The 57,671-nt window shown below is 43.7% G+C and carries 55 protein-coding genes (1 of these 55 only partly in view); 24 read left to right on the top strand and 31 right to left on the bottom strand.

All coding sequences use genetic code 11. The features are described from left to right. The 5 genes from glgA to glgC form a co-directional block, all read right to left on the bottom strand. On the bottom strand, positions 1–410 hold the start of the coding sequence (gene glgA / locus ATY38_RS06580) for a glycogen synthase GlgA (RefSeq protein ID WP_062558610.1). Its footprint begins 1,066 nt before the window's first position; only the first 410 of its 1,476 coding nucleotides appear in the window; its start codon is at positions 408–410; its stop codon lies off the left edge, out of view. A gap of 11 nt (positions 411–421) precedes the next feature. After that, a complete protein-coding gene (gene pgi, locus ATY38_RS06575; RefSeq protein WP_062558609.1) occupies positions 422–2,056 on the bottom strand; it encodes a glucose-6-phosphate isomerase in 1,635 nt (544 codons plus the stop codon). A 48-nt stretch (positions 2,057–2,104) separates the two neighbouring features. Then, entirely contained in the window at positions 2,105–4,111 is a 2,007-nt protein-coding gene (locus ATY38_RS06570; protein ID WP_062558608.1) for an alpha-amylase/4-alpha-glucanotransferase domain-containing protein, read from the bottom strand. 75 nt (positions 4,112–4,186) lie between these two features. Continuing rightward, positions 4,187–5,899 carry a glycoside hydrolase family 57 protein gene (locus ATY38_RS06565; protein WP_062558607.1) on the bottom strand — a complete coding sequence of 571 codons (1,713 nt, stop codon included), beginning with the start codon at positions 5,897–5,899 and terminating at the stop codon, positions 4,187–4,189. A gap of 137 nt (positions 5,900–6,036) precedes the next feature. Next, positions 6,037–7,353: a glucose-1-phosphate adenylyltransferase gene (gene glgC, locus ATY38_RS06560; protein ID WP_062558606.1), complete on the bottom strand. Its 1,317-nt coding sequence runs from the start codon at positions 7,351–7,353 to the stop codon at positions 6,037–6,039. Positions 7,354–7,499: 146 nt separating this feature from the next. On the opposite strand from glgC, the gene glgB reads away from it, so the two are divergent. Beyond that, entirely contained in the window at positions 7,500–9,701 is a 2,202-nt protein-coding gene (glgB, locus tag ATY38_RS06555; protein WP_062558605.1) for a 1,4-alpha-glucan branching protein GlgB, read from the top strand. Positions 9,702–9,722: 21 nt separating this feature from the next. On the opposite strand, the gene ATY38_RS06550 is transcribed toward glgB, so the two are convergent. Continuing rightward, the gene (locus ATY38_RS06550; RefSeq protein WP_062560128.1) at positions 9,723–10,055 is read right to left on the bottom strand and encodes a DMT family transporter; all 333 of its coding nucleotides are present in this window, start codon (positions 10,053–10,055) and stop codon (positions 9,723–9,725) included. A gap of 105 nt (positions 10,056–10,160) precedes the next feature. Next, positions 10,161–10,796, bottom strand: coding sequence for a hypothetical protein (locus ATY38_RS06545; RefSeq protein WP_062558604.1), 636 nt, complete (start codon positions 10,794–10,796; stop codon positions 10,161–10,163). A 668-nt stretch (positions 10,797–11,464) separates the two neighbouring features. On the opposite strand from ATY38_RS06545, the gene ATY38_RS06540 reads away from it, so the two are divergent. The 5 genes from ATY38_RS06540 to ATY38_RS06515 all read left to right on the top strand — a co-directional run bounded on the left by ATY38_RS06540 (position 11,465) and on the right by ATY38_RS06515 (position 18,321). Beyond that, on the top strand, positions 11,465–11,662 hold the full coding sequence (locus ATY38_RS06540) for a hypothetical protein (RefSeq protein WP_062558603.1): 198 nt from the start codon (positions 11,465–11,467) through the stop codon (positions 11,660–11,662). Positions 11,663–12,593: 931 nt separating this feature from the next. Beyond that, complete coding sequence (locus ATY38_RS06530) at positions 12,594–12,818, top strand: hypothetical protein (protein ID WP_013648516.1); 225 nt, start codon at positions 12,594–12,596, stop codon at positions 12,816–12,818. Between the two features lie 592 nt (positions 12,819–13,410). Next, positions 13,411–15,483: a di-heme-cytochrome C peroxidase gene (locus ATY38_RS06525; RefSeq protein ID WP_062558601.1), complete on the top strand. Its 2,073-nt coding sequence runs from the start codon at positions 13,411–13,413 to the stop codon at positions 15,481–15,483. 45 nt (positions 15,484–15,528) lie between these two features. Further along, positions 15,529–16,803 carry a cytochrome P450 gene (locus tag ATY38_RS06520; RefSeq protein ID WP_062558600.1) on the top strand — a complete coding sequence of 425 codons (1,275 nt, stop codon included), beginning with the start codon at positions 15,529–15,531 and terminating at the stop codon, positions 16,801–16,803. Between the two features lie 828 nt (positions 16,804–17,631). After that, positions 17,632–18,321 (top strand): MEDS domain-containing protein, encoded by a 690-nt coding sequence (locus ATY38_RS06515; protein ID WP_062558599.1) that lies wholly within the window; start codon positions 17,632–17,634, stop codon positions 18,319–18,321. A 159-nt stretch (positions 18,322–18,480) separates the two neighbouring features. Here ATY38_RS06515 and ATY38_RS06510 read toward each other — a convergent pair whose 3' ends face one another. From ATY38_RS06510 to ATY38_RS06455, 13 genes are all read right to left on the bottom strand, one after another. Next, on the bottom strand, positions 18,481–19,224 hold the full coding sequence (locus tag ATY38_RS06510) for a Crp/Fnr family transcriptional regulator (protein ID WP_062558598.1): 744 nt from the start codon (positions 19,222–19,224) through the stop codon (positions 18,481–18,483). A gap of 406 nt (positions 19,225–19,630) precedes the next feature. Beyond that, on the bottom strand, positions 19,631–20,116 hold the full coding sequence (locus ATY38_RS06505; protein WP_062558597.1) for a phage holin family protein: 486 nt from the start codon (positions 20,114–20,116) through the stop codon (positions 19,631–19,633). 17 nt (positions 20,117–20,133) lie between these two features. Beyond that, positions 20,134–20,421 carry an ElaB/YgaM/YqjD family protein gene (locus ATY38_RS06500; RefSeq protein ID WP_062558596.1) on the bottom strand — a complete coding sequence of 96 codons (288 nt, stop codon included), beginning with the start codon at positions 20,419–20,421 and terminating at the stop codon, positions 20,134–20,136. A 540-nt stretch (positions 20,422–20,961) separates the two neighbouring features. Continuing rightward, the gene (locus ATY38_RS06495) at positions 20,962–22,050 is read right to left on the bottom strand and encodes an AI-2E family transporter (protein ID WP_062560127.1); all 1,089 of its coding nucleotides are present in this window, start codon (positions 22,048–22,050) and stop codon (positions 20,962–20,964) included. A 165-nt stretch (positions 22,051–22,215) separates the two neighbouring features. After that, positions 22,216–23,418, bottom strand: a complete 1,203-nt coding sequence (locus tag ATY38_RS06490; protein ID WP_062558595.1) for a catalase family protein — start codon at positions 23,416–23,418, stop codon at positions 22,216–22,218. 243 nt (positions 23,419–23,661) lie between these two features. Continuing rightward, the gene (locus ATY38_RS06485; RefSeq protein ID WP_062558594.1) at positions 23,662–24,417 is read right to left on the bottom strand and encodes a TerC family protein; all 756 of its coding nucleotides are present in this window, start codon (positions 24,415–24,417) and stop codon (positions 23,662–23,664) included. Positions 24,418–24,698: 281 nt separating this feature from the next. Further along, the gene (locus ATY38_RS06480; RefSeq protein ID WP_062558593.1) at positions 24,699–25,175 is read right to left on the bottom strand and encodes a DUF4112 domain-containing protein; all 477 of its coding nucleotides are present in this window, start codon (positions 25,173–25,175) and stop codon (positions 24,699–24,701) included. 81 nt (positions 25,176–25,256) lie between these two features. Beyond that, positions 25,257–25,448 (bottom strand): hypothetical protein, encoded by a 192-nt coding sequence (locus tag ATY38_RS06475; RefSeq protein WP_062558592.1) that lies wholly within the window; start codon positions 25,446–25,448, stop codon positions 25,257–25,259. A 226-nt stretch (positions 25,449–25,674) separates the two neighbouring features. Then, entirely contained in the window at positions 25,675–25,962 is a 288-nt protein-coding gene (locus tag ATY38_RS06470; protein WP_062558591.1) for a sll1863 family stress response protein, read from the bottom strand. 140 nt (positions 25,963–26,102) lie between these two features. After that, on the bottom strand, positions 26,103–26,405 hold the full coding sequence (locus ATY38_RS06465) for an ATP synthase subunit B family protein (protein WP_062558590.1): 303 nt from the start codon (positions 26,403–26,405) through the stop codon (positions 26,103–26,105). Between the two features lie 30 nt (positions 26,406–26,435). Next, positions 26,436–26,636: a CsbD family protein gene (locus ATY38_RS06460; protein WP_176492718.1), complete on the bottom strand. Its 201-nt coding sequence runs from the start codon at positions 26,634–26,636 to the stop codon at positions 26,436–26,438. 128 nt (positions 26,637–26,764) lie between these two features. Further along, complete coding sequence (locus ATY38_RS15420) at positions 26,765–26,932, bottom strand: DUF1328 domain-containing protein (RefSeq protein WP_074701755.1); 168 nt, start codon at positions 26,930–26,932, stop codon at positions 26,765–26,767. A gap of 496 nt (positions 26,933–27,428) precedes the next feature. Next, a complete protein-coding gene (locus tag ATY38_RS06455; protein WP_062558588.1) occupies positions 27,429–27,629 on the bottom strand; it encodes a CsbD family protein in 201 nt (66 codons plus the stop codon). A gap of 388 nt (positions 27,630–28,017) precedes the next feature. Here ATY38_RS06455 and ATY38_RS06450 point away from each other — a divergent pair, with 388 nt between their 5' ends. Both ATY38_RS06450 and ATY38_RS06445 read left to right on the top strand, forming a co-directional pair. Next, entirely contained in the window at positions 28,018–28,281 is a 264-nt protein-coding gene (locus ATY38_RS06450; protein WP_062558587.1) for a hypothetical protein, read from the top strand. A gap of 586 nt (positions 28,282–28,867) precedes the next feature. After that, positions 28,868–30,268, top strand: a complete 1,401-nt coding sequence (locus ATY38_RS06445) for an alginate export family protein (RefSeq protein ID WP_235590412.1) — start codon at positions 28,868–28,870, stop codon at positions 30,266–30,268. A 159-nt stretch (positions 30,269–30,427) separates the two neighbouring features. Here the strand turns inward: ATY38_RS06445 and ATY38_RS06440 are convergent, their stop codons facing one another. Next, entirely contained in the window at positions 30,428–31,750 is a 1,323-nt protein-coding gene (locus ATY38_RS06440; protein ID WP_062558585.1) for a porin, read from the bottom strand. Positions 31,751–31,946: 196 nt separating this feature from the next. Between ATY38_RS06440 and ATY38_RS06435 the strand changes: the two genes are divergently transcribed. Continuing rightward, positions 31,947–33,059 carry a lytic transglycosylase domain-containing protein gene (locus tag ATY38_RS06435; protein WP_062558584.1) on the top strand — a complete coding sequence of 371 codons (1,113 nt, stop codon included), beginning with the start codon at positions 31,947–31,949 and terminating at the stop codon, positions 33,057–33,059. A 17-nt stretch (positions 33,060–33,076) separates the two neighbouring features. Here the strand turns inward: ATY38_RS06435 and ATY38_RS06430 are convergent, their stop codons facing one another. From ATY38_RS06430 to ATY38_RS06410, 5 genes are all read right to left on the bottom strand, one after another. Further along, positions 33,077–34,441, bottom strand: a complete 1,365-nt coding sequence (locus ATY38_RS06430) for an NAD-dependent succinate-semialdehyde dehydrogenase (RefSeq protein ID WP_082633008.1) — start codon at positions 34,439–34,441, stop codon at positions 33,077–33,079. Between the two features lie 81 nt (positions 34,442–34,522). Further along, entirely contained in the window at positions 34,523–34,750 is a 228-nt protein-coding gene (locus tag ATY38_RS06425) for a DUF2798 domain-containing protein (protein WP_062558582.1), read from the bottom strand. 269 nt (positions 34,751–35,019) lie between these two features. After that, entirely contained in the window at positions 35,020–35,757 is a 738-nt protein-coding gene (gene dnaQ, locus ATY38_RS06420) for a DNA polymerase III subunit epsilon (RefSeq protein WP_062558581.1), read from the bottom strand. 16 nt (positions 35,758–35,773) lie between these two features. Further along, the gene (gene rnhA / locus ATY38_RS06415; RefSeq protein WP_062558580.1) at positions 35,774–36,238 is read right to left on the bottom strand and encodes a ribonuclease HI; all 465 of its coding nucleotides are present in this window, start codon (positions 36,236–36,238) and stop codon (positions 35,774–35,776) included. Then, the gene (locus ATY38_RS06410; RefSeq protein ID WP_062558579.1) at positions 36,235–37,011 is read right to left on the bottom strand and encodes a class I SAM-dependent methyltransferase; all 777 of its coding nucleotides are present in this window, start codon (positions 37,009–37,011) and stop codon (positions 36,235–36,237) included. Before ATY38_RS06410 ends, rnhA begins: the two co-directional genes overlap by 4 nt. A 93-nt stretch (positions 37,012–37,104) precedes the next feature. Between ATY38_RS06410 and gloB the strand changes: the two genes are divergently transcribed. Beyond that, a complete protein-coding gene (gloB, locus tag ATY38_RS06405) occupies positions 37,105–37,878 on the top strand; it encodes a hydroxyacylglutathione hydrolase (protein ID WP_062558578.1) in 774 nt (257 codons plus the stop codon). Between the two features lie 91 nt (positions 37,879–37,969). Here gloB and ATY38_RS06400 read toward each other — a convergent pair whose 3' ends face one another. Then, on the bottom strand, positions 37,970–39,676 hold the full coding sequence (locus ATY38_RS06400; RefSeq protein WP_235590411.1) for a glutamine--tRNA ligase/YqeY domain fusion protein: 1,707 nt from the start codon (positions 39,674–39,676) through the stop codon (positions 37,970–37,972). A 291-nt stretch (positions 39,677–39,967) separates the two neighbouring features. On the opposite strand from ATY38_RS06400, the gene rplM reads away from it, so the two are divergent. From rplM to erpA, 6 genes are all read left to right on the top strand, one after another. Continuing rightward, positions 39,968–40,402 carry a 50S ribosomal protein L13 gene (gene rplM / locus ATY38_RS06395; RefSeq protein WP_062558577.1) on the top strand — a complete coding sequence of 145 codons (435 nt, stop codon included), beginning with the start codon at positions 39,968–39,970 and terminating at the stop codon, positions 40,400–40,402. Between the two features lie 4 nt (positions 40,403–40,406). Next, on the top strand, positions 40,407–40,799 hold the full coding sequence (rpsI, locus tag ATY38_RS06390) for a 30S ribosomal protein S9 (protein ID WP_062558576.1): 393 nt from the start codon (positions 40,407–40,409) through the stop codon (positions 40,797–40,799). Positions 40,800–40,906: 107 nt separating this feature from the next. Beyond that, positions 40,907–41,935 (top strand): N-acetyl-gamma-glutamyl-phosphate reductase, encoded by a 1,029-nt coding sequence (gene argC / locus ATY38_RS06385; RefSeq protein WP_062558575.1) that lies wholly within the window; start codon positions 40,907–40,909, stop codon positions 41,933–41,935. A 201-nt stretch (positions 41,936–42,136) separates the two neighbouring features. Further along, positions 42,137–42,730, top strand: coding sequence for a DUF6776 family protein (locus ATY38_RS06380; RefSeq protein ID WP_235590410.1), 594 nt, complete (start codon positions 42,137–42,139; stop codon positions 42,728–42,730). Positions 42,731–42,742: 12 nt separating this feature from the next. After that, the gene (locus ATY38_RS06375; RefSeq protein ID WP_013648547.1) at positions 42,743–43,207 is read left to right on the top strand and encodes a bactofilin family protein; all 465 of its coding nucleotides are present in this window, start codon (positions 42,743–42,745) and stop codon (positions 43,205–43,207) included. Between the two features lie 57 nt (positions 43,208–43,264). Then, positions 43,265–43,609, top strand: coding sequence for an iron-sulfur cluster insertion protein ErpA (gene erpA, locus ATY38_RS06370; protein WP_013648548.1), 345 nt, complete (start codon positions 43,265–43,267; stop codon positions 43,607–43,609). Between the two features lie 22 nt (positions 43,610–43,631). Here the strand turns inward: erpA and ATY38_RS06365 are convergent, their stop codons facing one another. Next, a complete protein-coding gene (locus ATY38_RS06365) occupies positions 43,632–44,711 on the bottom strand; it encodes an anhydro-N-acetylmuramic acid kinase (RefSeq protein ID WP_062558574.1) in 1,080 nt (359 codons plus the stop codon). Positions 44,712–44,834: 123 nt separating this feature from the next. Then, positions 44,835–46,172: a peptidoglycan DD-metalloendopeptidase family protein gene (locus ATY38_RS06360; RefSeq protein ID WP_062558573.1), complete on the bottom strand. Its 1,338-nt coding sequence runs from the start codon at positions 46,170–46,172 to the stop codon at positions 44,835–44,837. 143 nt (positions 46,173–46,315) lie between these two features. On the opposite strand from ATY38_RS06360, the gene tyrS reads away from it, so the two are divergent. Continuing rightward, positions 46,316–47,518, top strand: coding sequence for a tyrosine--tRNA ligase (gene tyrS, locus ATY38_RS06355; protein WP_062558572.1), 1,203 nt, complete (start codon positions 46,316–46,318; stop codon positions 47,516–47,518). Positions 47,519–47,788: 270 nt separating this feature from the next. Beyond that, positions 47,789–49,162 (top strand): DEAD/DEAH box helicase, encoded by a 1,374-nt coding sequence (locus tag ATY38_RS06350; protein WP_062558571.1) that lies wholly within the window; start codon positions 47,789–47,791, stop codon positions 49,160–49,162. A gap of 283 nt (positions 49,163–49,445) precedes the next feature. Here ATY38_RS06350 and ATY38_RS06345 read toward each other — a convergent pair whose 3' ends face one another. Continuing rightward, positions 49,446–50,441, bottom strand: coding sequence for a hypothetical protein (locus ATY38_RS06345; RefSeq protein WP_062558570.1), 996 nt, complete (start codon positions 50,439–50,441; stop codon positions 49,446–49,448). Between the two features lie 325 nt (positions 50,442–50,766). Between ATY38_RS06345 and ATY38_RS06340 the strand changes: the two genes are divergently transcribed. The 6 genes from ATY38_RS06340 (at position 50,767) to ATY38_RS06315 (ending at position 56,808) form a co-directional block, all read left to right on the top strand. Continuing rightward, positions 50,767–52,281 (top strand): sensor histidine kinase, encoded by a 1,515-nt coding sequence (locus tag ATY38_RS06340; RefSeq protein WP_062558569.1) that lies wholly within the window; start codon positions 50,767–50,769, stop codon positions 52,279–52,281. Between the two features lie 9 nt (positions 52,282–52,290). After that, on the top strand, positions 52,291–52,923 hold the full coding sequence (locus tag ATY38_RS06335; RefSeq protein WP_062558568.1) for a response regulator transcription factor: 633 nt from the start codon (positions 52,291–52,293) through the stop codon (positions 52,921–52,923). Positions 52,924–53,248: 325 nt separating this feature from the next. Further along, positions 53,249–54,232 (top strand): diacylglycerol/lipid kinase family protein, encoded by a 984-nt coding sequence (locus ATY38_RS06330; RefSeq protein WP_235590409.1) that lies wholly within the window; start codon positions 53,249–53,251, stop codon positions 54,230–54,232. Between the two features lie 11 nt (positions 54,233–54,243). Further along, positions 54,244–55,068 carry a metallophosphoesterase family protein gene (locus ATY38_RS06325; protein ID WP_062558567.1) on the top strand — a complete coding sequence of 275 codons (825 nt, stop codon included), beginning with the start codon at positions 54,244–54,246 and terminating at the stop codon, positions 55,066–55,068. 264 nt (positions 55,069–55,332) lie between these two features. Beyond that, positions 55,333–56,142 (top strand): methane monooxygenase/ammonia monooxygenase subunit C, encoded by an 810-nt coding sequence (locus ATY38_RS06320; protein WP_062558566.1) that lies wholly within the window; start codon positions 55,333–55,335, stop codon positions 56,140–56,142. A 114-nt stretch (positions 56,143–56,256) separates the two neighbouring features. Further along, entirely contained in the window at positions 56,257–56,808 is a 552-nt protein-coding gene (locus ATY38_RS06315) for a hypothetical protein (protein WP_062558565.1), read from the top strand. Between the two features lie 102 nt (positions 56,809–56,910). Here the strand turns inward: ATY38_RS06315 and ATY38_RS06310 are convergent, their stop codons facing one another. Next, complete coding sequence (locus ATY38_RS06310; protein WP_062558564.1) at positions 56,911–57,456, bottom strand: glycine zipper family protein; 546 nt, start codon at positions 57,454–57,456, stop codon at positions 56,911–56,913. Positions 57,457–57,671: the final 215 nt, after the last annotated feature.

Raw genomic sequence — 57,671 nt, 5'->3', positions numbered from 1 at the left:
ATATCACTGCCCAGAATAGCGCCAATTTTTGATAGCAGACCGAAACGTAATGCGTTATCGGGCCAGTCATGACCAAACGCATCCATGTAGGGCCCTCCTTCACGGTTATATAACCCGGGACAGTCGATCACAAACACCGGAATGCTCTCAGTTCTGCTCAGCGACAATCGGGCCGACAGCAAAGAAGCGGGTGGAAACTGTGACAGCGTATTGAATCCGGCCACTTTATATTTGTATTGAACCCCGGCCATAACTTGTGGATAACCAGGCAACAAAAGCCGCACGTCGCTGTGCAATGCACGTAAGGCGACAGGCAGAGCTGCGCTGACGTCACCCAAACCGCCAGTTTTGCATAAAGGATACACCTCGGAAGTGATAAACAGAACGCGAAGTTTTTGGGATCGCGGCATAGGTGATATTTCTACTGATTAGCCTTGAAATAATTAATCAATCCATTGGTGGATGAATCATGCGATATCACAGGGTCCCGGTGTCCCAATTCAGCCAGAATTTTTCCGGCAAGCTGCTTGCCCAGTTCCACGCCCCATTGATCGAACGGGTTAATATTCCATATTACGCTTTGTACAAAAACTTTATGCTCATACATTGCAATCAATGAACCTAATGTCTGCGGATCCAGTTTCCTGAATAAAATGGAGGTGGTGGGACGATTTCCGGGAAAAATCTTATGCGGCAGCAATTGCGCTACGGATTCTGCAGGCATACCTTGCGTTTCAAGTTCGGCGCGCACTTCCTGTTCATTTTTACCGGTCATCAACGCTTCTGTTTGCGCAAAAAAATTCGCCAATAACATACGATGATGTTCACCCATGGGATTATGACTTTGGCAAGGCGCCAGGAAATCAGCTGAGACGGTTTGCGTGCCTTGATGTAACAATTGGTAGAAAGCATGCTGGCCATTGGTTCCAGGCTTCCCCCACACAACCGATCCGGTAGCATAATCGGCCACTTCACCGGTGCGGGTGGTGCGTTTGCCATTACTCTCCATTTCCAGTTGCTGCAAATAAGCGGGGAAACGATGCAACGATTGATCATAGGGCAGTACAACATGAGAAGCTGTGCCGAAAAAATTGATGTGCCAGATACCTATTAAACCCAGCATGACCGGCAAATTTTTCTCGAAAGGAGCCGTAGCGAAATGCTGATCCATTGCTTTCGCACCCGCCAGCAAAGAATAAAAATGATCCATACCGACAGTCAGGGCAATCGGCAATCCGATAGCCGACCATAATGAATAGCGCCCTCCAACCCAATCCCAGAATTCAAACATGTTATCCGGATCAATGCCAAATTTTTCCACTGCGGCACGATTGGTCGAAACCGCTACAAAATGATGCGCGATATCTTTTTCATTGCCCCCCTGGGACAAAAACCATTCTCGCGCGGAATGCGCATTGGTCAGAGTTTCCTGAGTCGTAAATGTTTTTGAGGCAATAACAAAAAGTGTCGTAGCTGGATCGAGTTGACGCAAAATACCGGCTAGCTGTGTGCCATCAACATTTGAAACAAAGTGTGGAGAAATGCCCTTCAACCAATAAGGTTTCAGGGCTTCAGTCACCATCACTGGACCCAGATCCGACCCACCGATACCGATATTAACAATATCGGTAAACATTTTTCCGGTATAACCTCTGCGTTCGCCACTTTGAATCGCAATCGAGAAACGTTCCATCTGCTTCAGAACACGTTTAACATCCGGCAACACATCCGCGCCATCAACCATGATGGATTGATCACCCCGTAATGCAATATGCAGCACCGCGCGTTGCTCGGTCGAATTGATTTTATCCCCGCAAAACATCCGTGCAATCCAATCTTTTAGCTTTTGTTGATGCGCCAACTTCAGTAATAAATCAACGGTTTCATGATTGATCGGATGCTTGGCATAATCCATCAGAATATTATTGAAAATCAGAGAAAATTTTTCGAAACGTTGCGGATCTTGTTGAAACAATTCGCGCAAATGCTGTTGTGTTATAACTGATTGATGCGACTGTAAAGCTAACCAAGCAGGTGAGTGCGTAAGAATAGACATAGCGTGTGTTTGAGTTGCTGAATAGTATGAATTATGAATGAAATACAGCTACCGGGCATTAATCTCCAGTGTAATAATTAATTCCTGAGTCGTAACCGGCCACTCCAATAGCAGTGTCGTGGCCTGCATAATTTTTTCAAATCCGCTTTCGGATTGCGACACCGAGAAATGCGGATGTGCGCGTAGTGTCACTGGGTGGGATGCTTTTAGCACCACGCTGCCGCCCAGCGTATCGTCATCCAGTGTGATTTCAGTCATGCCCGCTAATTCAAGCAATTCACCAAAACCACCAGGAATTCTTCCCTGACAGATGTAGCGTCCCCCCATTCCGTCACAACTAGGCATCGCGAGATTGATTTCGGTACTGAATTTATGCGCCAGTTTAGCGGTAAAATGATATGCTACCTGTAACCGGTTCTGATCCAGCAGAATGTGTTTATGGATCGGATAATTGGTATTCTCAGATTGAAAGTGGTTATTTTCAAGTGCTGCAGCCACTGAGCGGTAGGCAATAAACGTGCCATTCAAGCGATCAACGAATAAGCTGCGAGGGTGATCATCGGCAACGATATCTTCCGCATTGATTTCATGCTTGTAGCTGATCCGGTCGTGCGCCGAAGCGATACCATTAACGGCACCACCGGATGTATCAGGCTGTCCCGCCTGAATTTTCTGATAATAGTGTTCGCATTGAACGCGCAAGGTATCGCCAAAATTATGTTTCAACCGGTAAGCATCCAGTTCGCAAATACTGGCAAAACCATCTAATTTTAACACTGCCTGCAGCACGCCATTCTGCAGGTAAGCTTCTTCCACACCATCCAAGTCGGTATCTTCGGTAAAATACGAAGGGCGCGGCGCACGGATATCGAGCAACGCCTCCAGTTCAATCATGGCATTGTATACAGCACGCCGTAAATGCGGGAGATACAAACCGCCAAACATCCCATGCCAATAGGCATCATTTGCTTGGGACTCGTAAAGTTTCTGCTTCATTTCGCTGGTACGTTGTTGCATCGGTAACTCAATCAGCCGTGCAGAAAGCCCGAGCATGCGCTTATGCATCCAATTGGATTCCGGATAGCGGGAAAAAAAGTTTTTCCAAATGCCGCCACGGATAAAAGCTTTCTTGTGTTCATACCAACCGCTTGTTTTTGCCTGCTGCAACAGTTCTGCATAAATATTGGCGGAATGCGCAGGCAACGTCCATTCATTCATTTCGATATACGATACCGTAGGCAGATAAACAATACCGCGAGTTTTCTCGCTGGCATGATATTCGCTGTAATGCCGGGTACAGATTTTGTCCGAAGCCAATACGCTCTGGACAAAATGCTCAAGCCAACCTTGTTCATACACCCAATGGTAAGTTTCCGGCCAGATGCCGAATTTTTCGATATCATCGAAATAAACCGCGGCGGAAGAGGTATTGAGCGAATGATGATCCGCCAATGATTCCAGATAAGCGATAGTTTCTTCAACCGGAGAAAAAGGAATTTTATAACGCAAGGATTCAGAAATTGGAAATAAATCGAGTTTATGTGCATCCTCCTCAGTGGTGAAATAACCATTAAGTTCCTCCGGTGTTTTGCCGGCGCACAAAAAATGATAATCGTCTACAGTGACATAGCGGATTCCACAATTCGCCAACGCAGGAACGACCGTGGATTCCCAAACACGTTCAGTCAACCATGCACCCTGGGGACGCTGACCAAACTTTACCGCCAGCTTCCGGGAAAATGTATCAATCTGCCCAATGCGGTCCCGGTTCGGAATGACCGCCAAAACCGGCTCAGTATCACCCGCACCGAATAATTCCACTTGCCGCCGCGCAACCATTTGACGCAATAACGCCATATCATCAGGAAAGTGTTGTAACAGATAATCCAGTAACCAACCTGAAAAATGAACGGAAAAACGAAAATCCGGATAACGGTAAAGTATCTGCAAGAAAGGCTTGTAGCAACGCTGATGCGCATCTTTCAACACATCCGGAAAATTGCCGACAGGTTGATGGGCATGAACACCCAGAAGTAACGAAACACGTTGTGACATTCAATGACTCCGGTAATCGTTAAGAACCTATGGCAGTCCAGAATCCGGTCTCAAGCACGGAGAATACGATTTAAATTAATCCGCGTTTGATGAGGATCGCCGCATTGCTCCACTGTCTTCACTCCATTCATTACCTTTACTAACAGGCTCAAGAATTGCGGATGGTATCGGCAGTTTAAGCAAATGATAAAGATTCATCAGATTTTTCCTAAACAACTGGTCGAAACTTGCTACGGAATGCGCGGGATTGTAATCACCAAACCACCAAAACCAATCTGAGCTTTCACAGGATGCCAACTGCCGACTAGCCTGATTTTTTTCCTCTTCAGTCAAACGCTCGCTTTGCATCACCAGATCAAAACTATGTTTAGCCGCACAGAGCATGTCCCACGCACAGTTCTTTTCCTTGTCCCCAATCCAAGTCGAGAATGTTCCATATACCCAGCTACCGGCTGCTAGCGTAGGCAGTGCTTCAATAGCATTGACTTCAACAGATGCAAGATAATCCCGATAAGTTGTAGTACGGATATACGGATGATCATCGAGCAAATGATAAAGATCATCAAGAAAATAAAATCCGTTATATGGGTATGACTCCCAGGCGTTCTCTCCATCCAGTATAACGCTGACAACCGGATCCCCCTCAACAGGTGTACTGTGATAAATGTGATCCAAGGATTGCACAAAATTTTCCGCAGCATCACGACCAAACCATTTGGAATATTCGAAACCGATCAAGTCAGATAATTGATCATCACGAAAAAAGCAGATGATATCTTTTGATTCTCCGTCTATCCGGTAAGGACGATATAAATAGTGATTGCGATCCAGCAGTGACGCATCAGGAAATGATGAGCGCAAGCTATTGACTAGCACACCTTCTCCGCTAGCACTCCACTGACAATCTTGCTTTGCCATAATTTTTATTAATGCAGCGGATAAAGCCCCTTCAGCAGGCCAGACACCGGCAGGTTTTTCATTAAAACGCTGAGTGTGGCTGGTGATTGCAGACAACAAATGAAATGCCACGCGGCTACGCCCACCTGGATAGACATTATGCTCAGGCAAAGTGACATCGAGTTGACTATCCCGGGCAGAAGAAAAATCAATCAGGAGCGGCGCAAGCGGATGATAATGGGGTGTGGTGGATAATTCAATCTGACCTGATTCAGCAAGCTTGCGATAACGTGGAATCAGATCCTGAATTAATTCACCGATCAAAGTGAAGAGCTGCAGCCTATCCTCATAGTTAAATTCCTGGTTCTTAGTCATTAATTTCATCACAAATTCGTTATTTCGCCGTACACTTTCCCCCATCCACGCCAAGTGATACCAAACCAGCAAATCAGCCAAATATTGTCCGGAAAAATATTTTAACTCACGCTCGCTCACTTTGTTGAAGACTTGATAGAGTTCATGTAGACGCTTATAAGCCGGATACGGCTGCAGCATGTTCTCATGATTGCTGAGAAAGCAGCTGTCGAATATATACAAACGATCCTGCATCGTGATATTTTCGAGCTCGGGTGTCGCTAGCAAGCGCAACAAAGGACAACGTATTTGCTTGGTGGAAAATTGCTGCGCGAAATCATCCAGCTGATCCAGAAGCACCGGAACAAAATTGACAACTGCTTTGGTCTTTGGGTGCGACTCCAAATGATAAGCCATATCGGTATAGTCCTTGATGGCATGCAGGTACACCCAAGGCAACACAAATTGATTGGTGACGTAATCCCGATAGTCCGGTTGATGCATATGCCACAGCAAAACGAGATTTAATTGCTTCATTATAAAAAGACAGTATTTATTAAATTAAAATATAGAAGCCTACTGTATCAACCATGCTTCTGGCATGAAAAATAGTCATGAATACACTCCCATTTTGTATCACTGACTATTAATTCGGAACATTTACTCAATCCTCGTTAACATATTTTATGTATTTCCTGCCCTAGCATTTCCGGTGTAATTAATGTAATACCTTTCTCGGTCACATAAAATCGCTTGCGGTCCTGTTCAGGATCAAATCCAATAACTAATCCTTCAGGAATCACGCATTTTTTTTCCACAACCACACGCCGCAGATGCGCATGCCGGCCAATTTCCACATTAGGAAGTATGACCGAATCTTCTACATAGCTGTAACTATTAACTTTTACGTTGGAGAACAATAAAGAACGACGAACCGTGGCACCGCTGATAATACAGCCGCCGGATACGGATGAATCCAACGCATGACCACGCCGATCATCGTCATCGAATACAAACTTTGCCGGAGGAAGTTGTTCCTGGTGTGTCCAAATGGGCCAGTCCTCATCGTACAGATTAAGCTGTGGTGTAACAGAAATCAGATCAACATTAGCTTCCCAGTATGCATCCACTGTTCCAACATCACGCCAGTACGGTATCCCGGATGCCATATTAACGCAGCTGCTCATGAATCGATGGGCAAAGACGCGATAACGGGACACCAGATACGGGATTATATCCTTACCAAAGTCATGCGACGAATCATGATCCTGATGATCACGAATTAATTGCTCGTAGAGAAAATCGGCATTAAATACATAAATACCCATACTCACCAGAGCTTTCTCAGGTTGGCCGGGTATTGGCACAGGATGAGCCGGTTTCTCAGCAAAACTCGTTACCCGCCATTGATCGCTGATACCCATAACACCAAAGGCGCTCGCTTCTTGCAGTGGGATCTCAAGACACGCTACCGTCATATCTGCTGATTTTTCAATATGCTCAGCCAACAGCTTACTGTAATCCATTTTATAGATATGATCCCCACCCAGAATCAACACATATTTAGCATCATGGCGCAATAAAATATCGATATTCTGAAATATCGCGTCAGCAGTTCCTTGATACCATGTTTCTTCGACAGTTCGTTGTTGCGCGGGGAGCAATTCGACAAACTCCTTAAAACGTCCATCGAGAAAACTCCAGCCATGCTGAATATGACGAATCAGGCTCTGTGCTTTATATTGTGTCACGACACCAATACGTCGAAAACCCGAGTTGACACAATTTGACAAAGGAAAATCAATAATACGAAACTTCCCCCCAAAAGGGACAGCGGGCTTAGCACGCCAGTCGGTCAACTGGTGCAAACGGCTACCGCGCCCGCCCGCCAATATTAATGCGAGTGTCTCATGTGAAATGTTGCTCTGAAAGCGGCTGCTGGATTTGTACTCCGCCTGGGATTGTGCATGTGTAAGTTTAGTTTTATCCATAGCAATTTGTAGCCCATTTACACCTATGCGAATATATTATCGTATTATGGCACTTTCTCACAGAGAGCTTAGGGTTTAATTACCTTTTGTCAAAGAATAGACAGGTTATAATCCAGACCGTATCAACCAATCCTATCATATTAAAGGTGACGACCACGAGCAAAACCAATCTTCTGCTGCATGCACTGATCAATGCACAACTCCATGATCCCTATGCATATTTAGGTCTACATAGAGAGCATACTCAAGTTCTGGTTAGAGTATTCCGTGCTTTTGATGCGCAGGTATGGATCCAAACATCAGTTGGCTTTGAGCCGATGCAATGCATTCATCCCGAAGGAATTTTCGAATGGCGCAGCAAATCAATGCCACTCATGCCCTACCGCTTGCGCGTTGAAGCAAAAGACCCAAAGCATACCGTCTATGAAGTATATGATCCCTATGCTTTTGCGTTGCAACTTTCTGATCATGATTTATATTTATTCAATCAAGGTAAGCTATGGCAGGCTTATCGCATGCTTGGGGCTCAACCGGTTAGGAATGCAGGCGTTGATGGAATGCGCTTTGCAGTATGGGCTCCGAATGCCGAACGCGTCAGCATAGTAGGTGATTTTAATCATTGGAACGGCAAAATGCACCCGATGAAGGTGCATCACGCCAGCGGTGTATGGGAATTGTTTATTCCAGAATTACTCTCCAATATTCATTACAAATTTGAAATTCGCAATCGCAATAGCGGTGAAATTCTCGTCAAGACGGATCCCTATGCCAAGCAATACGAATTGCGCCCCAACACTGCGGCACTGATCCCTGCCCATAGCTCTTATCATTGGCAGGATGCCTCCTGGATGGCACACAGAGCCGATTGGGATTGGCTGCATGCACCGCTGAATATTCTTGAAATTCATGCCGGGTCATGGAAACGGCACCCGGACGGACGTTTCTATACCTACCGAGAACTAGCAGAGCATCTATTGCCTTACGTGCTGGAAATGGGCTTTACACATATTGAATTGATGCCCGTCTCGGAACATCCTCTGGATGAATCATGGGGTTACCAAACAACGGGATATTTTGCCGTCACCAGTCGCTTCGGCTCACCGGATGATTTCCGATTTTTCGTAGATGCTTGTCATCAGGGGGGAATCGGCGTGATTCTGGATTGGGTGCCCGCGCATTTTCCTCAGGATACTTTTGCACTGGCACGCTTTGACGGTACCGCCCTATACGAACACGAGGATCCACGCCTAGGGTTTCATCAGGATTGGGGTACTTATACCTTCAATTATGGTCGCAATGAAGTGAAATCCTTTCTTTTATCCAGCGCTCATTTTTGGTTATCCGAATTTCACTTGGATGGATTGCGTGTCGATGCAGTGGCTTCAATGCTCTATCTTGATTATTCCCGCAAGCATGGGGAATGGTTGCCAAACAAATATGGTGGACGGGAAAATCTGGAAGCAATTGATTTCCTTCGTGAACTAAATATCATGGTACATGGAGAATTTCCTGGTGCACTGACACTGGCGGAAGAATCCACTGCCTGGCCTGGAGTATCACGCCCCACTTATGTAGGTGGTTTGGGCTTTTCGATGAAATGGAATATGGGTTGGATGCACGATACACTATCTTACATGCACCAAAATCCTATCTACCGGCGCTACCATCACGAGCAGCTGACTTTCAGCCAGCTCTATGCGTATACCGAAAATTTTGTGCTACCGTTTTCGCATGACGAGGTCGTGCATGGCAAGGGCTCGCTTTGGAACAAAATGCCCGGAGATGCCTGGCAAAAATTTTCCGGCGTGCGCCTGCTATTGGTATATCAAATGACATGCCCAGGGAAAAAACTCAATTTCATGGGCAACGAATTCGCGCAACAACGCGAATGGCGCGTGAGTCACGAATTGGATTGGCATTTGTTGGAACAACAGCCACATGTCGGCGTGCAAGCTGCTGCGCGCGATTTGAATCATTGCTATCAAAATATCCCGGCTTTGCATCAACTTGACTTTACCGCTGAAGGCTTTCACTGGATCGACTGTCAAGATGCCGATCAATCAATAATCAGCTACCTGCGACGCGCGATGAACGGATCATTTATTCTGGTCGTTCTCAATTTCACTCCGGTTCCACGTACTGGCTATCGCATCGGCGTGCCCGCTGCCGGCATCTATCGGGAAATTTTTAATAGTGACTCCACTTATTATGGTGGCAGCAATGTCGGTAATTTAGGCAATATTGCCAGTGTGTCAGAACCCTGGATGGGGTTTGCCGACTCAATGGCAATTACGTTGCCACCGTTAGCGGGCGTTATTTTTTCTTGGCAGGAGTTGTCCGTTGATTAACAGTTAATTCATTAATCAAAATCAAAGCGAAACAGTCTGCGAAAACATATTGATCACCACAATCCCCGCAACAATTAGAATCAAACCGACCATAGCGGGGATATCTAACGACTGCCCGAAAAAAACCCAGCCGCTCAACGCAATTAATACCAATCCGGCACCGGACCAAATGGCATAAGCTACCCCCACCGGAATGGTTTTGAGCGTCAGAGAAAGCAAATAAAAAGCCAACACATAACCCACAATCACTACAAGGGATGGCCACAAGCGGGTAAATCCCTCAGATGCCTTCAGACACGAGGTTGCAATCACTTCACTGATAATCGCGACTGAAAGAAAAATCCAGTGCTGCATTCCAATAACTCCAATTTTTGCATTACCCGGTAGCAACATGCATTAATTTAAACATCTAAAATCAACTTCCGCAATGGAATGCCAGGTTTTTACTTAGCCTTAACACTAGGCCATTACAACTTGCTTACTGCGGTATCTGATAAAACCAAACAAACACAGTCCAACAAACAGCATGACATAAACTTTCGGCTCCGGAACAGGAAGGAGATTAACCGCAACATCGGAACCCACTGCTGCCATGGTTCCAGAGTAAATCAAAGTTGAATTATCGGGAAAAACGACGGATGCTGTAATCACCATTCCGATCAGATTGGATACTATCGCAGCATAGTCACCATTACTTGCAACATCGGGATCCCACAAAAACTGGAATTTATCGAGCGGATCATAACCAGTAAAGTTGAAACCGAATTGCAGTGCGTTATTCACGCCAAACAATGACGAAACCCCATTGCCAGCTTGATCATGTACGAAATCCGAATCTTGCAAACCACCAAATACCAGAGACTCTCCGGGTATACACCCCGTGCCGCCACACTGCGTGCCGGACAAATCAAACACAAGGCTTTTAATCAAACCACCGGTGCGGTTAACATTCGCAATATCTATCGTAAAAGAATTAAGTGGGCCAAGGTTTTTTACAAAAATCGACCCTGATGCACCTGCATAACTCACTCCACTTAACAACATTGCGAAACCAAAAGCCAATGCGATTCTTTTCATACTTTTGAGTATTTTCATTATCTTTCCTTCTCAAGTAAAAATAGGATGTGATCAACACATTGCGGACACACCAGCTTAGCAAGCTTTAACAATTCGCCGCAACCGCTCATATTAGTAAGTTGGAACTTTTGTACCCAGACATAGGGTTGCTACGAATGACAGTTATAAAATACAGAAGTGGTCTCCAATTTCTGGGCAAACGTTTGGTTTAGGAATTATTGCTCACTCATCAGCTGGCAGCTGAGTGAGCAATAATAGACCTGATTCAGTATTATTTCCCAAGTTTGATATTTGCAGTTCCCATCGCAAGAGCGAGTGGAAAGTATTTTGCCACTGATTCTTTGATCTCGAATCCCGATCCCATATGCATTCAGATAGAGATAGACTTCTTTAAATGTGCTATCCAGACCACATCTTTTCTCCGCGCCCGTCCAGCACGAGACTCTTGTTGTACGTAAATACCTCTGGATTAATACAGCGTGGACGATACGCACTAATTTTATCGAAGTTCTAAATCCACTCACAAACTGAAAATCAGGATATTACTATGCATTAAGGCATTAACCTTATTCATGAAGAAACTCATCATCAAGTACATACCCGGACAAAATTCAAATTTGAATAATGATGTGACTTCGATTATGCTATCTGAAAAAATGATAAACCCAAAATATATAGGAGATTAAATGATTAGATTTTCACTATTGGCTGTTGTATTTGCGTTATTAACATTAGCAGCATGCGAAGGTAAAAAAAGTCTTGATGGCTACCCTATGGATAAGCCACCTCCATCAGCATATGCTCCCAGAGATTCGGAGCCTACTTTTGATACAAGCGATACTCAAGAAGCAAATAAAGAAAAATCAAGTAAAGATCAAGAATAATGTCATGATGCACCACTACTTTGATGGCATCGCGGCATCGGAAGTAGTGGTGTGTGAAGTGCCCCTCTTGGACTACACAACGCGGAAGTCAAGTTAATTTCCACCCAAGCTAGTTAAATCGAACTCAGGCGACTTGCGTTTGAGGGCAAGAATTCATGCTTTGGCAGTGAAATGTGTGTTGCTTAAAAGCAAAGATCGTTATCCAGCCTGTTGGGTAAGCGTCAACTCAATACCTTGCAAGAATACCAACTCATACTCTGCAATGCGAGATAATCCAAGCCTTTTTCCATCGATCATACGCTCTATCGCTCATTCATCCTTCGCAATGAAACTTAACCGAGAATCACCAGCCGATTACAGTATAGTAATAGATCGGACCTGCCGGATTCAATAATTGGCACCGCCGGAAAAGAGCCGATTTATTAGGAGACTATCCTCTTCTTGCGTCTTTCAAGCTTCAATGATTGAGCTTTCTGATCCCAAAAACGCGTTCTACCGCTAATTATTCGATCACTCGGTGTTAAATCATTCATATAGCAGACTTCGATCATTCCAGTATCTTGATCCTTGGAAAATACCTCTGGCACTATTTCCTCTCCAAGTATTTCCTCCAGGGCCACTTTAACTTTGAATTCCTCAGAATATTACTTGCATTTCTTATCTATCTCATTGCTCCACTTGCGTTATGCAATGACTGAGCTTAACGACCTATTCTATTTTACTGGCTCCGCCCCTCATCGCATATTATTGAAGTAATCATCGAAGTATTTTGTGTGAAATCGTTTGCTTTGACAGTTATTTTTTTCTAAAAAATCTTAAAAACCAATATAGCTCCATTAAATTGCTGACTTAAAACCTGCTTGAGTGATTTACTAAATTCGTTATATACTACAAAACTTACTTTGAGAAATTTTATAAGGAAAATCAAACGATGAAATATACTCTTCTTTTAGCTGCAACTTTATTAGTTTTAGCATTATCTGCATGTGGCGGCAGACCTAGTCAAGCGTTGCCGGAACAAGAAAAAGAAAACTATGAAAAACTTATGCGTGGAGAAGAAATTGAATGCCCACACGGTCTTGACGGTAATGGTAATTGCTTAAAAGAAGGGGCTGATGCTCGTCCATATGGTGGAACCAGCAAACCAGGACATTAATATTTTGCAATCAATAAGAAAATAGTTTCAATTTCTTGTGAAATAATAACCGCCTCAGTGGCGGTTTTTTTATTCTCCGAAATAATGAAATAGCAAATCTTCCGGTAATAAATCACAAACTACGCGTGAGTAGTATTTATTCAGCACAGCAAATCATCCCACAACTACTCCCTTTATTTATTGCCCGCTAACCGATGCAATTTCGCGGCATAGATTATCGGCGACAAACCCTATCAGTAACAAGATCATGAATCGAGAATAATTTTTTCAGGACGAGGGCTTGTATTTCCTGTTTATCGATTAGATATCTATTTCGATATGCTTTATGAGACATGTTAGTATTGCTGTTATCTATAGTAAATTCTGAATATAATTCAGAGCAGGAGCAACTCATAGGATACAACATGCGCCAGACTTGAGCGCTGAGCACGGACCTCGAATAGAGATAGTCAAGAATCATGTAATGCAAGTAACCAGAAATCATAACAGTATTGCAAGATAATTATGAAATGTAAGAACCATTATTGTTGTGCAAGTCATTCTTGTTCCTGACAGTAATGGTTAAACAAAATCAGGCAGAAAGGGGGCCATCGTGAAACAATCATTAAAATCATCAAGAAATCAGCTGCTATCTTTTATTTTAACCTTGTTTATTTTCGCCGGAGTTTCTGCTTGCACACTAATCCCGGAAACCGATCCTGAACGCGGTGCAACTACTGTCACCCAAGATCTATTTGGAGATAGTTACACAACGGTAAAATACCTTGATCAAGGCTGGGATATTGCTGATAGCCTGTGGTTCTATACTACCACGCAAGGATCGAATCTGATGCCTTATGATTTTTTTATGGCATTGGAACAACCGAAAAAACCCGGGCTTTTTCGTGCCGATGAGAACATGAACCTCTATCGTTATCTCCCTCAGAAAGCAACCTCCAGCAATCCAGATGCATTGCCCGTCGGATGGGTTAAAGATAGTTACAAGGATAAAGAATACATAGGCTTAACTTGTGCGGCCTGCCACACCGGGCAAATAAATTATAACGGCGTAGGTATTCGTATTGATGGCGGCCCGGCCAGTGCAGACATGGATAGCATCATGAAGGATATTGCAAAAGCCATGCATTACACTCAAAGGAATGAGGAAAAGAAAGACCGATTTATCAAAAATGTCCTGGCGCGCGGTAATTACAAATCAGAAACTGAAGTATTAAGCGATCTGGAAAAATATAAGCAGCGTCTCTCCAGCTATATTACTATAAATCGCAGTATTGACGATGACGGTAACAATGTTCCCTACGGTTACGCGCGATTGGATGCGTTTGGTCGCATTTACAACCGTGTGCTGGAACACCTCGTCAATGATAAGGTGTTAAAAGAATTGTTGAGTGATGGTGGTGCGCTGGGCAATACTGGCATGACTGAAGCAGAGCTCAATAAAATCATGCAAAATGTAGACCAGATTATGACCGGCGATCAGCGTGATCATTTGGTTGAGCGTCTTACCAAAACACTCGAGTGGGAACAATTAGGGAAATTGCGTCAGAAATTGTTTAACCCGCCTAACGCACCTGTCAGCTATCCTTTTTTATGGGACATTCCACAACATGATTATGTGCAGTGGAACGGGTTGGCTGCCAATGCCGGGTTAGGTCCTCTTGGACGCAATACCGGGGAAGTTATCGGGGTTTTTGGTACGTTGGATTGGAAAGAAGAAAAAGGATTTAGTATTTCAACCCTTATCGGCGGACAAGCCGCTGGAACTAAAAAAATTAGCTTTGATTCTTCTGTAAATGTGCATAATCTAAGCAGAATTGAGTCACATCTGGATAAACTGCAGTCCCCTGTATGGCCGAAAGATATTCTGGGAGAAATAGACAAGGAGCGTGTTTTTCGGGGCAAGCTATTGTTCAATCAGTATTGTGAAAGCTGCCATGCCAGAATTGATCGCTCCGATCCGCAACGTCGCATCATTGCACATATGTCCCGAGTCAGCGACGTAGGAACAGATCCTGTTATGGCCAAAAACGGCAGGGAATATCAGGGCTATTCCGGTATTTTGCGCAACCAATATGTGAGCGTGGGTATTGGGGATATTCTACTCGACCAGAAAGCACCCGTTGCCGCATTATTGACAAAAGCGACCTTAAATGTAGTAGCTACTCCCGATCCCGACAAATGGTTTCTTCGACGTTGGACCGATTGGCTTGTAGATATCGCCACAGCATTTGTTCGTAATAAAATTAACCCTTCGCTTAAGCACGGCGATTATGACCCGGACACAACCGTCGATCCGTTTGCTTCATTAAACGCTTATAAGGCGAGATCATTAAATGGCATTTGGGCAACAGCACCTTATTTGCACAACGGGTCAGTACCAACACTCTACGATTTATTACTGCCAAAAAAACGCGAAGGCGATCCAGAAGATGATGAATATCGTCCTGACGAGTTCCAAGTGGGATCGCGTGAATTCGACCCTGAAAAAGTTGGCCTTAAAAGTGAAGGATACAAAGGTTTTACCTTTGATACCAGTTTAAAGGGTAATAGTAATGCGGGTCACGAGTACTCATCCGGCGGGACAGCTCAATCTGATGGTAAGATTTTGCCGAAACTCAATAAAGAGGAACGGTTGGATCTGCTTGAATATCTCAAAATTCTGTAATTAGAATCTTCAGCTATCATTTATTAATGGACAGGGAGTGATGAAATGAGTACAAATTATCTAGAACGCTACGATGCTACCGCCGACGTAGAGAAATTCCCTTTGGTTCGACGTTGGATGGATACCGAGCCTTTACCTTTTTTTAAGGAATTGCGCGCTAAGCGGCCCATTCTGATAACACCCGACTGTACACTGGTAACCCGGTTTGATGATGTTAGAGAAATACTGACTATGTACAAGGTTTTTACCGTCAAGCCGTATGTTCCGAAAATGGATAATTATCTGATGGCGCATGATGATGACGCACTGCATACGCGGGAAAAATCATTGATGCAATTTATGCTGAATCGTGACGATTTGCCGCGCGTACGTAATATGATTGCGGATATTGCCAAAGGGATTTTGAGTAATGCTAATGGCCAAATTGAAGTGGTGAATAGTTTCTGTCGCATGGTTCCGGCCACATTAGTACAAAAATATTTTGGGCTGACAGGAGCCAAAAGAGAAGATCTGATTGAATGGTCCTACTGGAATCAATATGATACTTTTCATAACCAACCTTTCGATCTGGTTCCTCCGGAATTGTCGCAGCGCATTATTGATCGCCATAACGAGACTTCCAAGAAGCTTAGCGACTATATCACTATGTTGATTGCAAAGCGCCTTCTAGCGGTAAAAATTGAAAAATTAACATTTTCCACTATCGTTAGATTGCAAGATGATATTGTTACTCGAATGTTGCGCACCAGTTTTGCGAAAGAACTGGATTTCGACATTAAGCGCTTAGGTATCAATGCAGGTGGATTGCTGATTGGCGCCATTGAGACGACCGCTCAAGCCGTGGCTCAGGTTTTGCAATACCTGTTTCAACATTCGGTGTGGCTGGAGAAGGCAAAAACCGCTGCACAGAAAGATGATCCTACTGAATTCGATGGCATTGTCTGGGAAGCTTTACGTTTTGTTCCGATTACACCCTATTTGTTCCGGACAACCGTAAGCGACTATACTGCGGCAAAAGGCACCGATCATGAAACAGTATTGCGAGCAGGTACTTATGTGTTACCAGTAACATTATCCGCTACATTCGATGAACGAGCCTTCGAGTCACCGGAAGAATTTATCCCGCAACGTAACTGGTATAATTATTTTCATTTTGGATTCGGCGATCACGAGTGCTTGGGACGTTATGTCGGCATGGTCATGATTCCTGAAATGGTGCGGCAAGTATTTCTTCAGAAGAATGTTGAACCAGAAGGCAATATTGATTATAAATCCGGTCCATTCCCGGAATCATATATCCTGTCTTGGAATACACAGTGAAATTTTCGGTTTTTTGTAATTTTACCGTTATCGGTATCTACATAAATCTGTTCAGATAAGGATAAAAGGAAATTACTACAGCCTAGACCCCACCCTTGGCATCAGCTAGAGAAGTGCAGTGTTCTATCGTAAATTATTTGTATTTTTCATCATAGAACACTGCTAAATTACCTTATAAACTCGAGTCGAGGCTCATAAAACTAAGCAGCAAGTGGATTTGCATAGTATTTGTGTTTAAATTCCGCTAACGATACTTACTCCAATCTTTCAATTTCTTTATCAATATTTTGGTTAATTTCTTGTTTTCTTGTAGTCGCGCTCTGATTCTCCAGCAAGGCACCATTCTTTTAGAAACCCCGCGATACTAATGGAGCATCAATGTTTGGGAAAGATTTGTTCACTAAAATAAGCGCATACGAAGCGAAAGACCACCCAAGACATAAGAAGCTGTTTTTTAAACAATGATTCAAAATCCTGAGCAAGAAACTTCTACTTTAATACGGGAGCCCCAGAAATATGCATCAAAAGTACTTATAATTCAGAATATTCTTAAAGAACAAATCAAATTTCATTAATTAAGCAATTTATTATGCTTCTATGTAGGAATTCTAGAAGTAAAGAAAATTTGAACTAAAAATTTATGCCATTAATTTAAATTCTTATTAAACTTTATCCAAATATCTTAATAATCATATAAATTCTTATTTTTCTTACAAAGAGATATATTATAATTACATGCAAAAGCTTTCCAAGAAAGAGAAGAATTTTAATTGATAGCTTTTTTATAATATTGAGCAATTGTATAATCTTTTAAATTGAGGTCGCAAAATGATTGATTCTGGACCCGGAGTGTTAACAGATCCCATTTCTGGTAATCACATTGTTAAAGTGTGCCGAGATCAAGGTGTGAAAGTTAATTCAGTTGCACAATACGTCGTTAAGGGGCTAAGTAACGGTGAAGCTGTAGCTATTATTGCCAGACCCTCATTGAGAAAAGCTCTCATGGACTTTTTTGTGACTCAAGGTCTCGATGTGCAGTCTTTTAAGGACCAGGGTCAAATAAAATTCTTAGATGCGGAATTCCTGCTATCAAGCTTATGGATGGATGACGGAATAGATGCAGAAGCTTTCGAAAAATTCGTTTCAGATCCCCTTGGGGTCATGAAACTAAAATATGACAAAATTCGTATCTTTGGTGAAATGGTTGACGTGCTTTGGCAAAAAGGAGCATATGACGAGGCTATGCAGCTTGAGGATCGATGGAATGATTTATTCAAAAAAATTGAATTTTCACTACTTTGCACCTATTCTTTTAGCCATCTCGACCCCAGCACCTATGATGAAGCTTTGGAGCGTATCTGTAGGTGTCATACACATCACATTCCGTTAGAAGTTTCTGACCTCTCCATATCGTCTGAGGCGAATGAATTATTAGATAGTTTTGGATTGGCATGGAAGCGTATTATTGAGAAATTTAATTCATTCACTTCCGTTGCGCCGCCTATTCCCCCTGCTTAAACAGCAATTACTAATTCCATAATCCCATTAACCTTCTGGGATGAAGCGAGGAAGGTTATATTGAGTGTTATTTGTTGTACTCAGGGATTTTCTTTCGTTTCTACGACAGAAAACATTATACGATACTCATAATTAAATCCCGGGCTGTAAACTATCGGTTTAAGCAGCTTTAGCATCGATTACCCAACGATCAGACTCATTTTTCACTATGCTGTAACACTCACACGCATGGATTTCAAGTTTTTCTCTACACTTGAGTTGTATCTGGCCACGAGAATAATTTATCATTCCTTCCTCCTGTAATTTTTTTGCAATCACCGTAATGCTTTCGCGGCGAACACCTAGAATATAGGCGATCAATTCCTGAGTTATTGATAAATTACTTGAATTACCACGATCAAAACATGAAAGAAGCCACGTGCACAATTGCTGTTCTAATGCATGCCGACGATTACATGCCGTAGCCTGGGATATTTGTACAAAAAGCGTCTGAGCATAGCGTAATAGCAATTTCTTTAATGTACCAGCACGACGGCCTCCACTTCGAGCTAAGATGTTTTTCAATTCTCTTACGGAAATTCGATAAGCTTGGCCTTCAATTTTGGTGATCGCTTGTGTCAGGGTTTTTGCATTATTACCCAGCACTACGGAAATTCCGATTATCCCCTCATTGCCTACCATGGCTACTTCCACACAAGACCCATCTTCCAGGCAACATAATAGAGACACCGTAGCGGTAACTGGAAAATAAACATATTGCAACATATCATTATCTTCAAACAGCACTTCGGAATGAAGCAATGTTACAAGCTCTAAATGAGGTGCTAAGCTGTCGAGCTCCGCTGCTGTCAATGCGCCTAGAATACTATTTTCTTGAAAAGTATAGGAAGTATTAGTTAACATGATGATAGCCCCGACTTGGAAAAATATTATTGTTTTGTTCAGAATAATTCTACAGACATTTTTCTTTGAATCATCGTGCTCTGGAAGATAAAATATACAATCAATTACTTACATAATCTTTATGGAGCGTTACTTGATAACATTTGAATATAACATAGAAATGTGAAGAATTCATAAAGTCCATTAAGATATGAATATATGGCAAGCTAAAAATGGCAATATAAACGGATGATATGTGCAGAACCGACCTGCATGAAGAAGTCAATCGACTCTCACAACAAGCACCATCTTAATTTTTCCTGATGTCCGTAACCCCCGATTTCATAGGACTAAAGCTAGCTTAACTTTCAGAGAAACTCCAAGAATTTGTATAATTCCGTCAATGTCATAAACTCAACACTTCAAGTTATTTATCCTTTGATTTGGATTTAGCCACTTCCGAAAGAACAGTCATTATCTGCTGACGCAGACTAGGGCTGGCACCCAGTACTATTCCCGAGATTAAAACCGTCAGCACAATGTCGCTAGTTTTAATATTGGATTTAGCAACGATATTTCCTATCGCGGATCCCAATTGAGCCGTGGAATCATCAGAAATCTGCGTGGTCAAGCTATCGCTTTTCAGTGGTGCGCTGTGACCTTGCTGTGAAATAATTATTAGCAATAAGGCAGCAAATAAAAACACCCCGCCACCAACAATCGCTCCAGCTTGCCAGTAAGGCATTGCCTCTGCTAATGATAAATACAAGCCAATAAGCACAAAAATCATACCCACGACCATTGCCATCACGGATAATCCCAGAAAGGCCATGATTATGGCCAATCTGACTGATCCTTTCCATAACTTGGCTGTTTCAGCAGCAAGTATCTCGGCCAACAATTTTGGTAGCATCTATGCCACGTTGATAGTTAGCGTCTATTACTCAGTAGCATACCGATTATAAAACCGCTGCCAAAGGCAACCAGCGCGCTGGTTAATGGTCTTTCTTCGATATATTTCTCCATATTCTCTCCGGCTTCTTTAGCTTGATTCTTAACAGTCTTCTCGGCATCGTGAGCTAAGTCAGAAACGTTCTGCCCCTGTTTTTCTGCCAGATCCTTCACTGAAGTCAATATCGAACCGATATCATTCCGCAAACTGGCGAAATCTTTCTTTATTTGATCCATTTCTTTACTAAATTCATCTGCTGTTGCCATACCTTAACCTCCGTTTGAACTTAAGTTCGATAATTGACAATCAAATCACAAGAAATTTAATTTGTTCTTTAGACAAGAATGTCTCAAGCAATATCTAACAGGAATGATCTCATTTTATCTTTCAATTCACTACTGATTATAGAGATCTCTAAGAATTTACATATTAAACAAATAAATAATTGCCAATACGCTTACTGGCACTCCGAGTAGCCATGCTAGAAAATATTTACCCATTTGAGCCTCCTTTTAATTTGTGATAATTAGTTTGTTCACCTAATCGATAATCAATTAGACAATTGGTGGCAATATGTATATTTCTTAAGAAAACTTAGTGAGTGTATACGAATTTCACAAAGGTTACACTCCGCAATCGTTTCTATATATCGCACAACCATAAAAAGATACTACAGTATCAATTTCTAAGGGTATGTGCGGCAACACACAAAGAAAGACAATGGGCACACTTACAATAACAGATATGACGATGCAAGCAGAGCAGACACATATCAGGAATATTACTTATCGCAACAATTTAAAACGTTAATGTTGATGATTTGTTTGAGTAATTTTAATTGGAGGTAAAGGCTGCGACGTCCATAACTGCACTAAAGTGATCCCTATAGCCAGAATGGGAGGACCGATGAAAATACCGATAAAACCATAAGCTATGATACCTCCCGATGCACCAAGAACAACCAATAGGAAAGATAGATTACTTCCGCGACTGATGAGATAAGGCCTGACAAAATTGTCAATACTACTGATCACAAAAATACCCCACAACACCGTGAAAACCGCCCACCCGTAGGATCCTTCATAGAGAAACCAGACACTGACACCTCCCCAAATTAAAGAGGGTCCCATGGGTATTACTGAGAGAAAAAAAGTCGCAGAGCCAAGTAAAAACGCACCTGATGCCGATACTCCTGCGATAAGAAAACCTATCATAGCCGCTATAGCTTGTGCCAACGCTGAACCAAAAATACCATACACCACTCCTGTAACCGTATTGTGAATTTGCACTAAAGGATCAGTGCCAAGACTGCCATCCAGAAGTTTCGCGACCCCATTGTGCAGCATTTGTATCAGCGCTTCACCGTCACGATAGAAAAAGAAACCAATAAATGCGGCAAAAACCATTTGCAACAAACTCTTGCCGATCACATTACCCAGATTAAGGAGAAAATTCTTGAGCGGTTCAAGCAATCCGGTGAGCAGCATGCCTACTTCTTTCCCTCCTGACATCAATCCTTTCCAGTAGCGGATAAATTGCTCACCAAAGAATGGAGTATCTTTAAGCCATGCAGGGGGTTCAATCGAACCTTGTTGCATAAACACTTTGACGGCATCGATTATGGCGGTAACATTGTCTGCCAGACTGAAAGCAAGCAACGCTGATGGAATGATCACCAGCAGTATCATTCCCCCTATCATCAACAGTGACGCTAGCGTGGTGTTTCCGCCTAATGCCCTGCGCAACTGCAGATGAATCGGCCAAGTCGAAATACATACCACCATCGCGAACACGATCGCGGGAATAAATGGATGAAGAATCTGGTAACAACCCATAAGCAGAATGGCGATTACAACTAGCCGGGCAAACTGCAGAATATATTCCTTTGTGTTCATCCTGGACGCTTCCAGATTACGCATAATTCAATTTGAATGTACCCCATTCAGAAATAAAATCGACAACCGAAAGTATGCAAGTTTTGAAGAGAACAGTTTCGTAAGCAGTGAAACCATAGAATTTATAAGTAAATTAAACTTCTCCAAACTGTATCAACTTTGATTTCAGAAATTTTCATTACCTGTTGGTTCAATAGGCTGGACAGCGTTCATACTGTGTCTGAGATTCGCAAGGGAAGAATAAACGACTTTCCGAATCCGGTTGACTCCACCGAGTGGACGATGTTCGAGTACAGCATGCCAAGGCGTATATGAAAGATTTTCGCAAAATTTATGCTGTTCCGGATTATCAAATTCCTGTTGGGGAATGATGATAGTTGCAACCTGAAAGAAGGGCGCCTCACTTTCTTTCCACTCGTTCGTGACTCTTTCGATACTGAGCGCAGCTCCTGCTGCTGTACCGGTATCGCGCGTCTGAATCAAAAACTCAAAACAAGCATCGTTCGTACTCAGATGTTGCTTCATCGCTGCACGCAGGTAATTAGGATCCTTAAACTGGATCTCCTGGGGAGTGTTATCCAATTGATTACAGGGTCTTACGGAATATTTCATTGCACGGCGGTATGATCCTGAACCGAGTTGATAAGGCACTGCAGACCAATACCGTGTGTAAAGTGGATTCGCAATCTTTTTACTGTTGATCTTCGCCGCAATGATTGATCCCTCAATGCCCAGCGAGAGAGGTACCGATAATTGACTCAGCAGATTCGAGCTGCTGAGCGACTGGACTAAGCCTAAATATTTCTGTGGATCGTTAATGAAGAATGCAGGATGACTAATCATTAAGAAATCCTGAGTACTACGCTCATCGGGCAGGAGTTTTTCGCCGGGAATTCCCATCAATTTGATGGACATTCCTCGTCCGTCCCCTTCTTTGTCTTCACGGAATGGATCACTATCGCTGTTTGAGAAACGAATCCAGGCTTTATAAAGGGCATTAGCCTGGAAGACGCCATGCTGATGTTCATCTTGAAGCGTTTCATTGACCCGGAAATCCGCCAACACACAGCCATGCGCTTTAGGGTGAACATGGCGCAATGCAGGAAGATTACTCATATAACGTGACCTGACCGTCTGTTCAATAATCTCTTTAATGGCCAATGTTGCTGCTTCCTCATCTGGCCAGGGTGATTCGCCAATTTCTGCATCATACTCAATGCTACTGTCATATTGTGCCAGTTGAATGTTGGATCGCACTGTGCCTACCAACGAGCTTTCCGATGGAGCTCCGCAAGCGGTTAGCAACATCAATAATGATAAAAAAACCGCTGGAACTGGAAAGATTGAACGAATAGGGAATGAATGCATAGTGATCTCACAGTAAAGTAGAGAATTCAATTTCCTGGAAGATATACTAAATTCCAAGGCTCCAGTTTAATCCTTTATATTTTTATAGCTTTCCAGATTTATTGGCCTGTAATTACTTGGCGTAATTCAGGAAATAAAGAAAAATTTTTGACTGATTGAAAGTTTTGCAGAAGTAGGCTGTCGAGTATGTGCGATAGCGCACGAATAGCTGCTATTAATGAATTACGCAAACATGGAAACTAGTTAGACGTCATGCTTTTTTGAAATCTTTTTGTAGAGCTTGACGGGCTCCGCTTGTCTTTTTCGCATCCGAAGATTGAGAATCTCTACGGTAACGGAAAAAGCCATTGCAAAATAAATGTAACCCTTAGGCACATGAACCCCAAATCCTTCCACCATCAGAGTAACGCCCACCAGGATCAGAAAAGATAGTGCAAGAATTTTGATCGTGGGATGTCCGTCCACAAAATCTCCAATCGTTTTTGCCGCCACCAGCATCACCAACACTGCCAATATGATGGCAATCGCCATGAGGGTGACTTCATCAACCAATCCAACCGCCGTAATGACTGAATCCAAAGAAAATACAATATCCAAAACCGCAATCTGAAGCAGAACCATCCCCAGGCCGGAAACCACCACATGAGCCCCTCGCTCCTCGACCCCTTCCAAACTATTGTGAATTTCATGTGTCGCTTTGGCAATTAAAAACAAACCTCCTCCGACCAAAATGATATCGCGCCCGGAAATCTCATAGCCAAAAACCGTAACCCATGGTTCGGTTAAACCCATAACCCAGGAAATTGAAAATAGCAATGCCAAGCGCGCTATCATTGCGAGCCCAAGCCCCATTCTTCTAGCGTAAGCCCGTTGATTCTCAGGAAGCCGTCCGACAAGAATGGAAATGAAGATAATATTGTCGATTCCCAGGACAATCTCTAACGCGGTTAAGGTACCCAATGCAATCCAGGCCTCAGGACTTGTCAGCCATTCAAACACAGAATTCCCTCTTTTTTCTACGGTTGATCATAGGTATATAGAATCGATGGCTAGTCATTTAGCAGAATTATATTTCTACACACGCACTTCATGCACTTGCTTGATAAATGCATCTTTGAAAGGACCTAAAAATTTAACATCCATTAGAAATGATTTTGTTGCAAACAAAAATAAAGGCATACTGCTGCTGGTTGTATTATTTTAATTCCGGTTTTTATGAAACAGCAACAAGACAAGTGCCAAACAAGGTCAATGAACTATGAACGTGGGGTTTTCTTATATCAGTTTCCTTCGACTGACAACCAAAGCCAACGTATCAACAGAAAGCCTAGCATACTGATAAAAGCTACACCGCAAAATGCCACGAAACCCAATAGTCCCACAAAAAGACGACTGTGCGTTACCGTTTTTTCCGGTTGTTCAAGATAATCATTGAGCAATTGAACATTACGTTGATTGGCTTTCCACATGAAATCCGAGACATCCCCTAACACAGGAATTATTCCCAAGATCGCATCTAATCCGATATTGAAAGCCATTTTTAGAAGGATTGACTTGGGAACGCCCATTTGAGCTGCTTGTGTCAGAATGTGACTTGAGATTACTGCCCCTGCGGCATCCCCGATCCCGGGAATCAATCCGATCAGTCCATCCAGACCAAACCGTATTTGTGTTCCTGGAATACGGAAAGTGTTGTCTAATAACCATGCCAATCGATTCAGCTTATCTTTTGATTGTTCGATCTGAACTTTATTCATGTAATCTTATACTTGAAAATATAAAAATAGTGGGAGATAAAATTTTATGTGACAGTTTAAACTAATCGGAACCGATCATTTTTAATAACGATCAGTAGCATCTTCAATCTTATCACCCGCATTCTCAATAGCGTCACTAGTCGCATCTTTGCTGTTCTCTATCCCTCTGTCTATTTTCTCACCTGCTTGCTCGGCAGGACCTTGTTGTTCTGCACAGCCGGCCAGTATTAACGATGACGATATCAGAAGAATTGATAAGATTATTTTATTCATGTCGCACACCTCATATCTAAAGTTGAATTATTTGTTATTTGTAGAAAAATGCCGGGGAAGTGTCACTTCGAGCACGCAAGAAAACCTATACATTGATTGTTAGAGATTCTTACTTACGCTCGAAATGACAAATGCAAGCTGACAAATGCAAGCTTTCCGGAGTTTCTTTAATGGAAAGGAACACTTCCACAATAGATTTCTCCACATTCATATCACACAGTAGCTGTTATTTAAATCTGGAAGCAGCCGATTTTATTGCACTACCCAGTGAATCCCACGCACTCTCAACACCAGACTTGAGATCTTCCCACGCATCTTCACTGGCCTCTTTGAGTTCCGCAAGCTTTCCATCCACCGCAGCTTGCTTGGATTTTAATTCTTCAATCTGCTTGTAATATTCGATTTGCGCATCAGCTTCTGCTTTATCTGCCTTTGCCTTGAGTTTATCGATCTCTGCGGCACATTCATCCAGCTGCGCTTGCAGCTTCTTTTCGTAGGCTTCTTTCATACTCATAACTATTCTCCTGTTTTGTTTAATACTGTTTATTGTAGGATTCAGCTCGAATCTGCATTGTTAATTATCAGAAAGATAAATAACTAACAATTTAGATTTGATTCGAGTCTAAGTCTGAGCAGCAGAAATGTAAATATGCATTAATAACTATCCCTGACTTTGTCTGCGCGATCTTCTATTCTGTCGGCTTCATCTTCAGCCGACTCTCTAAGCTGATCCGCACGATCCTCCATTTTGTCGGCCTGCTTTTCGCGCACCTTCTCCACTGCTTCTTTGGCATCTTCATCTGCTTCTCTTATCTGATCCGCTTTATCTTCCAGTCTGTCAGCCCGTGTCTCAGCATCATCCATTCTTTGAATGGCGCTTTGAGAATAGCTATTGGATGCAACGATAATAAACAAGAAAGCGCTTAAGGCTACGGTCATTTTCATTAAACTATTCATTTTGATACCTCCGTTTTACGATAAAAATATTTATTCACATTTTTTTGTAAAATCATCGACTTGCTTTTCAGCTTCTTCTTTGGCGATTCCATATCTTTCCTGAATTCTGCCGACCAGTTCTTCACGCTTTCCTTCAATAATATCCAGATCATCATTCGTTAATTCACCCCATTGCTGTTGCGCCTTACCCTTGATCTGTGTCCAATTACCTTTGATTTGATCCCAGTTCATAATAAATGCTCCTTGATTAAAATTGAGATAGCAATTTAATTGAGGCTCCTAACTTGCTAGATAAATTTGCAAACGTCAGTACCTTAATTGCTTTTATGAGAAATTACGATTTATATACCATTACAAAATTACACGGGCGGTGGACGTCGTCCCATTACCCAGAATACGATCGCTAAAACAACACCGATAACAAACAAAATCCAAGCCATTTCCATAGCAATACCTGCAACGCCGGTAATGCCTAATAGAGCGGCAATTATTGCTATCACCAAGAAAGTAATCGCCAAATTTATCATGAGTTTTCTCCTTGTTTAAGGCTCCAGATTAGCGCATTAACTTATTACATCAACCTGGAAAATAATATTCAGAAGCTATTGATGCTTCTGATCGATTGTGTCCCGCACTGCAGGCGTTACAAAGGTAATATTACCGCAGGAATTTTGTGTGGTATGTGCGATCACACACAAAGCACCAAGTTAAGCAGAACATCCTGATTGCCCAGGATAGCTCTGGTTTGTGTCATATGGAACAGTAAAACAGTCACCATGAATGAACACCATTGCAGGTATTCACTAAAGAAAAAGTTGGCGTAATACTGGAATATCGGTGCGAAGGTGGCAGAATTGCCCAATTTGTAGCGAGAGGACTATATGAGTACGAAGGATATCGCTGTGAGAAGGGTCTCTGGCCGTCGGGAAGGTATGTAGTTATTCTGTGGAGCTGAATATTTTCGATTACAGAGTTCATGAAAAGTGAACTCTGTAATCACAGCTGTATATTTAACTAATTCAGTTAGTTACATTTCCTGCAAAAGTCATCAACTTGTTTTTCAGCCTCTTCTTTTGCAATGCCGTATCTTTCCTGAACTTTACCAACGAATTCCTCGCGGCTTCCTTCAATAACGTCCAAGTCATCGTTAGTCAATTTGCCCCATTGTTGCTGGGCTTTACCTTTAACTTGCGTCCAATTTCCTTTAACTTGATCCCAATTCATAATTAACTCTCCTTAGTAAGTTTCTAATTTCATTAATTAAATTTATGCGATAACAAGAATAATGAATTATTTTTCTTATCATCGTTTTTTAAATTATCGGTTGAAATCGAATCTGTATGTGCGATAGCCAACATTTAATAACTTCTTGGGCAGCGTACTGGAAAGCAAGATCCAAGGATTCATATTTTATGACTACTCGTATACGAAGCTGAGACAAAAATGAGCAATGACATCAAAAACATTGCTTTCTGCAATGTTTTCTTTTGAAAATACTTTCTCGCAAGTATTGCTTTTGCATGAGTTTTATCTGTTTGTGAGACAGCGCACAGACGCAAGCGAGAATTGAAAGCACCATATTAAACCTGTTAATCAAAAAAGGAGCAATATTATGATTCATGGAAAAAAATTAACTCTAGCGTTAGCTATCAGTGCGGCATTCTTATTAACGAGTATGCCTGTCTTTGCTGACTATTCTCAGACACAAAATAAAATTGATGATAAAGAGAATTCCCCTAAGCAAGCGCAGCCCCATTCTTCATCTCACAAAAAAGATGATAGCAATAAGGCAGAACAGAATTCTTCTGAAAATGAAAAACGCGACATTAATTCAGGAGGACCACGTGAAGAGAGCCCTCAAAAAAGTTCTTACTAGACCTTGTTAAACTGCATGCAGGTAGCCATTGATATTCAGAGGTAATGGCTACCTTTTTTCTTTTTATTCGCTTCTTCATGGCAATCTTAAACTCAGAGTAGTAAATGCCTACTATCAACCGTTAGATGATTCTTTCTTTATAGGGCCCTCGTCGTACGGCTTCTATCCATACCCTATCCGCTGTTTCTTCTTTCCAGCTGCACCCGTACTAGAAGCTGATACGCATTAATGTAGCGGCTGTCAGCAAATTCCAATCCGGATTAATAATCGCTGTCTTGGATACCCTGGCTATAGCCTACTAGTTGATACTCGAGCACGTCCTCCATCAGGGTATGGCTGGATCAGCACAAATCCAATTTACAAAATATCTTATTTAATATTATGCATATAAGGAATTGCCCTTACGTGTCAGACCGAATATTCCGTCTCGCGCTTCTTCAGTATTATTTCGTATAGAGTTTTTTTGAAAAAATGATAGGAGCGTAAACGAATGACCCTAAGGAATAGGCAGTTAATCTTAATCCACTGGATAATTTTTTTTATCTTGGGATGCATTATCGGGAATAACAGCGCTGTTGCCGCTGAAATGAAACTTGCGGAAACAGAGAAAACCAAAAAATCCTCGGTTATTGCCAGGAGCCACAAAATACCCAAAGAAACTAATGGAGCGCCATTCAGTGCACAAGAAACCGTAGGGGAAACTCGGTTTGACTTTGATAATCTGACTAAGATAATGGAGAATCATAAAAATCCACTGTCTGCCATAACGCCCAATTGGCTCGATTTGGCGGTTGAACATCGGACGCGCTATGACGCCTACGATAATGGTTTCACCAGAGCTATCCCGGGTTTTAATGATCAGATTCATCAGCGGACAAGGTTTTTGATGGAAATCAAAAATATCATAGAACCTCTCAAGTTTACCCTCGAATTGACAGATATACGCGCGCCATTAGCAAATTTTGGACAAGACCGATCCCCACTTTTTGCCAATCACTTTGATTTTACCCAGCTTCATCTCGATTATTTATTCAAGAATTTTCTAGGAACAGGCTATAACGCGACATTTGAAGTGGGTCGATTTTTGCTGGAAACTGGAGAAGCAAGGCTGTTAGGGGGTCATCGATGGGGACCCTTTACGCCCACTTTTGATGGGATACGACTTGTAGTAGGAAACGACCAGGAAAAATGGGGTCTGCAGGTATTTGGCACCCGCCCGGTCAATAGAGAACCAACGCATATGGATTGGAATACGCCTGAAACTTATTTTTCAGGCGTGCAGGTTACGAATCGTGATCTACCCTGGGCTAACGTGGACTATTATTTCCTGCAATTAAATGAGGGAAATAAGCTCAGGAAACGTAATCTATCCACCACCGGCTTTAGATTGTTTGCCAAGCCGGTGGCAGGACAAATGGATTATGAAATTGAATCCATGTATCAGTTTGGCGATACCCAGGATACCAAGGTTTTTGCACATCGCCATCATGGTGAAATAGGCTATAGCTTTAAAACTTCAATGCCATTACGATTAGTTTACCTATTCGATTTTTCATCAGGAAGCCAGGATCCCAATAAGAATTTTGATATCTTGTATGCTAAACGCCGTGTGGAATATGGCCCCACCGGTATGTTCGGACCATTCTTTCCCTCCAATCTGATTTCACCGGTAGGTTTTCGCGCAACCTTTATACCGCGCCCTGATGTCAGACTTATGATGTCTCATCGCGCATACTGGTTAGCCAATAAACATGGCGCGTATGTAGGCAGCGGTCTACAAGATCCGACGGGGCAAGCCGGCACTTTCTTGGGCAATATGCTTGATATCAGTGTGGGGTGGGCTCCTCAGTGGAGTTACTTAAAGCGCATAAGCTTTGATATAGGATATAGTCATATATTCAAAGGCGACTATTTCGATAAAGTCCCACAAAGCCCGGGCATGGCGGATACGAACTATGGATATACCATGGCGACTATTAAATTTTAGTACTTCACATTAAAAATATTCTTGCCAATCATGCAAAAAAACAATAAGGAATCAGAAAGAATGAATTGGCTTCACAATGCTATATGTTTCGTTATCTGACAAAAAATGGATTCCTGTAACTGGGATCCATTGTTGTCCGGCCACTATGCTGGCGACCATTCAAAATGGAATCGTTGCATCCAATGAAAACAGAAACTGATCCTTTTTACCGTCGAACGGACGAAATGCCATGTCAATACCGTCCGCACGATCATAACGGATATTTTTCCGGATATTAATATTGCGAATAGGCTTCCAGCCTTTATTCCATCGTTTTATCGGCTTCCAGTTCATACCTAAGGTAACTGCATAATAATCTGCCGGTGCACTTATGAAAGGGATATTTCCTGCGTAACTCACCCCCTTGTTGTTCAACGCGGACAATATACGATAAGGTGAAAAAACACGCCAGCCGTTGCGGTCATGAAAGCGTTCCATACGAATGCCGACAGACAAATCGCGCAGCAGATCATAGGTCAGATGCGTATTGATGCTATACCATGCAGCATTCTGGATTCCACCCGGCAAATTGATATTGGCCGCCCAACCGTGGGTATGATGCAACACCATATGAGTCTTGGGCGTAAGCCAGTGTTGCAGAACAACACTATACATTAGCCAGGGTTCATCGGTAGCTGTCCGCCCATAAGTGCCGCCGAGTTGTGCCGCAGTTCGTCTGTCGTCACTGTTCCACAAGATATTTGCCAGCCCGCCCCAGTTATCGAGTTGCTTATCAAAACCGCCATCCCAACCGCCCGTCGCGCTGCCAGTGGTTGCACCGCCCTGAATTTGCCAGTTTCGATTAATCGTGTGACTGCCTAGAAGTCCGGTATGTGTAAACGGTTCGCCACTGTTCAGAATATATCCGCGTGTATAAAAGAAGTTATCCGGTGCCGGAACGGTTTCATATCCTAGGGGAGTATAGAAATGTCCAACTTTGATGTTGAGGCCACGGCCCATTGGCACGTAAGCCTCTAAATAGGCCTGCGGCAACGCGATTCCATACGTACGCGTCGAGTTGCAACACAAATTCAGATCCCAGTTTCCCCGATTTGAAGGTTCCCCGGTATTCTCATCGAATGCAGAGATGCCAAAAGCCTGGGTGTAGATGGCATCAGTACCGAACAAAAAATCAAAGCGGCCGCCGAGGTCCCACTTTGTACCTTCCGATTCGACATTCCGTTGTAAAAATATATTGAGCTGATTTAATTGAAACCGATTGGCACGATCGGCAAAGGTGACCGCCCCATTGAAACCATCTGCAGGATTGTTGGCATTATATGTCGCACCGCCGTTGATCCAACCCCCTAATTCCAGACCGCTTTGTTTAAGCAGATTTGGAAAACTATTGGCATGAGCATTGCAGATGCTCAACAAAAAAAGCAACAGAATTCCAGTATGGGCATATAACCTTGTTTTGTTATATTTGCACGCGTTATGCATTTTCTTCTCGCCTTATGTTCCTGATTGTAATAACTCAACGTAAAATGACAGAGACGCACCTTAACGTAACCGGGACAATGTTGCATACCGGGGAAACCCTTATTTTCTTTTCAGTGAAACCATTAGTAAAATTTAATGGAATAAATTACATCATCCATGTAGTTATCATTGATTCAATTGCTTAGACTTTATATCAATGAACAGAACAAATCCGCTTAATAATCTTGAATCCGGCGACATCAAACCAAAACAGAAACGCAAGCGAACAAAAGTTGTGCGTAGTATCAGTAATACCCACAAACTGAGGAGACGAACCGGAAGAACTCAACCCGGCAGATTCCGACGAAAAATACTGCTGACCGGTATTGAATTATTGGGCTTGGGCATTGCAGCATTCTGTGCCATCATCATGTTACTGGGCTATTCCGCCAGCCGGTTCTCAGGTACCAATTTTTTTGTTAACTTGCTGCCATTTACTGCCGGTATATTGGGTTTGATATTAGCAGCAAGCCTTTTTCTGATTGGCTGGTGGAAACTGAGAAAGTGGTTGCAATTGCATTCGGAATTTCTGACCCCGGGTTTATCATTGGCACTGGCATTGCTGATCTCCTGGCTAGTTACGCACGATCAATTCACACTGACTTATGGTCATTTCCGCACCTTAGTAGGCGGCAAGGAAGAAGCCGGACGAGTGACAATTGCACACCAGGTTTACGCCGCCTACCGACGGCACGATACCGCACAGCTGCAAAAAATGGTTAACCGGTCGCAGGAATATCGGCAGGCGATCGAAGATGCTGCCCGCTCTTTTAATATCGATGTCAATCTGCTACACGGTATTGCCGCGACGGAATCCTCTTTCATTCCGCGAGACAGCAGCGACGGGGGCAAAGGGCTATTTCAAATCACTCGCGTTCCGGAAACGGTTATTGCGCAGGCACGCAAACAGCTGGGTACGGAAAAAATAGCCTTGGATAACTCCCGCCATAATGCCTTTGTCGCCGCAGCTACATTTAAGCATTATCTGGCTGAAATGAAAGGTGATCTTTTTTTGGGATTGCTGGCCTATAATATCGGCCCCGCAAATGGAGGGTTACGTTTTATCATGCAACAATATGGTGCGGTCGATTTCACCACAATACAACCCTATTTACAGACTTTGCCGCGCGATTATCCGATCCGGGTGCTGTCTTACTCGCTGGCATTTCGCCTTTGGCACAAAGAAGGCAAATTGCTTGCTTACGAAGAAGGTAATAATGCTATCCACATCCAGCGCATCGGCATACCGGGCTTGCATACCGTTTGGTAATGATTTGGTATTAACCGTTATTTGATCCACACTGTTTTAATGTTCACAAATTCTCGAATTCCATGATACGACAATTCCCGTCCGTAGCCGGATTCCTTAATACCTCCGAATGGTAGGCGCGCATCACTTCTGACGATACCGTTGACAAACACGGAACCGGCATGAATCTGTCGCGCAAGCTCTTCTCCACGTGCCGTATTGCGTGTCCACACGCTGCCGCCAAGACCAAATTGCGTTTGATTGGCTAATCGGATCGCGTCATCCGTATCTTTCACGCGCACGATTGCGGCGACCGGTCCGAATAATTCCTCATCAAACGCCGCCATCCCGGGTCGCACATGGTCCAGAATTGTCGGTGCGTAGTATGAACCTTGTATACCGGTACCGGTAACAGTACCGCCGGATACAAGCTTCGCACCTGCTGCCAGGCTTCGTTCAACTTGTTCATGCAGTTCATTGCGCAAGTCTTCCCGTGCCATGGGTGCAATACCGGTCGCTTCGTGTTTCGGATCACCGATTTGCAGCCGGCTAAAGAGTATGCTCAATTGTTCGACAAAGGCATCAGCAATTGTATCGATGAGAATAAAACGCTTAGCGGCAATGCAACTCTGCCCCATATTTTGTAAACGAGCCACAAGGGCTTGCTGGGCCGTCGACTCGATATCAGCATCATCGAGCACAATAAATGGATCTGAACCGCCTAATTCGAGCACGCATTTCTTTAAGTGCTGCCCGGCAATAGCGGCGACTTTGCGACCTGCTGTGCTACTGCCTGTCAAGGTGACGGCGGCAATGCTTCGATCGGCAATCACTGCTTGCACTTGCTCGGCGCTAACCATCAGTGTGCGGAAAGCATGCTCAGGAAATCCTGCTTGACGGAATGCATCTTCCAATGCCAGCGCACATCGCGGCACATTTGATGCATGCTTAAGCACTATCGTGTTACCCGCCATCATTGCCGGTGCAGCAGCGCGAATTAATTGCCAGAAGGGAAAATTCCACGGCATGATACAAAGCACAGTGCCCAGAGGCTGATAAACCACCAGACTGCGACTGGCATCAGAGGCAATAATTTCATCGCGTAGGTAGAATTCAGCTTGATTAGCGTAATGCTCACACCCTATTGCACATTTTTCTATCTCCGCTCTAGCTTCCTTGAGCAATTTACCCATTTCTTCGGTAATCAGATTGGCATATTCCTCGCTGCGCTGACGGAAGATTTGTGCGAGATTGTGCATTAAGCACGATCGTTGCGCAAAATTAAACGCAGACCATTCAATCTGCGCAGATTCCACGTGCTTCAGGACTGCATCGATTTCTTCGGCTTGCCAAATTGAGAACGATTGTATGATTTGACCTGTGGCCGGATTGATGGATTGCATTGATATCAGAAAAAGCCTTATCGAGTAACTTTAAATAATAATTTAACCGGCAAACGCGTTCATTCCATTGTTTGTTCTGTATTAATCATAATGTATGAATGCTTCTACGATACGTTTGAAGTACGGCGACACAAAAAGCAACAAAACAAAGCCAACTGGAAATGCAATACTCCACGAATAAAACCAGTGTTCGAGAAAGGCACCAGAAAAACCAAGATTTACGGCAGTAACAATGGCAGATACACATCCGGTCATTGTGGTGGACATCAGCAAACAATAAATACAATGCGCTAATAGTTTTTGTTTCATGCAAATCCTGTTATTACTAACCCGGAGCTACTAATTCGGCATTGTAAACAAGTTTATGTGAAGAATTTCTCAAATTTCATGCTGCTCATTTGTGCATTCTAAATAACTGTACCAAGCCCATGCCAATAACTAGTCAGAATCAAATTTTCGGAGCCGCTGAAATGGCAGCTGTACGTCCCGATATAAAATGCCGGACACCAGACATTCAAACACCATCACTTCCACCCCATGGAATTTAGCAAGGAAAATAATCACATACGCGTGATTTATTAATTACGCGCCATGCTTGATTTATCATCCAACTTCTCTGCGGTACCAAGATTATTCCACAGGCATTTATTGTTACTTGCTCGCGCAATTTCTTCCAGTATCCCGCAATGCCGTGCATTTTCTTCCGCGGTCGCTTCAATAATTCTTAAATCAGAACCATCCAGGTCTATTTGCGAATGCTGTACTAATTCAACATAATCCAGCTCGATCAACAAGCTTTCTTGCCCCCTAGTCATCGCAAGATAAACTTCAGCTAATAATTCAGCATCTAATAATGCGCCATGTAACTTACGCTTTGAATTGTCGATATTGTATCGTTCGCACAAAGCGTCAAGGTTATTGCGTTTACCAGGATGAAGCTCCTTCGCTAACTTCAACGTATCGGTTATTTGCAAGCAATAATTATCGAGTGCTTTTAAATTGCACAATCCTAATTCATGATTGATAAATCCTACATCAAATGGAGCATTATGGATGATTAGCTCAGCATCGCTGATAAAACTCAAGAACTCCTTGGAAATTTCATAGAATTTTGCTTTATCTTGAAGGAATTCCATCGTTAGGCCATGAACTTGCAAAGCACCTTCATCACTTTCCCGTTCCGGATTGAGATAGTAATGAAAATGGCTACCGGTAAATTGTCTATTACATAACTCAACAGCCGCAATTTCAACAATGCGGTGACCCAGCTTGCATTCCAGGCCTGTTGTTTCAGTATCTAGCACAATTTGACGCATATCCTCATTCCTAACATTAATGCAATTCTTCAGAAATTATCATTTCCACACCCCGATTAGCCAGCTGATCAGCACGTTCGTTATCAATATGTCCGGAATGTCCGCGTACCCAACACCACTCAATTTCATGCTGTTGGGTTAATTGATCAAGCAGTTTCCACAGATCTTCGTTTTTAACCGGTTTTTTATCTGCAGTACGCCAGTTGCGTGCCTTCCATGAATCAAGCCATTCGCTGATACCTTTTTGCAGATATTGGGAATCGGTATGCAAATGTATTTTACAAGGGCGCTTCAGAGACTCTAAAGCACGAATGGCCGCAAGTAGCTCCATCCGGTTATTGGTAGTAAGTTTCTCTCCTCCAAAAATTTCCCGTTCGTGATCTCCGTATCGCAGTAATGCCCCCCATCCCCCAATCCCAGGGTTTCCTTTACACGCACCATCTGTATAAATTTCAACAACCTTAGAAACATTACCAATCATGATTTATTTAAATCATCAATCCGATTTGAATTGCCTGATGATTGCTTTTCCTTAGCGGCTTTGATAATTCTCCGAGCAATCGGCACCATCTTTCTCTTGGCATCTAAACAATTTCTCCAATCAGGTTTGATAATTCGCATCCCGTGCGTGTGTTTAATGGCATGCAAGAAATATACCCCGCCTGAAATTGGCCACCAGCGATCCCCTGCAGCCTCCATAAAAGCAAACCGCCGCCGCCATTTTTCTTGTTTGAATGGCGGCACATAGCAACAAAGCCGACCACCAGCCATCTCAAAATCCAGTAATTTCAACCAATCTTTAAGTCGCGATAATGCAATAAAATCTCCATTCCACGGAAATTCCTCCCGCATTGACTTTAAATGATGGCAGACACCCCATAGACTAAAGGGATTAAATCCTGAAACAACGAGATGGCCTTCGGGTATCAGGATTCGATGCACTTCTCTTAAAATTTGATGGGGATTTGCATTAAACTCAAGCGCATGGGGCAAAATAACGAGATCCATGCTGCTAGTCTGAATAGGAAGAAAACCCGCTTCAGCTCGTACCGAAGTTTCACATTCCGAACCAACGGAAAAACGTAAAGGCATGCGATTCAAACGTAAAAAATCAAACTGCGGCCAACCTATCTGCACCGCATTGTAACCAAAGATATTCGCTACAACCTGATCAAAATAACGGTGCTCATGTTCAATCAAATATTGACCAAGAGAAGACTCAAACCATTGCTGAACATTTTGCGCAATCATCATGAACCATATCGCTTACTCGATATCAGAATTTACACTATTTGGTGATATCAATTAACATTTTTCATTACGGCATCTTCTTTAAATGGAGCTTTCATGCTGAATATACACCCAGTACCTGCATTTAAAGACAATTACATATGGATAGCTCACAATCGAAATTATGCGATCATTATTGATCCGGGTACCGCAGTTCCGATGATTGAGTATCTTCGATTAAAGAAACTGCAACCCAGTGCAATTCTGATTACCCATCACCATAGCGATCACACCGGAGGCATAGCGGAATTACTTCAGTTGTTTGAAATCCCCGTATACGGACCTGGCAATGAATCAATCGCCGCTATAACAAACCCGGTGCAACAAAATGATATCGTAAACCTACCCGAGATATCGCTCAATCTCACAGTGTTGGATACACCCGGGCACACCCGGGGACACATCGCTTATTATGGATCGGATCCATGGCATATGATATTTTGCGGCGACACACTTTTTTCTTGTGGCTGCGGAAGAATATTTGAGGGATCTGCTACGCAACTCTATCAGTCACTACAAAAAATCTCCCGGCTACCGGATGCTACCTTAATTTACTGCGCACATGAATACACTCTGGGAAATATAGCATTTGCCAGAACTGTTAATCCAGAAAATAAAAAACTTAACGAGTTCGCAATCACTGCACAAAAATTACGTCACAAAAATATTCCAACAATTCCGACAACACTCTCGCTCGAAAAAGCAATTAATCCGTTCCTGCGTTGCGAACACCAGCCAATCATTAACAGCGCACAAAATTATTCTGCCCAACCCATGCAAAATCCGGATAATGTTTTCAAGGTATTACGCGAATGGAAAAATAAATTCTAAATTTCAGTTAAGATCGATACTGAAAAGAACGAGCGCCCAGAAATCTAGATTGATTGATTTATTAATCCGCAATAATAAAGCAAAAAAGCAGTCACTTATCTGTCAATTTTCCCCACGAATCCCGTAAAGTTACAGCTCGGTTAAACACCGGCTTATCCGATCTCATATCCATTCGATCAGCAATAAAATAGCCATTACGCTCAAATTGAAAGCTTTGTTCAGGCTTCGCTTCACATAGCGATGGCTCTACATACGCGGCAATGATTTGCTTCGAATTTGAATTCAATGAAGTTTTATAATCCTTGCCACCACTATCCGGGTATGGATCGGTGAACAAACGATCATAAAGCCGTATTTCTGCTGCCAGCGCGTATTTTACTGAAAGCCAGTGAATATTGCCTTTAACCTTGCGGCTTTCTGCACCAGGAGTTCCACTTTTGGTATCCGGATCGTAGGTACAATGGATGGCTTCAATATCACCTTGTGCATTTTTATCCACTTGTACGCACTTGACGATAAAAGCATAACGCAATCGTACTTCAACGCCAGGCGCAAGGCGAAAATACCCTTTAGTCGGCACTTCCATGAAGTCATCGCGCTCAATATACAAAATCTTAGAAAATGGAATGATACGTTTTCCCCATTCCGGCTTTTGCGGATGATTGGGCGCAAAGCAATCTTCTTGCAAATTCTCCGGGTAATTATCAATAATCAACTTGACTGGCTTAAGAACGGCGATGCGACGCGGTGCATTTTCATTCAGATCTTCACGCAGACAATCTTCCAGCACCCCCATATCTATCCAGGAATCGGCCTTACTGATACCAATACGCTCGGCAAACAACCGAATAGCACGTGGCGTAAATCCTCGGCGGCGCACCCCGGCAAGCGTGCTTAACCGGGGATCGTCCCAACCGTCAACCAGCTTGTTTTCCACCAACTCGATCAACTTGCGCTTACTCATTACCGTATACGTCAAATTGAGGCGAGCAAATTCAATCTGCTGGGGATGACATGGCACTTTATCACCCAGTTGATCCAGCACCCAATCATATAATGGCCGGTGGTCTTCAAATTCGAGTGTACACAATGAGTGCGTAATTCTTTCCAGTGCGTCGGAAATGCAGTGTGTATAGTCATACATTGGATAAATGCACCATTGATTGCCAGTGCGTTGATGATGTACGTGACGAATACGGTAGATCACCGGATCGCGCATATTGATGTTGGGTGAGGCCATGTCAATTTTAGCTCTCAATACATACTGTCCGTCAGGAAATTCTCCTGTTTTCATCCGCCGAAACAAATCCAGACTTTCTGCAATCGGACGATCACGAAAAGGACTATTTTTACCGGGATGAGTCAATGTGCCACGCAATTCACGTATTTCATCAGCAGAGAGACTTTCCACATAAGCTTTTCCACAATCGATCAAATATTCGGCGAACTGATATAACTGATTGAAATAATCTGAAGAATAATAAAGATGTTGACCCCAATCAAAACCCAACCAGGAAACACTGTCACAAATCGAATCGACGTACTCCTGCGCTTCTTTTTCCGGATTGGTGTCGTCAAAACGCAAATGACAAACACCACCATAGTCGCGCGCAATGCCAAAATTCAAACAAATACTCTTGGCATGGCCAATGTGCAAGTAACCATTCGGCTCGGGCGGAAAGCGCGTTTCTACACGTCCATTCCATTTGCCGGAACGATTATCTTCTTCTATGATATTACGAATAAAATTGGAGGGCGTTGATTCAATGTGCAAATTGGTTTCAGATTTCTCTTTCAAAGCGTATCTCTCGGCATATTTTTAAGAGTGGGAAAATACTACTAATTTATTCGGCTGATCAGAAACTTACTCAAAACTCTTCTTCAAATGTCATTTTTCTTCTCAGTACAGCATGATTATAGCGGCGATCAATACAAAATCCACTATTCTTCAGTAAACACGCCCTATCACTTTCTCGACCGCAACAAGATATTTGATGCCGTGGTAAAAATAAAGCTTTCCGAATTTGACTTTTCTCGACGTCTGACATAGAATTCCCGGCTCTTTTTGAATTCGCAGGACAAGTTTTTCGTGAAAACATTTTCGGCCAAACCACACGAAGTGAACCATGACTGGTTCGTCATTGATGCAACCAATAAAATATTAGGGCGTCTTGCTTCGCAGATTGCTCATCGCCTGCGTGGCAAGCATAAACCAATCTATACACCGCATGTTGACACCGGTGATTACATCATTGTGGTCAATATCGACAAAATGAAAGTTACCGGTAACAAGCTGGAAGATAAAATCTACTATCGTCACACCGGCTATCCGGGCGGTATTTATGCAACCCCTCTGGGCAAAATGCACGCGCGTTTTCCCGCACGCCCACTTGAAAAAGCTGTCAAAGGAATGTTGCCGAAAGGTCCTTTGGGATATGCGATGTTAAAGAAACTCAAAGTTTATGCTGGTGATACTCACCCACATGCCGCTCAACAACCCAAACCACTTGAAGTTAGAGCTTAACCCTATGGCCACTCAATATAATTACGGTACCGGACGACGTAAAAGTGCTGTTGCACGCGTTTTTATCAAACCTGGTAAAGGCGCAATTGTCATTAATAATAAACCCATTGATGATTATTTCTCCCGCAAGACAGGTCGCATGATTGTAAGACAACCTTTGGAATTAACTGATAATGCCAGTTCATTTGATATTATGGTGAATATTCATGGAGGCGGGGAATCAGGTCAAGCGGGCGCGGTTCGCCATGGTATTACTCGCGCACTGATTGATTATGATGCGACACTTAAGCCTGTCCTAAGTAAAGCAGGTTTGGTAACCCGTGATGCACGTGAAGTAGAAAGAAAGAAAGTTGGTTTACGTAAGGCACGGCGGCGTAAACAATTCTCAAAACGATGATTCTTTCGTATCGTATTTCACCCCAAAAGCCGCCTCAATCAGGTGGCTTTTTTGTTTGTGTTATTAAGAAATAAACAGTATCTGCTGAAAACTTAACAGGAGTCACAATGATTAATGTCGGTATTGTTGGTGGAACAGGATACACCGGCGTGGAATTACTACGGTTATTAGTTTTACACCCTAGAGTAAAAATCAAAGCGATCACCTCACGGAGCGAGGCTGGCATAAATGTCGCGGATTTGTTTACCAACTTACGGGGACATATCGACCTTAAATTCAGCGATCCCGCAGATGCAAAACTCAATAAATGCGATTTAGTATTTTTTGCCACACCTAACGGCATAGCCATGCAACAGGCAGAATCCTTATTGCAAGCAGGTGTTAAAGTGATTGACCTGGCGGCAGACTTCCGCATCAAAAATATTGCAGAATGGGAAAAATGGTACGGCATGCAGCACGCTTGTCCCACCCTGATCACTGAAGCAGTATATGGCTTACCGGAAATTAATCGCGAACTGGTAAAAAATGCGCGTCTTATCGCCAACCCCGGCTGTTATCCTACTGCGGTACAACTTGGTTTCTTGCCGCTGATAGAAGCCGGCATCATTGATGTCAACCACCTCATCGCTGATGTCAAATCAGGCGTTTCCGGTGCGGGACGTAAAGCCGAAATTCATACCCTGCTCGCAGAAGCATCTGATAACTTCAAAGCTTACGGCGTTCCGGGGCACCGCCATTTGCCCGAGATAAAGCAAGGGCTTTCCAATATTGCCCAGAAGCCAGTTAACCTAACATTTGTTCCGCATTTGGTACCGATGATTCGCGGCATCCATGCCACGCTCTATGCCAAACTAATCCAGCAGGTTGACTTGCAAGCCTTGTACGAGAAACGCTACCAGAATGAGGCTTTTGTTGATGTGCTACCTGCCGGGAAGCACCCGGAAACCCGCTCTGTACGTGGTTCAAATATTTGTCGCATCGCCGTTCATCAACCGCAAAATAGCGACACAGTTGTGGTACTATCGGTAACCGATAATTTGGTCAAAGGCGCAGCAGGGCAGGCCATACAAAACATGAATATCATGTTTGACCTGCCTGAAACACTGGGGATTAATCAGGTACCGCTGTTACCTTGAGAATAAAATTCTCCCGATATCATATCCAGATCAATTAAGCCGAATTCCGCAGAGTGCCCGGTGTATAAGTTGTTCCAGAGAAAACCTAAAATTCTATCCCCACGTGTCGTTGTTCGTCCTCGCCGGACCTGGCAGTCATACCTGATCGGTATGATCGTTAGCTGTACCTTGCTGTTGCTGCTTTCTTGGTTCATGTACGAAATGGGAAGACAATCCATCAGCACACCAGAAGATGCTCTTGAAGAAAAATTAGCCTACTTATTTGATCCTGGAACATGCAGACAAACCAAGAAACAAAAATTATGCGCTCAGATTGGTGATTTGACTCAGCAACTACAAATCAGCAACACAGCTAACCAGAATCTTACGGAAGAAATAAAATCCCTTGCTAGTGAAAATGATCAATTAAAAGAAAAACTCGAATTTTTCCAACACCTCATCGCCAGCAATACAAAAAGTGGTATTTCAATTTATCAATTTAGCTTAAAAGAAACGCAAACCCCTGGTGAATACCGCTATGCATTGACATTAATTCAAGGAGGAGAAAGACCGAATGATTTTAAGGGAAACTTAAGGTTTACTGTTAAACTGACGCAGAATGATCAAAGCAAGGTACTACCCCTCACGAAAAAAAATCAGCAACAAGATTTTCCTGTTATCTTTAAGTTCTTCCACAGATTGGAAGAATTTTTTAAAGTACCACCGAATTCCATCGTAGAAAATATTCAGGTAGAAGTTTTTAGAAATGGTGACAAGAAAGCCATACTATCGGAAACTATACAACCGGCATTGTGAAGGAGAAAAGAAATGTTCGGTAGAAAAAAGAAAAACCAGCTACATCATCATATCGATACCCTAATTGGCGCAAACACAACGATCTCAGGCGATATTCATTTTACGGGGGGTCTTCGAATCGATGGACATATTACAGGAAACATCTTTGCAACCGATGACGAACACAGTACACTGGTGCTCAGCAATGAAGGCAGTATCAAGGGAAAAATAAAAGCTACTAATGTCGTCATTAATGGTACAGTGACCGGTCCCATTGACGCGCTAGGATATCTGGAACTACAGGAAAAAGCCAAAGTATACGGCGATGTTCATTATGGTTCTTTGGAGATCCGGCTCGGGGCCTCCGTTGCGGGGAAAATGATTCATCAACACACGCTGGATATAGAAGACACGCAACCATCAGAGAAAATGATAACATTAGCTCCAGCAAGCGATCAGCCGCACACTCATGCTGCTGCTGAAAAAGATACACCCTGATGTATATGTTGTATAGTACTTGCAATCCATAATTTGACATCTACTGCAGAAATTAATATGAACACTGAATTGAATATCCCGCTCACTTTTACTGAAAATGCAGCCTCGAAAGTCAAACAACTGATCGAGGAAGAAGGCAATGACCATCTTAATCTCAGAGTTTTTATCAGCGGTGGCGGTTGCTCAGGCTTTCAGTACGGCTTCACTTTTGATGAATCAATCAGTGAAGATGATACTGTAATGGAGCGAAATGGCGTCAAACTACTGGTTGATCCTATGAGCTTTCAGTATTTGATCGGCGCCGAGATCGATTATCAAGAAAATATACAGGGCGCTCAGTTCATCATCAAGAACCCTGGCGCTACCAGCACTTGCGGCTGCGGATCATCATTTTCGGTATAACGCATATCCCGCATCCGAAATTTCAGGCGGGATAAATCGCTCCTAGAATTCTGCTTCCTTTTGCACCGGTAACTGCTGTCAGATTGCCTGGTTTACGCAAAATCGCTTGCTGTGCCAACCACGCAAATGCAAAAGCTTCTACCCAATCGATCGTTATGCCGAGTTGATCGGTCAGCGCTACTTTTTTTCCGGACATTATTTCAGCAAGCCGATTAATCAGTAGAGAATTATGTCCCCCTCCACCACATACATAAACTTCTTCCGCACCCAAACAGTGCATATCGATGGCTTGAGCAATCGACATGACGGTTAATTGTAACAACGTTGCCTGAACATCTTCCGGTGATTCTTCACTGAATTGCAGCTTATCTTCCAACCAGCGGAGATTAAACAAATCCCGACCCGTGCTTTTGGGAGGTATCTGGGCAAAAAAAGGAGCTGATAGTAAAGCATCTAATAAATCAGGAATAACCCGACCCGTTGCCGCCCACTGCCCGTTTTGGTCATAATTTCTTCCAGTATGCTGCAAACACCACGCATCCATCAATGAATTACCTGGTCCACAATCAAACCCCGTAATTGCATGATAAGGATCAAGATTCGTGATATTAGCTATGCCGCCAATATTAACGATTACGCGATGACGGCTTGAACTTTTGAAAACAGCTTCGTGAAACGCAGGTACCAGCGGAGCACCCTGACCACCCGCAGCGATATCACGGCTTCTTAAATCAGCAACCACTGTGATTCCGGTTAATTCAGCTAACAAAGCCGCATTGACAAGCTGAATCGTATAGCGCTTTTCCGGTTCGGGGCAATGCCTGATCGTTTGCCCATGGCACCCGATGGCAACAATTTGTGCTGCTAAAACACCCGTTTTTTCCAGCAAATCTGCAGTTGCCTTCGCGTATAAACGAGACAATTGGTTGCTGAGCATTGCCGCCCGATGAAGCTCATCGTAACCAGGCTGATGCAACAGCAGCAATGCTTCACGCAGATCATCGTTATAGGGGCAATAGCAAGTCCCCAATAATAATGGGGTAGTCGCCCGCAAATCCGCCAGCACGACATCCACACCATCCAGACTGGTGCCCGACATCATGCCTAGGTAGTAAACGGGTTTCAACTATTCGGGTATAGCGGGAAAAGTTAGAAGTCAATTTCCATCAAGAAATTGACGATTTGCTCATTGAAACAAACCGTCAATTAACAAACTTAATAATAATTACTCTATCGCAGCGAGATGAATACTGCGCATGATGTTTAAGCGAGTCAGCAAGGCATGGGTTTCATCTTTAAATGTATTTAAATCACGCTTCGCAATCGGTGGTGCGGTTGGCAAAACCACTTTAGTTGGATCACGCTGCACGCCATCCACTCGTAATTCATAATGTAAATGCGGCCCTGTCGCCATACCTGTCGAGCCCACATAACCGATCACGTCTCCCTGGTTTACACGCTTACCTTTACTTAATCCGGCTGCAAACCGGGAAAGGTGGCCATAGGCGGTTTCGTATTTACCATTATGTTTGAGCACAATCAGATTACCATAACCTCTTTGCGAACCGGAGAATGCCACAATTCCACTTGCCGTGGCTTTTACAGGTGTGCCGGTGGGAGCAGCATAATCAATACCACGATGGGCGCGCCACTCTTTAAGTATGGGATGAAAACGTCTGTTCGTAAAACCGGAACTTACGCGCGTAAAGGCAAGCGGCGAAAGCCAAAATGCTTTGCGTAAGCTTTCACCTTCGGGGGTGTAATACCCCTCTGCACCATTGTATGATTTGAAATAGATCGCCTGATGAGACTTTCCTTTGTTGACAAACTCAACAGCCAGCACCCGGCCCGTTTTAGCACGTCTACCATCGTTTGAGAAAGTTTCATAAACTATGGTAAAACGATCTCCCTGGCGCAAATCCCGGTAAAAATCGATTTCTGATGCAAATATTTCCGTCAACTGCATGGCAATATTGTTCGGTATGCCCGCATTATCCGTCGCACCAAACAGAGAACTGTTAATCACACCGGATTTCATGTGAATCTGCGCATCCAACTCAATCGGCTGTTCCGTCATCTTGAAGGCATCGTCTGTTTTTTCCATCAAAAACAGTTCTTCGTTCCCGAAGAAATAGCGTAATGATAACAACTCACCTTCAGCGGTCGTTTGTGCATAAACGGTTTTACCGGGTCTCAGCTGCCGCATCGCACGGCTATCGCGTGCTGCTTGAAGGAAATAGGTAGAATCTTCGCTGCTGACATCCAATCGGTTCAAGATTGCCGCAATCGTATCACCGCGCCGAATGCTTTCCTGGCGCCAGAAAGACTGATTGGATTGTGCTTCGGCAAGCGCATCGGGAATGGATAAATCAAGATCAAGAACGATTTCTTCTACGGGAATTTCCCCGAATGACGGAGAGTTAGGTGCGATACCAAATGCTGTGACAATGCCAAAAAGTGGAATGCTGGAGAGAGCCACCAGCCAGCGAATTGATTTTTTTGTTAATTTAGATGATTTTTGAGCTAGAATCCTTTGTTTACTGCTAATAGGCGTATATAGCATCTATGAAGTACCTCCAGTCATGTAACAAGACAGGCGCGAGTTTAACATGAAAATAGTCAATATGTACCAAAAAACGACTAAAAATGACCTAAATAAGCAGCTCAGAATTTCATATCAAATAAAATTACAAGCTCACCCCCATCGTGAACACATCCATAAAATCACAACTTGAAATCATAAAACGCGGCAGTCAAGAGCTATTGGTCGAAACCGAGCTCGAAACCAAGCTTGTTTCCGGGCATCCCATGCGTGTTAAAGCCGGGTTCGACCCAACAGCACCGGATCTGCATCTGGGTCATACGGTCTTATTGAATAAACTGCGCCAACTGCAAGATATGGGACACCATATTCTGTTTCTCATCGGCGATTTCACCGGCATGATCGGAGATCCCAGCGGGAAAAACTGCACCCGCCCACCCCTCACTCGGGAACAAGTTGCAGAGAATGCGCAATCCTATACCGCGCAGGTCTTTAAAATTTTAAATCCGGATCAGACCGAAGTGGTGTTTAATTCCACCTGGATGGGCAAAATGGACGCCGCGAATCTGATCAAACTGGCTGCGACGCATACCGTTGCGCGCATGCTGGAACGAGATGATTTCGACAAACGCTATCGCAATAACCAAGCGATTGCCATACATGAATTTCTGTATCCTTTGATCCAGGGTTACGATTCTGTCGCACTTAAGGCAGACCTGGAATTGGGCGGCACCGATCAAAAATTCAATCTATTGATGGGACGGGAACTACAAAAACATTTCGGACAAGCGCAACAATGCATTCTTACCATGCCGCTTCTGGAAGGATTGGATGGCGTGAACAAAATGTCCAAATCCTTAAACAATTATGTCGGCATCACCGAAAGCCCGACCGAAATTTTCGGCAAGTTAATGTCGGTTTCGGATCAACTGATGTGGCGTTACCTGGAATTACTGTCCTTTGAATCGTTACAAACCATTCAGAAATGGCGCGAAGAAGTTGCGGCAGGTCGCAATCCGCGCGATATCAAAGTAATGCTGGCACAGGAAATGGTTGCCCGTTTCCACAATCAAGCTAGCGCTGAGGCTGCGCTGGCTGACTTTGAAGCACGGTTTAAACACGGCGCATTGCCTGAAGATATTCCGGAAAAAATAATCCAAACTCCGGACAACGAAATACCGTTGGTGCAAGTATTAAAACAGACGGAATTGACCGTCAGTACCAGCGAGGCACTGCGTATGATCGAGCAAGGCGCCGTCAGATTGAATAATGAGAAAGTGACCGACAAATCGACGCAAATAATGCGTGGCACATCTGTTGTGATACAGGTCGGCAAACGAAAATTTGCCAAAGCCATCATTCAATAAAAAACATTGGCGCAAACAATTGCAGTACCTGGCGAAATCCAGTATACTTCGCGGCTCAAAGTTGAACAGAGTCGTTTCTTGATCAACTTTGCATGGCTTCATCGTTCCTGACCTTCCCAATTTTTCAAGTTTTTTCCGAAAAAGTGCAACAACTATGGTTAGCGGCGATGCTTTTTAACGCGCTGACAAGGTTTCGCACAATTCACATTCGTGGCATGCAAATTTATGATGCCTGTGTGTTTCATTGTCTGTATTTTTTAGGAAAATAACGTGTCTTTTGAAGAATTAAATTTACACCCCTCGATACTTAAAGCAATTCAAGAAGCGGGGTATACCACCCCAACACCGATTCAACAACAAGCCGTACCCGAATTAATCGCCGGCCACGATATCATGGCTTCCGCGCAAACAGGTACCGGAAAAACCGCTGCATTCATGTTACCGGCATTACATACACTGGCAACACCGTCACAAATTCGCAGCCGCGGCCCGCGCGTTCTGGTGTTGACCCCGACCCGCGAACTGGCATTGCAAGTATCCGAAGCCGCAAAAAAATACGGCAAGTATTTACCGCGCATCAACGTGGTGAGCATTCTGGGTGGCATGCCCTATCCATTGCAGAACAAATTGCTGTCACAACCGGTTGATATTCTGGTAGCCACACCCGGACGATTGATTGATCATATTCAACGCGGACGCATCGACTTCAAACGCCTGCAAATGCTTGTGCTGGACGAAGCCGATCGCATGCTGGATATGGGTTTCATTGAAGATGTCGAAACCATCGCAGCCGCCACACCGGCCACCCGGCAAACATTGCTGTTTTCCGCCACGCTGGACAACGCGATCGACAAAGTTGCCGCAAAATTATTAAAAACACCCAAACGCATTCAAGTCTCATCGCCTAAATCCAGACTCGATAATATCGAACAGCGGCTGCATTATGCCGACGACATGTCGCACAAAAACCGTTTGCTTAATCATGTGTTGCGCGACGAGACATTAAAACAAGCCATCGTTTTCACCGCCACCAAGCGCGATGCCGATTCCTTGGCCGACACCTTGTTTGCGCAGGGCTATGCCGCCGCCGCCCTCCATGGCGATATGAATCAGCGTGAGCGTACCCGCACCTTAACCCGTCTGCGCAATGGCGGCCTGCGCGTATTGGTCGCAACCGATGTCGCCGCCCGCGGCATCGACGTCGCCGATATCACGCACGTCATCAATTTTGACTTACCCAAATTCGCCGAGGATTATGTTCATCGCATTGGCCGTACAGGCCGCGCAGGTGCGGCGGGTGTGGCCGTTTCATTCGCATCCGTGAAAGATAGCATGCACCTGTCAAAAATCGAACGTTACACCGGGCAACGCATTACGTCGCATATCATCGTCGGCCTTGAGCCGCGCATCAAGCCACGCTTCCAAGGCAATGGCGCCAGAGGCACAACACCCAACGTTACGCAAAAACGCAAACGCGCGCCTTTCTCGGGCTTTGACAGTCGCCCAAGCTTCGGTGCACCGGGTGAATCCGGCAGAAACCGCAATGGACAGCGTACTCGCACCCTCGGCCCCGACAATCGCGGAAATTCTTTTCGGAATAGTAACGGTAACAGGGCCAGCTACCAGGCTGCGCGCGCTAAGTAATTGCTTGTGAAAACCCGCATTGCCCGGATTTATTCAGGGCAATGCGCGATACATGTAGTACAGCTCAAGCTGTTAAGAAAACATATGATCCCTGATCTAAGCAACAAAGCGCGATCGTCTGGAATAAAATTTAGGCGTCACTTCCGAAGCTGTCTGTAAAGGTGCATTTCATCTGCGCGCACACCAAATTCACCGAACCAAACACATACCTAATTCATCGATAATTTTTGTGATTTTCTAGATTTCACAACCTGACTCTGTGACTGCTCCATAGTTGACTATATCAGTCGAAACACCCAAGAGTGGAACGTAGGCCAGCGAACCGTCGAATTAGAAAATAACGAGCCCTTACTAGATCCGCCGCGCAAACCGTTAATGTAACGATCTCTTCTTCTGGATGACGAATGTTTTGAGCAACTTCCACAGTCTTATTAGAAAGATACTTCAGCAATTGCATCGCTTCATTTTTTCCTTTTTCAGTCCAAAAATCTATAATCAACTTTCGTGGCTTATCATCAACAAAATACCTGTCGATAAGCAAATCGAGCAGACCAATCCTTAAGATTGTAGAGGAAAAAGCAGACCTTGTTAAAAGACTCGAGACTACCTCCGTATTTTTTGCCTCCAATGTTGCAATGGCTGGCATATAAATGAATCTAGATACCGCTTCGCTAGACGTGAAATGTGAAATTTCAATTTCTTCTTCATCAAGCTGTCCGGATCGCATTGCATTCCCAGCCTCATCAGTTAGTGGCCACACTGAGGCAAAACCAATAGTTTCACATCCCATATAGGTAAACTTAGATGGTTTGTCAGCCTTCTTGAGAAGAAGTATTGTATAGATTGCACTAAAACCCTCATAACATTTGTTTACACGTTCATAATCAGGGTGACGAGACTCGAAAATCTTTCCCGTAATCTTGTGGGCTTCATCCAAATCCAGTTGACTTGTAACTGGCTTTAACCTATATAAACGCCTTAGCTTTAGTTCACTCGTGAAGTCTATGGAATCATGTGATGCCATTTGCGATGTATGTCGAAAGGCATGGTAAATTGCTATAGGTGCTGCCACAAATAAGAGGCAAATTAAAAGAATAAGCAATATTAACTGTGGATTGCTTTTCCAAAGTTCGCTAAGCAGGATGCTTAAAATAATACACAAGATCATCCACGATAACACAACAACCGCAGTATCGGTTCTGTGAAGCCCAACTAGTTTGAGAGCTTCAAATGAACCATCAACAAGTACTTTCTTGGTGCGCGTGCCATTTGATTTCACCACTTTCTCCAGTTTGGTAAGTTGCCAAGAATTCTAAAACGCCAAGCTAAACAGATGCAAGCAATAACTACCCACATTGCCTGCAGCGTAAATGAACAGACTTAATATGCACATTTACGGTGTATCACGTGAATAGCAATATCTTATCTACAAACTTGTTTTGCCAAATCATGCTGATCATTGTAATCTTTTACCCGATACCTCATATGGTTTGCTGACAGAGTAAGTCATGCGCACGTTATTTCTGGCACTTTGTCGCCGCTGAAGGTATCAGATATTCATTCCGCTACCTTGATGACTAACCCACTAGAGTTACCTGATTGCCATGAATTCCAGATCCGGCTTGAACCTGAAATCTTTCGATTCGTTTGAGTCCCAGCAAAAACGATTGCACCTGCTCAGCAAAGCTGCGGAAATAGGGGATTGGTGCCACACGTTCTCTACAAACTTTACGGTCTGGTCGGAATATCTTTATCAATTTTATGAAGTCGGAAAAGATTTCGAGTGTTCCCATTTACTTGGGGATACTTACTATTCCGAACCTGAGAAAGAAAAAATGCGCGCTTTGATTGCCCGGGTCACAATCCATAAAGAAGAGCAAAGTGAAGAATTTCTGGTAAACATGCCGGATGGCAGAGTCAAATGGCACACCACGACGCTCTATCCTATGCTCGATACCGCTGGAGACATCATCGGTTTGTACGGGGTGTTACAAAATATCACGGCCAGAAAGGAGAATGAATTGGAGTTACAGCGCATGGCCTATGTCGCTGAAAAAACCAATGGCATTGTCATGATTACCGATCCCGAGAGAAAAATTATCTGGATCAACCATAGTTTTGAAGAAATTCTGGGTTATAAAGCTGAGGAAGTGATGGGGATTGATCCGGCCGCTTTTCTCCAAGGCCCGGAAACTTCCCGCGTAACCATTCACGAAATCGCCCGCTCGTTGAAGAATACCGGCACATTCTCCGGTGAAATTCTCAATTACACCAAAAGTGGCGAGAAAATCTGGCTCTACCTGAATATCGCCGCGGTATACGATGACTTAGGAAAACTGATCAATTATGTGGCCGTAGAAAATGACATCACGCTGATAAAAATGGCCGAGCAACGGCTGCAAAAAGCGATGGAAAAGGAACGCGAGCTGAATCGATTTAAAACGCAAGTTGTTAATCTAGCATCACACCAATTTCGCACGCCGCTGGCCACTATCCGTTCCAGCGTTGATTTGCTGGATCTAAAAATGGAATCAGCCCATCTTGGGGCTGACTTCATCGCGCTGTTCCGCAAACATAAAGCTATCATGGCCGAGGAGACGACGCGCATGACCGAGCTCATGGAGAATATTTTAGATATCGGGCGTATTGACGAAGGCAAAATCGAATTGTCGAAAAAGAATCTTTCATTCAAACAGTTCATGGATGCTTTCGTCGCAGCCAATGCGGAACCGAATGGTCAGCAGAGAAAACTCGATTACCGGTTTAATGCACCCGATCGGATCATCAGCATGGATGAGATTCTGCTGCGGAATGTTTTGCGCAATATTGTTTCAAATGCATTTAAATATTCAGAACAAAAACCATCGCCCAACCTAAGTGTAAGCTTTCAGGACGATACTTTTTTCATAACGGTAAGGGATCAGGGCATCGGTATTCCGGAAAAAGATCAGCCCTTCCTGTTTCAATCATTTTTCCGCGCATCCAATGCCAAAATTTTTCCCGGCAGCGGGCTGGGTTTGATGATCGCAAAGAAGCTCATCGTACTTCACGGTGGAAATATCAATTTCGAGAGTCAGCTCGATAGCGGTTGCACAGTAACTATCCGACTGCCAATATGAGCTGCGACAATGCACAACACATTAATTCTTATCATTGAAGACGAAAAATCGTTACGCGAAAATATCTCCGAAATTATCCGGCATTATGGTTATCGGGTAATCAGCGCCCCTTCCGGTGAAGATGGAGTAAAAGCCGCACTGGAGTTAATTCCCAATATCATCATTTGCGACATCATGCTTCCAGGAATTGATGGTTTCGACGTGCTGACCCGATTAAAACAATCATCCCAGTTATTATCCACTGCATTTATTTTCCTCACGGCAAAATCGACTCGCTCCGATACCCGCACGGGCATGAACATGGGCGCGGATGACTATCTAACCAAGCCATTCACTAAAGAAGAATTAATTAACAGCATCAAAGCAAGAATTGAGAAATTAGCAAAAACACTTAATACGCAAAATGAACGCGATAAATCGATAGAAATCGCACTGGATAACATACTCGTCCTCACAAAAACAGAACGCAAGGTACTGACAAAAATTTCCGAAGGATTCACCACACCGCAAATTGCTCAAAAGCTGTCTGTAAGTCAGAAAACCATTGAAAATCATCGCGTCAACATTTCGCGCAAACTCAATCTTAGCGGACCGAATAGTCTGATCAATTTTGCACTGCGATTACGCGGGCAATATTCATAAAATCCTTTGCCCGCTGATTTTCCTTGCGCCACAATACATTGACTTTTCCTGACTTGCAGCTTTATCGTCGTTTCATAGTGTGGAAAGATGATTGCTCTAGCCATAGCAGCGCGATGAGACCTTAATACCTTTGGTGGTACGAAAAATTATTAAAACTATTCAAATTCTGTTGGCTTGCGTACATACGGATTTCAGTACAGGAGATATTCTTAAAACAAAAAGTTACTGTTCCGTTCATTATCCGATCAAATTTGGAAAACTGTCTTATGAATATAAATAATGTATCGTACTGATAATAAAAATTATAGGAAGATAACCCACACCCATGCATAAGCCTGAACAGTATCAGAATGACGCCATGAACCCGATTAGCGTTGATCCCGCCGCCCCGCTTTTTATCGTGCTGAACGCAGCGTCCGGCAGTGATGAGGCTGTCACTGTCCGTGAAATCATTGAAACCGAGCTGAAGCAGGCAGGTCGTAAATTCGAGTTATCTTTGGTGACTCGTGCCGAAACGATCGCGGATGTAGCACGTGATACCGTTCGCCGCGCACGCGAGCACAACGGCGTGGTAGTGGCTGCCGGTGGGGACGGAACCATTAATGCCATGGCACAAGCCACTTTAGGTAGCGGTTGCCCTTTTGGCATTATCCCTCAAGGCACTTTCAATTACTTCGGACGGACACATAACCTGCCTGAAAATACAATCGAGGCTACCCGTGTATTGTTAAGTCCGTTGGCCTACCCGATACAAGTCGGTTTGGTCAATGACCGTGTGTTTCTGGTTAACGCCAGTTTAGGGCTGTATCCGCAAGTGCTCGAAGATCGCGAAACTTACAAACGGAAACTCGGTCGCAATCGCTGGGTAGCATGGCTATCGGGCTTGTACACGGTACTGCATTATCATCGCCGGTTAAATCTGACGATCGAGTATAAGGGAAAAGTCAGTACGCTGGTTACACCGACGTTATTCGTCGGTAATAACCGATTACAACTGGAACAGATCGGCATTGAAGAAGCATCCGTAGCTGATAATGGCGAACTCACCGCAATTGCGATCCGCCCGGTTAATACTTTAACGATGATAGGGCTTGGTTTTCGTGGAGCGCTGGGACAACTCGGTGAAGCCGATCACGTAGTAAGCTTCTCGTTCCAGAGTATCGTGGTCAAGCCAGCTCTACTTTTTGGCCGTAAATTTATCAAAGTCGCAACCGACGGAGAAATTACACGGCTACACTCCCCGATCAAGTTTCGCGTTGCTGATCAGCCATTATATCTGCTGAAACCAGCACCAGTTGAAAAAAAGTAATTGGCAGCCTGATGGCGATGCTGTGGCAAATCTCGGATCTACATTTCGGTACCGAGCGTCCTGAAGTGGTATCTGCGCTGGAAGCTTTGATCCACTCAATGCCACCCGAATTGGTGGTGCTATCGGGCGACATTACGCAACGTGCCCTGCGCTCACAATTTCAAGCCGCACGTTCATTTGTTGAGCGCCTGGGCGCACCCGCTACCCTCGTTATCCCGGGAAATCACGACATTCCGCTGTTTAATCTGATGAGCCGCGCACTCACCCCTTACGCCAACTATTGCCGCAGCTTTGGTGCTGAACTCGAACCCGTGTACGATTCGCCCTTTCTACTGGTTATAGGGGTAAACACAACGCGCCGTTGGCGCCATGTCGATGGGGAGGTTTCAGCATATCAACGCAAGCGCGTGGCACAACGTCTCAGGCGCGCCTCTGCAAAACAATTGCGCATCGTCGTCACGCATCAGCCAGTAGCTGTGACATGTGAAGAAGATTTAACGAATTTATTGCATGGTCATAAAGCCGCAATATACGAGTGGTCTGGTGCCGGAGCCGACATGATTCTGGGCGGACATATTCATTTACCTTTCGTGGTACCGCTGCATCAGCACTATGATAGCCTGGCACGTCGATTATGGGCAGCCCAGGCAGGCACCGCAGTCTCTTCCCGGATTCGCAGAGGTGCAAACAACTCGGTCAATCTAGTCCGCAGCACCGGTATATCGAATGGAACTCGCACAGCTATAGTACAACGTTGGGACTACAGCGATACGACACGGAGGTTTACGCTCAAGCACACACATTCTCTGCAACTCGATTCTCGCCACGCAGAATAGCATTGAATAATTCAATTTCTGAGGCTTTGCAATAAATCCATTACTTGTCACAGCGGAACGATTGTCGGTACCTGAAAGGGCGTTAAAGACACTAGACACTAAAGTACTTGCAAAAATGAGGGGATCCCCTCATTGCAAATGAGTGTTAATGCGCTATTCTTAATTGCGTAAAGAAGCGATTATTTATGCAATCAGGATTACGTAATGGATTGATCATAAATAATTACTTACGCATATTTTTTGATTAAACAAATGGAGGATATGATGGCAACAACCTATGGCACAACTAGCGGCGCAGCGAGCGCCAACTATGACATGTCGCTGTGGTACGACTCGAAATATTACAAGATAGGCATGTTAACGATGCTCTTGGTAGCGATATTTTGGATCTGGTACCAAAGGACATTTGCGTATTCACATGGCATGGACTCGATGGAGCCGGAATTTGACAAGGTATGGATGGGACTGTGGCGCGTCCACATGACACTGATGCCTTTGTTTGCGTTGGTAACCTGGGGCTGGATACTGAAGACCCGCGATACCAAGGAACAACTGGACAATCTGGACACCAAGCTTGAGATCAAACGTTATTTTTACTGGATGATGTGGCTGGGTGTATATTTGTTTGGTGTTTACTGGGGCGGCAGCTTTTTTACCGAACAAGACGCAAGCTGGCACCAGGTGATTATACGAGACACGAGCTTTACACCGAGTCACGTAGTGGTGTTTTATGGCTCATTCCCGATGTACATTGTATGCGGAGTAGCGGCATACCTGTACGCGATGACACGTCTGCCATTGTATAGCCGCGGCACATCTTTCCCGTTGGTAATGGCGATTGCGGGCCCATTGATGATTCTGCCGAACGTAGGGCTGAACGAATGGGGACATGCATTCTGGTTCATGGAAGAGCTGTTTAGCGCGCCGTTGCACTGGGGCTTTGTGATTCTGGGCTGGGCGGGATTATTCTCAGGTGGTATAGCGGCACAGATTATCACCCGTTACTCTAACCTGACCGATGTAACCTGGAACAACGCAAACAGAGAAATTCTGAACAATCGTATCGTTCCTTAATTTTTCTTATCATTTGTAATAATATTCCATGATCTGTTATCAACAGATCATGGAATTAAAATTGCATCAAATACTCAAACAGATCGTTGATCAAAAAGTATAGGAGTTTAGAGAATGAGACTAATCATCAAAATATGGATTTCAGTCGCCATACTCACCGCAGTTTTCTATTCTGGCCTAGCCGCCGCTCACGGTAGAGTATCCCTGGAATCCGATATTTGCATGCGTAATATTTCCGGCAGCATGGTACATCTGAGCACGTATCAACCTCACCACGACCCGGAAGCGGAATATTGCACTGAAATTCCAAATGAAGGTGAAACGTTGTGGGTTCTGGATCTTGTCGATCAGGCCCTGCGAGATATGCCGATTGCTATCAAAATCGTGAGAGGTACCGGTCAAGCGCTAAGCGATACAATAACAACTTTATATTCTACCAATCATTCTGACGGGATCATCAAGGGCGCATTTAACCTGGATGAGGGACAATATACCCTATTTGTAACAGGAGAAGGCGTACCTCCTTTGCAGTATGAATATCCACTGCGGATAAAGATGACAAATTATCAGGAGGCTTTCTTTACTGCTATACCCTATATCATCGCATTCCTGTTAATCGCATTATTTACAGATAAGCTGCTGAAACGGCGCCAAATTAAGCATTAACAATAGTGACGGCTGTTATCAACGCTTATATCACAGGCATTAAAAAGGATATTCATTCACTGAGAACATGACTGAATATCCTTCAATAACGTAGTCCTGGAATCAACGTGGAGGGGGAGGCGGCGGATTACCGCGCGGCGGTGGCGGTGGAACAAAATTTTCCGGTGCTGGCACAGCTGCCCTGCTGACACTATTTGTACCCGCGGAACCATGGATAACTCTGCCATTGACAGGAACGCTGTGTCCCTTGGCATACATGCACTGAACATAACTGTTGTCATATCTCTGTTGACTAGCATAACCCGAAGCTGTCGCATTACTTGCCCCAAACACACTACCAAATAAAAGACCGATCCCAGCCCCGATCGCCGCACCATGTCCACCTCCTAAAATGGCGCCTGCTGCAGCACCAAGCCCACTCCCCAGCGCTGCATTCTCGATACCGCTCATCCGTGATGCAGTTCGCGGTGTGTAACCCTCAACTTGTTCATACGCATACTGCTTGCAAATATATTCGTCAGAACGGAACTGATCAAAGTTCTTACCGGAGCCTGGTAATGCCATTACACTGGGTCCGGTTGGCAAATGAACGCAGGCGACCAGAAATCCGGCAATCATAATAACAATCAAATTTCTCAGTATTAACATATTTAACCTCTTTACATTATTCCATTGTTGATTGAGGAGCACCTCTATCCAGCTTTATGAATAGCAACTTTCAAGCTTCTGAAAATCATGACAATCAAAACAAGGATCAAATAATTCCAATAAAAACTATGTGCCACCGTGTAGGTTCGTTTTGTATGATTCTATTGAATATGAGCTGAATGGATGCTGAATACTCAATACTTAAAAAGTAGAAA

The sequence above is a fragment of the Nitrosomonas ureae genome, from assembly GCF_001455205.1.
Lineage (GTDB): Bacteria > Pseudomonadota > Gammaproteobacteria > Burkholderiales > Nitrosomonadaceae > Nitrosomonas > Nitrosomonas ureae.
Note: the sequence above shows the minus strand (reverse complement) of the source record. Positions and strands in the feature narration are given on the sequence as shown.

Coding starts and splice junctions, on each gene's coding strand:
- ATY38_RS06335 (WP_062558568.1), top strand. CDS start 52,291: ATGCACAACACATTAATTCTTATCATTGAAGACGAAAAATCGTTACGC.
- ATY38_RS06545 (WP_062558604.1), bottom strand. CDS start 10,796: ATGAAAATACTCAAAAGTATGAAAAGAATCGCATTGGCTTTTGGTTTC.
- ATY38_RS06310 (WP_062558564.1), bottom strand. CDS start 57,456: ATGTTAATACTGAGAAATTTGATTGTTATTATGATTGCCGGATTTCTG.
- ATY38_RS06330 (WP_235590409.1), top strand. CDS start 53,249: ATGCATAAGCCTGAACAGTATCAGAATGACGCCATGAACCCGATTAGC.
- ATY38_RS06325 (WP_062558567.1), top strand. CDS start 54,244: ATGGCGATGCTGTGGCAAATCTCGGATCTACATTTCGGTACCGAGCGT.
- ATY38_RS06315 (WP_062558565.1), top strand. CDS start 56,257: ATGAGACTAATCATCAAAATATGGATTTCAGTCGCCATACTCACCGCA.
- ATY38_RS06430 (WP_082633008.1), bottom strand. CDS start 34,441: ATGCAATCCATCAATCCGGCCACAGGTCAAATCATACAATCGTTCTCA.
- ATY38_RS06460 (WP_176492718.1), bottom strand. CDS start 26,636: ATGAACTGGGATCAAATCAAAGGTAATTGGACACAGATCAAGGGTAAG.
- argC (WP_062558575.1), top strand. CDS start 40,907: ATGATTAATGTCGGTATTGTTGGTGGAACAGGATACACCGGCGTGGAA.
- ATY38_RS06540 (WP_062558603.1), top strand. CDS start 11,465: ATGATTAGATTTTCACTATTGGCTGTTGTATTTGCGTTATTAACATTA.
- ATY38_RS06495 (WP_062560127.1), bottom strand. CDS start 22,050: ATGAACACAAAGGAATATATTCTGCAGTTTGCCCGGCTAGTTGTAATC.
- ATY38_RS06480 (WP_062558593.1), bottom strand. CDS start 25,175: ATGAATAAAGTTCAGATCGAACAATCAAAAGATAAGCTGAATCGATTG.
- rpsI (WP_062558576.1), top strand. CDS start 40,407: ATGGCCACTCAATATAATTACGGTACCGGACGACGTAAAAGTGCTGTT.
- ATY38_RS06570 (WP_062558608.1), bottom strand. CDS start 4,111: ATGTCACAACGTGTTTCGTTACTTCTGGGTGTTCATGCCCATCAACCT.
- dnaQ (WP_062558581.1), bottom strand. CDS start 35,757: ATGCGTCAAATTGTGCTAGATACTGAAACAACAGGCCTGGAATGCAAG.
- ATY38_RS06465 (WP_062558590.1), bottom strand. CDS start 26,405: ATGAATAGTTTAATGAAAATGACCGTAGCCTTAAGCGCTTTCTTGTTT.
- ATY38_RS06530 (WP_013648516.1), top strand. CDS start 12,594: ATGAAATATACTCTTCTTTTAGCTGCAACTTTATTAGTTTTAGCATTA.
- pgi (WP_062558609.1), bottom strand. CDS start 2,056: ATGTCTATTCTTACGCACTCACCTGCTTGGTTAGCTTTACAGTCGCAT.
- ATY38_RS06365 (WP_062558574.1), bottom strand. CDS start 44,711: ATGATGTCGGGCACCAGTCTGGATGGTGTGGATGTCGTGCTGGCGGAT.
- gloB (WP_062558578.1), top strand. CDS start 37,105: ATGCTGAATATACACCCAGTACCTGCATTTAAAGACAATTACATATGG.
- ATY38_RS06505 (WP_062558597.1), bottom strand. CDS start 20,116: ATGCTACCAAAATTGTTGGCCGAGATACTTGCTGCTGAAACAGCCAAG.
- ATY38_RS06435 (WP_062558584.1), top strand. CDS start 31,947: ATGAACAGAACAAATCCGCTTAATAATCTTGAATCCGGCGACATCAAA.
- ATY38_RS06475 (WP_062558592.1), bottom strand. CDS start 25,448: ATGAATAAAATAATCTTATCAATTCTTCTGATATCGTCATCGTTAATA.
- ATY38_RS06450 (WP_062558587.1), top strand. CDS start 28,018: ATGATTCATGGAAAAAAATTAACTCTAGCGTTAGCTATCAGTGCGGCA.
- ATY38_RS06440 (WP_062558585.1), bottom strand. CDS start 31,750: ATGCATAACGCGTGCAAATATAACAAAACAAGGTTATATGCCCATACT.
- ATY38_RS06510 (WP_062558598.1), bottom strand. CDS start 19,224: ATGTTAACTAATACTTCCTATACTTTTCAAGAAAATAGTATTCTAGGC.
- ATY38_RS06550 (WP_062560128.1), bottom strand. CDS start 10,055: ATGCAGCACTGGATTTTTCTTTCAGTCGCGATTATCAGTGAAGTGATT.
- rnhA (WP_062558580.1), bottom strand. CDS start 36,238: ATGATTGGTAATGTTTCTAAGGTTGTTGAAATTTATACAGATGGTGCG.
- ATY38_RS06410 (WP_062558579.1), bottom strand. CDS start 37,011: ATGATGATTGCGCAAAATGTTCAGCAATGGTTTGAGTCTTCTCTTGGT.
- erpA (WP_013648548.1), top strand. CDS start 43,265: ATGAACACTGAATTGAATATCCCGCTCACTTTTACTGAAAATGCAGCC.
- glgC (WP_062558606.1), bottom strand. CDS start 7,353: ATGGATAAAACTAAACTTACACATGCACAATCCCAGGCGGAGTACAAA.
- ATY38_RS06500 (WP_062558596.1), bottom strand. CDS start 20,421: ATGGCAACAGCAGATGAATTTAGTAAAGAAATGGATCAAATAAAGAAA.
- ATY38_RS06380 (WP_235590410.1), top strand. CDS start 42,137: ATGGGAAGACAATCCATCAGCACACCAGAAGATGCTCTTGAAGAAAAA.
- ATY38_RS15420 (WP_074701755.1), bottom strand. CDS start 26,932: ATGATAAATTTGGCGATTACTTTCTTGGTGATAGCAATAATTGCCGCT.
- ATY38_RS06515 (WP_062558599.1), top strand. CDS start 17,632: ATGATTGATTCTGGACCCGGAGTGTTAACAGATCCCATTTCTGGTAAT.
- ATY38_RS06425 (WP_062558582.1), bottom strand. CDS start 34,750: ATGAAACAAAAACTATTAGCGCATTGTATTTATTGTTTGCTGATGTCC.
- ATY38_RS06490 (WP_062558595.1), bottom strand. CDS start 23,418: ATGCATTCATTCCCTATTCGTTCAATCTTTCCAGTTCCAGCGGTTTTT.
- ATY38_RS06520 (WP_062558600.1), top strand. CDS start 15,529: ATGAGTACAAATTATCTAGAACGCTACGATGCTACCGCCGACGTAGAG.
- ATY38_RS06320 (WP_062558566.1), top strand. CDS start 55,333: ATGGCAACAACCTATGGCACAACTAGCGGCGCAGCGAGCGCCAACTAT.
- ATY38_RS06375 (WP_013648547.1), top strand. CDS start 42,743: ATGTTCGGTAGAAAAAAGAAAAACCAGCTACATCATCATATCGATACC.
- ATY38_RS06470 (WP_062558591.1), bottom strand. CDS start 25,962: ATGAGTATGAAAGAAGCCTACGAAAAGAAGCTGCAAGCGCAGCTGGAT.
- ATY38_RS06455 (WP_062558588.1), bottom strand. CDS start 27,629: ATGAATTGGGATCAAGTTAAAGGAAATTGGACGCAAGTTAAAGGTAAA.
- ATY38_RS06565 (WP_062558607.1), bottom strand. CDS start 5,899: ATGAAGCAATTAAATCTCGTTTTGCTGTGGCATATGCATCAACCGGAC.
- ATY38_RS06340 (WP_062558569.1), top strand. CDS start 50,767: ATGAATTCCAGATCCGGCTTGAACCTGAAATCTTTCGATTCGTTTGAG.
- ATY38_RS06445 (WP_235590412.1), top strand. CDS start 28,868: ATGAAACTTGCGGAAACAGAGAAAACCAAAAAATCCTCGGTTATTGCC.
- ATY38_RS06360 (WP_062558573.1), bottom strand. CDS start 46,172: ATGCTATATACGCCTATTAGCAGTAAACAAAGGATTCTAGCTCAAAAA.